The sequence below is a fragment of the Massilia violaceinigra genome, assembly GCF_002752675.1.
Classification (GTDB): domain Bacteria; phylum Pseudomonadota; class Gammaproteobacteria; order Burkholderiales; family Burkholderiaceae_D; genus Telluria_A; species Telluria_A violaceinigra.
In genome coordinates, this window is record NZ_CP024608.1 from 2,991,120 (window position 1) to 3,048,790 (window position 57,671).

General features: G+C 65.9%; 43 protein-coding genes (2 of these 43 cut by a window edge). 23 read left to right on the plus strand and 20 right to left on the minus strand.

Features of this window, described 5'->3' with window-relative positions:
- The 5 genes from CR152_RS34180 to CR152_RS13590 form a co-directional block, all read right to left on the minus strand.
- A protein-coding gene (locus CR152_RS34180; protein WP_229413380.1) for a PEP-CTERM sorting domain-containing protein crosses the window boundary here: on the minus strand, positions 1 to 323 show its start. The gene continues 376 nt to the left of window position 1, outside the view; only the first 323 of its 699 coding nucleotides appear in the window; it begins with the start codon at positions 321 to 323; its stop codon lies off the left edge, out of view.
- A gap of 231 nt (positions 324 to 554) precedes the next feature.
- Entirely contained in the window at positions 555 to 3,674 is a 3,120-nt protein-coding gene (locus tag CR152_RS13575) for an efflux RND transporter permease subunit (protein ID WP_099875381.1), read from the minus strand.
- Positions 3,675 to 3,683: 9 nt separating this feature from the next.
- Entirely contained in the window at positions 3,684 to 4,853 is a 1,170-nt protein-coding gene (locus tag CR152_RS13580; RefSeq protein ID WP_099882309.1) for an efflux RND transporter periplasmic adaptor subunit, read from the minus strand.
- 54 nt (positions 4,854 to 4,907) lie between these two features.
- Positions 4,908 to 6,290: an efflux transporter outer membrane subunit gene (locus CR152_RS13585; RefSeq protein ID WP_099875382.1), complete on the minus strand. Its 1,383-nt coding sequence runs from the start codon at positions 6,288 to 6,290 to the stop codon at positions 4,908 to 4,910.
- A complete protein-coding gene (locus CR152_RS13590; RefSeq protein ID WP_099875383.1) occupies positions 6,287 to 7,003 on the minus strand; it encodes a CerR family C-terminal domain-containing protein in 717 nt (238 codons plus the stop codon). Before CR152_RS13590 ends, CR152_RS13585 begins: the two co-directional genes overlap by 4 nt.
- A gap of 191 nt (positions 7,004 to 7,194) precedes the next feature.
- Between CR152_RS13590 and CR152_RS13595 the strand changes: the two genes are divergently transcribed.
- Positions 7,195 to 8,709, plus strand: a complete 1,515-nt coding sequence (locus tag CR152_RS13595; RefSeq protein WP_099875384.1) for a DUF1800 domain-containing protein — start codon at positions 7,195 to 7,197, stop codon at positions 8,707 to 8,709.
- A 14-nt stretch (positions 8,710 to 8,723) separates the two neighbouring features.
- Positions 8,724 to 9,956, plus strand: a complete 1,233-nt coding sequence (locus tag CR152_RS13600) for a DUF1501 domain-containing protein (protein ID WP_099875385.1) — start codon at positions 8,724 to 8,726, stop codon at positions 9,954 to 9,956.
- A gap of 284 nt (positions 9,957 to 10,240) precedes the next feature.
- Here CR152_RS13600 and CR152_RS13605 read toward each other — a convergent pair whose 3' ends face one another.
- The 6 genes from CR152_RS13605 to CR152_RS13630 form a co-directional block, all read right to left on the minus strand.
- Positions 10,241 to 11,599 (minus strand): hybrid sensor histidine kinase/response regulator, encoded by a 1,359-nt coding sequence (locus tag CR152_RS13605; RefSeq protein WP_099875386.1) that lies wholly within the window; start codon positions 11,597 to 11,599, stop codon positions 10,241 to 10,243.
- An 80-nt stretch (positions 11,600 to 11,679) separates the two neighbouring features.
- On the minus strand, positions 11,680 to 12,432 hold the full coding sequence (locus CR152_RS13610; RefSeq protein ID WP_099875387.1) for a 2OG-Fe dioxygenase family protein: 753 nt from the start codon (positions 12,430 to 12,432) through the stop codon (positions 11,680 to 11,682).
- A gap of 47 nt (positions 12,433 to 12,479) precedes the next feature.
- Entirely contained in the window at positions 12,480 to 14,492 is a 2,013-nt protein-coding gene (locus CR152_RS13615) for a TonB-dependent receptor (RefSeq protein WP_099875388.1), read from the minus strand.
- Positions 14,493 to 14,495: 3 nt separating this feature from the next.
- The gene (locus CR152_RS13620) at positions 14,496 to 14,981 is read right to left on the minus strand and encodes a DUF6702 family protein (RefSeq protein ID WP_099875389.1); all 486 of its coding nucleotides are present in this window, start codon (positions 14,979 to 14,981) and stop codon (positions 14,496 to 14,498) included.
- Positions 14,978 to 17,347: a M1 family metallopeptidase gene (locus CR152_RS13625; RefSeq protein ID WP_099875390.1), complete on the minus strand. Its 2,370-nt coding sequence runs from the start codon at positions 17,345 to 17,347 to the stop codon at positions 14,978 to 14,980. Before CR152_RS13625 ends, CR152_RS13620 begins: the two co-directional genes overlap by 4 nt.
- Positions 17,348 to 17,399: 52 nt before the next feature.
- A complete protein-coding gene (locus CR152_RS13630; protein WP_099875391.1) occupies positions 17,400 to 19,742 on the minus strand; it encodes a M1 family metallopeptidase in 2,343 nt (780 codons plus the stop codon).
- A gap of 173 nt (positions 19,743 to 19,915) precedes the next feature.
- On the opposite strand from CR152_RS13630, the gene CR152_RS13635 reads away from it, so the two are divergent.
- Together CR152_RS13635 and CR152_RS13640 are read left to right on the plus strand one after the other, a co-directional pair.
- Positions 19,916 to 21,025, plus strand: coding sequence for an HD-GYP domain-containing protein (locus CR152_RS13635; RefSeq protein WP_229413381.1), 1,110 nt, complete (start codon positions 19,916 to 19,918; stop codon positions 21,023 to 21,025).
- A 379-nt stretch (positions 21,026 to 21,404) separates the two neighbouring features.
- Positions 21,405 to 23,717: a sensor histidine kinase gene (locus tag CR152_RS13640; RefSeq protein WP_099875392.1), complete on the plus strand. Its 2,313-nt coding sequence runs from the start codon at positions 21,405 to 21,407 to the stop codon at positions 23,715 to 23,717.
- An 11-nt stretch (positions 23,718 to 23,728) separates the two neighbouring features.
- Here CR152_RS13640 and CR152_RS13645 read toward each other — a convergent pair whose 3' ends face one another.
- On the minus strand, positions 23,729 to 24,547 hold the full coding sequence (locus CR152_RS13645; protein ID WP_099875393.1) for a sugar phosphate isomerase/epimerase family protein: 819 nt from the start codon (positions 24,545 to 24,547) through the stop codon (positions 23,729 to 23,731).
- Between the two features lie 3 nt (positions 24,548 to 24,550).
- Entirely contained in the window at positions 24,551 to 25,408 is an 858-nt protein-coding gene (locus tag CR152_RS13650) for a phytanoyl-CoA dioxygenase family protein (protein WP_229413382.1), read from the minus strand.
- Between the two features lie 91 nt (positions 25,409 to 25,499).
- On the opposite strand from CR152_RS13650, the gene CR152_RS13655 reads away from it, so the two are divergent.
- Positions 25,500 to 26,426, plus strand: a complete 927-nt coding sequence (locus tag CR152_RS13655) for a LysR family transcriptional regulator (protein WP_229413383.1) — start codon at positions 25,500 to 25,502, stop codon at positions 26,424 to 26,426.
- A 26-nt stretch (positions 26,427 to 26,452) separates the two neighbouring features.
- Here CR152_RS13655 and CR152_RS13660 read toward each other — a convergent pair whose 3' ends face one another.
- Entirely contained in the window at positions 26,453 to 27,517 is a 1,065-nt protein-coding gene (locus CR152_RS13660) for a M29 family metallopeptidase (RefSeq protein WP_099875396.1), read from the minus strand.
- A 198-nt stretch (positions 27,518 to 27,715) separates the two neighbouring features.
- On the opposite strand from CR152_RS13660, the gene CR152_RS13665 reads away from it, so the two are divergent.
- The 7 genes from CR152_RS13665 to CR152_RS13695 all read left to right on the plus strand — a co-directional run bounded on the left by CR152_RS13665 (position 27,716) and on the right by CR152_RS13695 (position 36,903).
- Positions 27,716 to 28,180: a cache domain-containing protein gene (locus tag CR152_RS13665; protein WP_099875397.1), complete on the plus strand. Its 465-nt coding sequence runs from the start codon at positions 27,716 to 27,718 to the stop codon at positions 28,178 to 28,180.
- A 210-nt stretch (positions 28,181 to 28,390) separates the two neighbouring features.
- Positions 28,391 to 29,875 carry a hypothetical protein gene (locus CR152_RS13670; RefSeq protein WP_099875398.1) on the plus strand — a complete coding sequence of 495 codons (1,485 nt, stop codon included), beginning with the start codon at positions 28,391 to 28,393 and terminating at the stop codon, positions 29,873 to 29,875.
- Positions 29,872 to 31,371 (plus strand): hypothetical protein, encoded by a 1,500-nt coding sequence (locus tag CR152_RS13675; protein ID WP_099875399.1) that lies wholly within the window; start codon positions 29,872 to 29,874, stop codon positions 31,369 to 31,371. The genes CR152_RS13670 and CR152_RS13675 overlap by 4 nt, the downstream gene beginning before the upstream one ends.
- Positions 31,372 to 31,399: 28 nt before the next feature.
- Complete coding sequence (locus CR152_RS13680; protein WP_099875400.1) at positions 31,400 to 31,852, plus strand: hypothetical protein; 453 nt, start codon at positions 31,400 to 31,402, stop codon at positions 31,850 to 31,852.
- 24 nt (positions 31,853 to 31,876) lie between these two features.
- Positions 31,877 to 35,527: a tubulin-like doman-containing protein gene (locus CR152_RS13685; protein WP_099875401.1), complete on the plus strand. Its 3,651-nt coding sequence runs from the start codon at positions 31,877 to 31,879 to the stop codon at positions 35,525 to 35,527.
- A gap of 4 nt (positions 35,528 to 35,531) precedes the next feature.
- Entirely contained in the window at positions 35,532 to 36,404 is an 873-nt protein-coding gene (locus CR152_RS13690) for a hypothetical protein (protein WP_099875402.1), read from the plus strand.
- A 130-nt stretch (positions 36,405 to 36,534) separates the two neighbouring features.
- Positions 36,535 to 36,903 carry a hypothetical protein gene (locus CR152_RS13695; RefSeq protein ID WP_099875403.1) on the plus strand — a complete coding sequence of 123 codons (369 nt, stop codon included), beginning with the start codon at positions 36,535 to 36,537 and terminating at the stop codon, positions 36,901 to 36,903.
- A 12-nt stretch (positions 36,904 to 36,915) separates the two neighbouring features.
- Here the strand turns inward: CR152_RS13695 and CR152_RS13700 are convergent, their stop codons facing one another.
- Entirely contained in the window at positions 36,916 to 39,171 is a 2,256-nt protein-coding gene (locus tag CR152_RS13700; protein WP_099875404.1) for a molybdopterin-dependent oxidoreductase, read from the minus strand.
- 120 nt (positions 39,172 to 39,291) lie between these two features.
- Between CR152_RS13700 and CR152_RS13705 the strand changes: the two genes are divergently transcribed.
- On the plus strand, positions 39,292 to 39,624 hold the full coding sequence (locus CR152_RS13705) for a hypothetical protein (protein ID WP_099875405.1): 333 nt from the start codon (positions 39,292 to 39,294) through the stop codon (positions 39,622 to 39,624).
- A gap of 25 nt (positions 39,625 to 39,649) precedes the next feature.
- Here CR152_RS13705 and CR152_RS13710 read toward each other — a convergent pair whose 3' ends face one another.
- A complete protein-coding gene (locus CR152_RS13710) occupies positions 39,650 to 40,447 on the minus strand; it encodes a hypothetical protein (protein ID WP_099875406.1) in 798 nt (265 codons plus the stop codon).
- Between the two features lies 1 nt (position 40,448).
- On the minus strand, positions 40,449 to 42,539 hold the full coding sequence (locus CR152_RS13715; protein WP_099875407.1) for a tetratricopeptide repeat-containing diguanylate cyclase: 2,091 nt from the start codon (positions 42,537 to 42,539) through the stop codon (positions 40,449 to 40,451).
- Positions 42,540 to 42,829: 290 nt separating this feature from the next.
- Between CR152_RS13715 and CR152_RS13720 the strand changes: the two genes are divergently transcribed.
- The 3 genes from CR152_RS13720 (at position 42,830) to CR152_RS13730 (ending at position 46,652) form a co-directional block, all read left to right on the plus strand.
- Positions 42,830 to 43,696: an ABC transporter ATP-binding protein gene (locus tag CR152_RS13720; RefSeq protein ID WP_099875408.1), complete on the plus strand. Its 867-nt coding sequence runs from the start codon at positions 42,830 to 42,832 to the stop codon at positions 43,694 to 43,696.
- Positions 43,693 to 45,252, plus strand: coding sequence for an ABC transporter permease (locus CR152_RS13725; RefSeq protein WP_099875409.1), 1,560 nt, complete (start codon positions 43,693 to 43,695; stop codon positions 45,250 to 45,252). Before CR152_RS13720 ends, CR152_RS13725 begins: the two co-directional genes overlap by 4 nt.
- 89 nt (positions 45,253 to 45,341) lie before the next feature.
- Positions 45,342 to 46,652: an IS1380 family transposase gene (locus CR152_RS13730; RefSeq protein WP_099875410.1), complete on the plus strand. Its 1,311-nt coding sequence runs from the start codon at positions 45,342 to 45,344 to the stop codon at positions 46,650 to 46,652.
- Between the two features lie 192 nt (positions 46,653 to 46,844).
- Here the strand turns inward: CR152_RS13730 and CR152_RS13735 are convergent, their stop codons facing one another.
- From CR152_RS13735 to CR152_RS13745, 3 genes are all read right to left on the minus strand, one after another.
- Positions 46,845 to 48,629 (minus strand): ABC transporter ATP-binding protein, encoded by a 1,785-nt coding sequence (locus tag CR152_RS13735; RefSeq protein ID WP_229413384.1) that lies wholly within the window; start codon positions 48,627 to 48,629, stop codon positions 46,845 to 46,847.
- A complete protein-coding gene (locus CR152_RS13740; RefSeq protein WP_099875412.1) occupies positions 48,619 to 50,370 on the minus strand; it encodes an ABC transporter ATP-binding protein in 1,752 nt (583 codons plus the stop codon). Before CR152_RS13740 ends, CR152_RS13735 begins: the two co-directional genes overlap by 11 nt.
- Before the next feature lie 94 nt (positions 50,371 to 50,464).
- A complete protein-coding gene (locus CR152_RS13745) occupies positions 50,465 to 51,199 on the minus strand; it encodes a phasin family protein (RefSeq protein WP_099875413.1) in 735 nt (244 codons plus the stop codon).
- A 224-nt stretch (positions 51,200 to 51,423) separates the two neighbouring features.
- Between CR152_RS13745 and CR152_RS13750 the strand changes: the two genes are divergently transcribed.
- The 7 genes from CR152_RS13750 to CR152_RS13780 all read left to right on the plus strand — a co-directional run.
- Positions 51,424 to 52,698, plus strand: a complete 1,275-nt coding sequence (locus CR152_RS13750; protein ID WP_099875414.1) for an amidohydrolase family protein — start codon at positions 51,424 to 51,426, stop codon at positions 52,696 to 52,698.
- A 98-nt stretch (positions 52,699 to 52,796) separates the two neighbouring features.
- On the plus strand, positions 52,797 to 53,333 hold the full coding sequence (locus CR152_RS13755) for a GNAT family N-acetyltransferase (protein ID WP_307718576.1): 537 nt from the start codon (positions 52,797 to 52,799) through the stop codon (positions 53,331 to 53,333).
- The gene (locus CR152_RS13760; RefSeq protein WP_099875415.1) at positions 53,330 to 53,851 is read left to right on the plus strand and encodes a GNAT family N-acetyltransferase; all 522 of its coding nucleotides are present in this window, start codon (positions 53,330 to 53,332) and stop codon (positions 53,849 to 53,851) included. The genes CR152_RS13755 and CR152_RS13760 overlap by 4 nt, the downstream gene beginning before the upstream one ends.
- Before the next feature lie 114 nt (positions 53,852 to 53,965).
- The gene (locus CR152_RS13765; protein ID WP_099875416.1) at positions 53,966 to 55,699 is read left to right on the plus strand and encodes a methyl-accepting chemotaxis protein; all 1,734 of its coding nucleotides are present in this window, start codon (positions 53,966 to 53,968) and stop codon (positions 55,697 to 55,699) included.
- A gap of 420 nt (positions 55,700 to 56,119) precedes the next feature.
- The gene (locus CR152_RS13770; RefSeq protein ID WP_099875417.1) at positions 56,120 to 56,986 is read left to right on the plus strand and encodes an STAS domain-containing protein; all 867 of its coding nucleotides are present in this window, start codon (positions 56,120 to 56,122) and stop codon (positions 56,984 to 56,986) included.
- A gap of 3 nt (positions 56,987 to 56,989) precedes the next feature.
- Positions 56,990 to 57,346, plus strand: coding sequence for an STAS domain-containing protein (locus CR152_RS13775; protein ID WP_099875418.1), 357 nt, complete (start codon positions 56,990 to 56,992; stop codon positions 57,344 to 57,346).
- A 25-nt stretch (positions 57,347 to 57,371) separates the two neighbouring features.
- Positions 57,372 to 57,671, plus strand: partial view of an anti-sigma regulatory factor gene (locus CR152_RS13780; protein WP_229413385.1) — the 5' portion only. It continues 114 nt past the right edge of the window; the window shows 300 of its 414 coding nt (coding positions 1-300); its start codon is at positions 57,372 to 57,374; the stop codon falls past the right edge of the window.

Consider the following 57,671-nt stretch of genomic DNA (forward strand, 5'->3'; position numbering starts at 1 on the left):
AAGGTCAGGTTGGTGCCCAGCTTGTTGGTCGAGACGGCAACGCCATTGTCGGCCTTGGCGCCGAAAGCGGCGATCGAGGTCCAGCCCTGCTTCGAGCCGTACAGGGCAAAGTCGCTGGCAAAACCGCCGCTGCCGCCCTTGGTGGAGAAAAAGCCCTGTGGATTGACCAGGAAGGCGTAGTCGGCCGCATCGGCGCTGGCGCCGTTGAGCTTGACGTCGCTCTTGGTGGTATTGCCGGCCCAGGTCGCCTGTGCGCTCGAGGTAAACAGGACGGATGCGCAGAGTGCCGCGCCAATAGTAATATTTTTAGCAATGTTTTTCATGTCGTTTCCGATGAGGGAGAATAGTGGACAAGCATTGCGAGGATTAGGCAGCGCTTGGTGCAAATGCTGAAACGGGGGCGTAGTATAAGGCACGTATTGATATTATTCAAGCAAGAAAGTTATTATAACGCAATTTCCCTGATAAATACACAACATCCACGAGAAATGATGTTTCAATATGTAAAACGCCAGCGCGGGGCTGGCGTTTTTTCAATGCCGCTGGAACGCGGCTTACTTCATCACCTCCACCGCCGCCGTGCTGCGGGCGGTGCCCTTGTCGCGGCGCAGATAGCGCATGCCGCGCTTGAGCAAGTGCTCCAGGTCATCGATGTAGGTGAACACCGCCGGCACCACCAGCAGGCTGAGCAAGGTCGACGTGATCAGTCCGCCGATCACGGCAATCGCCATCGGCGAGCGGAAGCTCGGGTCGGCGCCCCAGCCCAGTGCCAGCGGCATCATGCCGGCACCCATGGCGATGGTGGTCATGATGATCGGGCGGCTGCGCTTGTGGCAGGCGTCGACCAGCGCGTCGAACCGGTTCATGCCCGCCTGGCGCGCCAGGATCGCATAATCGACCAGCAGGATCGAGTTCTTGGTCACGATCCCCATCAGCATGATCAGGCCGATCATCGATGGCATCGACAGCGCTTTCCCGGTCAGCAGCAGGGCCACGAAGGCGCCCCCGATCGACAGCGGCAGCGCCGCCAGAATGGTAATCGGCTGCATGAAGTCCTTGAACAGCAGCACCAGCACGCCGTAGATGCACAGCACCCCGATCAGCATCGCCAGGCCGAAGCTGGCGAACAGCGCCTGCATCTCCTGGGCGTCGCCCAGTTCCGCGATCTTCACCGACGCCGGCAGTTTTTGCATCGACGGCAGCTTGCGCGCTTCTTCATTGACCTCGCCCAGCGAGCGGCCCGACAGCTCCACTTCCAGGGTGACGTTGCGGCTGCGATTGAGGCGGTCGATCTGCGCCGGACCGCTTTCCATCGTGATGCTGGCCACGTTGTCGAGCATGACCGGGCCGTTCTTGCCCGGCACCGTCAGCCGTCCCAGCGCCGACAGGTCGGCCCGCACCGCGTCGGGCAGCTTGACCCGGATCGGCACCTGGCGCTCGCTCAGGTTCATCTTCGTCAGCGCCGTGTCGTAGTCGCCTGCGGTGGCCACGCGCACCGTCTCGCCGATGGCCGCCGCGGTCACGCCCATGTCGGCCGCCTTGGCAAAGTCAGGACGCACGATGATTTCCGGACGCACCAGCGAGGCGCTCGAACTGACGTTGCCGATGCCCTTGAGCGTGCGCAGTTCGCGCTCCACCGCCTGCGCCGCGCCGGTCAGCGCCACCGGATCTTCGCTGCGCAGCACCAGTTGCATCTTCACGCCGGTATCCTGCGGGCCGACGTTGAATTTGGCGCCGGGGATCTGATCGAGCTTGGTGCGGATCTGGCGTTCCAGCTGGTCCATCGATTCCTTGCGGTCGTTGCGGTGCAGCGTGGTCAGGGTCAGCACCGCGCGGCGCGCTTCGGCCGAGGCGCCCGGAGCGAACGCGTCGCCGCTCGAACCGCCGCCGATCGAACTGAAAATGCCTTTGATGCCCGGCACTTCCATCGCCGCCACGCGCGCCCGTTCGGCCACCGCGCGGGTTTCGGCCAGGGTGGAACCCGGCGGTAGTTCAACGTTGATCATGGTCTGGGCGCGGTCGGCCGGCGGCACGAAGCCGGTCGGCAGCAGCGGCACCAGCATGATCGAACCGACGAAGAACAGGGCCGAGCCGATCGCCGTCACCAGGCGGTGTTTCAGGCACCACTTCATGGCCGCCATGTAGCGCTGCATTATCCAGCCGTCTTTTTCCTCTTCGTGCGGCAAGTCCTTCAGGATGTAGGCCGCCATCATCGGCGTGAGCAGACGCGCCACCACCAGCGAAGCGAGGATCGCCAGCACCGCGGTCCAGCCGAACTGCTTGAAGAACAGGCCCGGAATGCCGCCCATGAAGGCGGTCGGCAGGAACACCGCGACCAGCGCGAAGGTGGTGGCGATGACCGCCATGCCGATTTCATCGGCCGCTTCCATGGCCGCCTGCATCGGGCTTTTCCCCATGCGCAGGTGGCGCGAAATGTTCTCGATCTCGACGATCGCATCGTCCACCAGCACCCCCACCACCAGCGCCAGCGACAGCAGGGTCACGGTGTTGAGGGTGTAGCCGAACCAGTACTGGCCCAGGAAAGCGGGAATCACCGACAGCGGCAGCGCGGCGGCGGCCACCAGGGTGGCGCGCCAGTCGCGCAGGAACCACCAGACAACCAGCACCGCCAGGATCGCGCCTTCGTACAGCAGTTCCATCGAGCCGTCGAAGTTTTCCTGCACCGGCTGGGCGTTATCGATCACTTCCTTGATCGCCACGTTCGAATGCGCCGCCTGCAGCTCGGCGATGGCGGCGCGCGCGCCTTCGGCCACCGCGATTTCGCTGGCGCCCTTGGTGCGGAAAATCTCGAAGCCGACCACGCGCTTGCCATCCTGCTCGGCCACCGAACGCGGCTCGGCCACGGTATCGGTCACGGTCGCGATCTGGTCCAGGCGCACGCGGCGTCCGTCCGGCAGCGGAATATCCATCGCCGCCAGCTGATCGGCCGTCTGCACGGTGGCGATGGTGCGCACCGACTGTTCGGCGCCGGAGACGTCACCGCGTCCGCCCGGCGCTTCGCGCTGCACGCTGCGCAACTGGCGCGATACGTCCACCGCCGCTACCTGCAGCGCCGCCATGCGGGCGTCGTCGAGTTCCACGCGGATCTCGCGGAACACGCCGCCCACGCGCTTGACCGCGCCCACGCCAGGCACATTGAGCAGGCGCTTGGCGACCGAATTGTCGACGAACCAGCTCAGTTCCTGGTCGTCCAGCGGCACGCCGCCCTTGCCCGGCGCCGCGCTAGCGGTAAAGGTCATGATCACGCGCCCGGCCGTGGAGGCCTTGGTCACGGTCGGGTCGCGCATCTCGGCGGGCAGGTCGGCCTTGACCCGCGCCACCGCATCGCGCACGTCGTTCACGCCTTCCGCGATATTTTTCTCGAGGACGAATTCGACCGTCACGGTGGCCACGCCGTCGAGTACCTTGGTGTAGATGTTCTTCACGCCTTGCAGCGTGGCGACCGAATCCTCGATCTTGCGCGCCACTTCCGTTTCCAGCTGCGCCGGCGCGGCACCGTCGAGCGTGGCGGTGACGGTGACGATCGGCAGTTCGATATCCGGGAAGTCCTGCACCGCGTTGGCCTTGTAGGCCAGCAGGCCGGCCAGGGTCAGCAACGCGAACAGCATGATCGCCGGTATCGGGTTCTTGATTGATAGGGATGAAAAATTCATGAAGGTTCCTTATTTGGCGGCGGTGGCCGGCGCCGCGGCCGCGGCAGGCACGTTGCGTACCAGATCGCCGTCATTCAAAAAGCCCGCGCCGCTGACCACGACCAGCGAATCGGCCGTCAAGCCCTTGCTCACTTCGATGCGGTCGCCCAGGCGCCGTCCCGCCTGCACCTTGAGCTGGCTGACGCGCCCGTCCTGGTTCAGGCGGAACACGTAGCTGAAGCCATCGCGTACCACCACGGCCTGCTGCGGCACGGTCATGGCGTCCGAGGTGCCCAGCTCGAACTGGCCGCTGGCGAACATGCCGGCCTTGAACGGCGCGTTGGCGCTGGTGGCCGCCGTAGCCGAAGCGGTAGCCGGCGGCAGGTCCACATACACCAGCGCGGAGCGGGTCTGCGGATCGATGGTCGGCGCGATCATGCGCACCTTGCCGGTCAGCTCGCTGCCGTTGGCCGCCTTGACCACGGCGCTGGTGCCGGGCTTGATGCGCGCCAGTTCGGCCGCCGTGACTTCGGCGCGCCATTCCAGGCGGCCCTGGCGGATCATGCGGAACAGTTCCGTGCCCACGCCCACCACCGAGCCGACGGTGGCCGCGCGCGCCGAGATCACGCCGTCGTCGGGCGCGACCACCTGCGTGTATTTCAGGCGCAGCTGCTGCGACGACAGGGCGGCCCTGGCCGAGGCGATACGGGCCTTGGCGGTCTGCTCGGCCGTCTTGTACTGGCTGATCTGCTGGGCCGACAGCGCGCCCGAAGTTTCCAGCGTGCGCGCCCGGGCCGCATTGGCCACCGCTTCGGCGGCATTCGCTTCCGCTTCAAGCAAACCGGCGCGTGCCTGCGCCACGTCGGCGTTGACGGTATCGGCCGAGAATACGGCCAGTACCTGGCCCTTCTTGACGACGTCGCCGACGTTGACCTTGACGTCGGTCAGGCGCAGGCCGCCCGACTCGCTGCCAATCACCGCTTCCTGCCAGGCGGCCACGTTGCCGTTGGCGCCCAGCTTGATGGCCAGCGTGGCCGGCGACGGCTTGGTGGTGGTCACCGTCAGCGCCGGTTTCGGCGCCGCGTCTTTCTTGTCGTCGGCTGCGACCGAATTGGACGAGACGGCCATCAGGCTGCCGGTCGCCAGCACCAGGCTGCCGATCACCAGCGCGGCGGCCGGCTTCAGTTTCAAATTCTTCAAAGTGTAGGAGGTATTGTTTTTCATGGTGTTCTATCCGTAGTCGTGTCGGGGCGGTCAGTTCGAGGCGGCGGTCCAGCCGCCGCCGGCGGCGCGGTACAACGCGACCGAGGCGGCGCTGCGTTCGCGCTCCAGGGTCACGACCGCGTTCTCGGCGGCCAGGCGGGTGCGGCGCGCGTCTTCCAGTTCGAGCAGGCTGCCCAGTCCATTCTTGTAGCGGTCTTCGGCGGCGCGGAAGGCCGCGCGGTAACCGTCGAGCGCCACTTGCGCGTCGCCGCTGCGGTCGGCCGCGCTGTTCAGGTTCACCAGCGCCTGCTCGACCTCACTGACGGCGCGCCGCGCGCTGGCGCGGTACGACACCACGGCCGCTTCGTAGCGTGCCTTGGCCGCGTCCACATTGGCGCTGCGCCTGCCGCCATCGAAGATCGGCAGGGTCAGCGCCAGCGGGCCGATGGTCCAGGTGTCGAGCTGGGTGTTCTCGCCGCCGCTGCGAAAATTCGCCGCGCCGATCGAGCCTCGCAGCGCCAGGCGCGGATAGCGCTGCGCCTGCGCGCTGCCGACGTCGAAGCTGGCCGCCGCCACTTCGCGTTCGGCGGTGAATACGTCGGGGCGCTGGGCCAGCACCTGCGCCGGCAGGGCCGCGATGCCCAACGGCGGCGGCGTGACCGGCGTGCTGGCCAGCAGGCGCGCGCGCAGGTCCGGCTCGTCGATCGCCGTCAAGGCCACCAGGGTCTTGATATCGATATCGCACAAGGCGCGCTGCAAGGTGGCGCGGCTCTTGCCTTCGGCCGCGCTGGCGCGTGCCAGGGCCGCCGTGGCGGGTGCCTGGAAGCCGGCATCGGCCGACAGGCCGGTCAGGCGCGCGGTGTCTTCGCGCGATGCGGCGTCGAGCCGGGCCACCGCCAGCAACTGCTCGCACGCGCGCAGGCTGTAATACTGGTTGGCCACTTCGGCCGCCACCGCCACGCGCGCGTCATGCCAGCTGGCGCGCGCGCCGGCCAGGCGTTCCTCGCTCGCGTTGCGGGTGGCGCGTCCGCCGCCAAACAGGTCGATCTCCCAGGTGCTTTCCAGGCCCGCCTGGCTGGTGGTGCCGCCGGGCAGGGTGCTTTGCTGGTTGGCGCGGCTCACGCTCACGCTCGCGTCCAGCGATGGCGCCAGCGCGGCGCCGGCCGCGACGCGGTCGGCGCGCGACTGGGCGATGCGCGAACGCGCCGTGGCCACGTTGGGGCTGGCCGTCTGCGCCGCCTCGACCAGCTGCACCAGCAGCGCATCGCCCTGCTGGCGCCACCAGCCCGAGAGATCGGTCAGGCTGCCGTTGTGCGGCAGCGGCGCCTGCCATTGCGGCGCCACCGGCGCCTCGGGCTTGCTTGGCGGCGCCAGCGCGCACGCTCCCAGCGTCAGCGGCAGCAGCGCCGCACTCAGTACATGGACTATCTTCATGCTTTCTTCTTTCGTGGCTTTGTAATCGGTTGTACGGCGCCGGCCTTGCGGCGCGCCAGTTCGGCGTTGACCATCGCCTCGCCGTAGTCGACCAGGCGCGCCATCCAGGCATCGATGGCGGCGTCGTTTTCCAGCAGGTGAGGGTTGATGCGGTCGATCACGTCGCGCGTGACCATCAGTTGCACCGCCAGGCCGACCAGCGAGAAGGCCAGGCGCAGCACGTCGTCGTCCGGCGCGGCCATGCCCAGATGGCGGCCCAGCACCATCACCAGCGCCGCGTGGGCCGGCTTGATGCCGTTGTCGATTTCCTCGTCCCAGATGCCGGTCGGTTCGAGCATTTCGCGAAACCACAGCCGCATCGACAGGCGCGCCAGGTCGCCGCGTTTCAGGTCGGCCATCATGACGCCGTAGAAGCTCTCCAGCGTTTCGCGCAAGGTGGCGTCGGGCGAGGTGAACAGGTCGGTGTGATGGTCGCAGCTGGGCGACGGCTCGGTGAAGGCGGCGCGGTACAGGCCCGCCTTGTCGCCGAAGTAGTAACTGATCGAGGCGATATTGGTGCCGGCGGCCAGCGCAATCTCGCGCGTGGAGGTTTTGGCAAATCCCTGCTCGGCGAACAGGCGGATTGCCGTCAGCAGCAGCCGCTCGCGCGACTGGGCGCCGTCCGAGCGCGTGCGGCGCGCATCGTCGGCCGGTAAAGTCGGTATTTTTTCCATCCCGCGATTTAATCACGAAAATCAAACGATTGATATAACTAAAGCGTTCGTTTTAACTAAACGGCCGCAACTTTACATTCGGGTTACATTGTGGACCATATTGCATGTAAATTAACGGGAACTTTTCGCCGCGGCGGGCGCAATACCTCTAAGGCGGGGACGTTCCCGGCCATTTTTCGATCGGCTCGCCCATGAAACCGACTTTGCTCGTGCTGTTCGCCGCCGCCACGCTGGTGACGGCGCGCGCCGACCCGCTGCCGCTGCCGCCGGCACAGGCGGCCGCGCATGTACTCAACCGGATCGCTTTCGGGCCCGCGCCGGGCGACCTTGAGCGCGTGACCCGCGGCGGCGTGCGTGCCTATATCGACAGCCAGCTCGAACCGGCGGCGATTGCCTTGCCGGCCGCGCTGGACGAGCGCCTGGCCGCCCTGGAAACGCCCAACCGCAGCGCCGGCAAGACCTTGGGCGAATTCGAGGAAGCGCGCCGCAATGCGCGCGACGAAGCGCCCGCCGCGCTGGCGCAGCGGCGCGCGCGGGTGGCCCGCATCGCCCGCGAGACAGCCGAAGCGCGCCTGCTGCGCGCCATCCAGAGTCCGCGCCAGCTGGAAGAAGTGATGGTCGATTTCTGGTTCAACCACTTCAACGTGGCCGCCTCCAAGGGAAGCGTGCAGGCCCTGGTTGCCAGCTACGAGCGCGATGCGATCCGGCCCTACGTGTTCGGCTCCTTCCGCCAGCTGCTCGGCGCCACCGCCAGGCATCCGGCCATGCTGTACTACCTCGACAACTACCTGTCGGCCGCTCCCGCCCCTGCCGGCGCCAGGGCGGGCGTCAAGGGCAGGCCGCGCGGCCTGAACGAAAACTACGCGCGCGAACTGATGGAGCTGCACACGCTCGGCGTCGACGGCGGCTACACCCAGCGCGACGTGACGGAACTGGCGCGCATGTTCACCGGCTGGACCTACGACCAGCGCGCCCTGATCGGCGAGGACCAGCTCTTCCGCTTCGATCCGCGCCGCCACGACCAGGGCGCCAAGACCTGGCTCGGACGCGCGGTGCCGGCGCAGGGCCAGGCCGAAGGCGAGATGGCGCTCGACGTGCTGGCCGTCCATCCGGCCACGGCGCGCCACCTGAGCTACAAGCTGGCCCAGTACTTCGTTCAGGACGAGCCGCCGCCGGCGCTGGTCGAGCGCATGGCGCGCAGCTGGCAGGCCAGTGACGGCGACATCCGCGCCGTGCTGCGCGTGCTGTTCGCCAGCGAGGAATTCATGGCGCCGGCCAGCGTCGGCGCCAAGTTCAAGACTCCGTATCAATATGTGGTATCGGCGGCGCGCGCCAGTGGCGCGCCGCTGGGCGACATCGGGCCGCTGCTCGCGACCATGAGCCAGCTCGGCATGCCGCTGTACGGCTGCCAGACTCCGGATGGCTACAAGAATACCGAGGCGGCCTGGATGAATCCCCATGCGCTGACCCGGCGCATCGTATTCGCCACGGCGCTCGGCGCGGGACGCCTGCCGCTGGGGGCCGGTGCGCAGCCGGCGCCGCTGCCGGCGGCCAGTTCGGTGACGCCGGCGCCGCTCGATCCGCAGCAGCTCGAGTCGACGCTCGGCGCCAGCGTATCGGCACGCACCCGGGACATGGTCGCGGCCAGTCCCATCGCGCTGCGGGCGGCGATGCTGCTCGGCGGCCCCGATTTCATGCAGCGCTAAGCGAAGGAACATCCATGCAACGCAGAGACTTTTTATCCTCGATGGCGCTGGGCGCGAGCCTGCTGGTACCGGTCGGGCGCAGCGCCTGGGCCGCCAGCGGCGAGAGCGCCACGCGCCAGAAACTGATCGTCGTGATGCTGCGCGGCGCAGTCGATGGCCTGAACGTGGTGGCGCCGGTGGGCGACCCGAATTACCGGCGCCTGCGCCCCACCATCGGCCTCGAATTACCGGGGGCGGAAGGCGGCGCGCTCGACCTGGACGGCTACTTCGGCCTGCATCCCGCGCTCGCGCCGTTGCTGCCGCTGTGGCAGCAAAAGCAGCTCGCGTTCGTGCACGCCAGCGGCTCGCCCGACGACAGCCGTTCCCACTTCGACGCGCAGATCTATATGGAGAACGCCACGCCGGGGCGCAAAAGCACCCCGGACGGCTGGATGAACCGGCTGGTGGGGGCGCTGCCGGGGGAGTCGACGGCGAGCCGCGCGATGAGCATCGGCCCGCTGATGCCGCGCATCCTGAGCGGGGCGGCGCCGGTCATCAACCTGCCCAATGGCGCTGGCGGAACCCGTGCCGATGTCCTCGACCGCCCGGCGGTGGGCGCCGTGTTCGACCAGCTCTATGGCGGCCATGCGCGGTTCGGGCGGGCCTACGGCGAGGGCAGGGCCGCGCACAAGGAAGTCATGCAGGCGGCGATGAGCCAGGAGATGCAGGCCGCCGACAACGGGGCGCCGCTGCCCAATGGCTTTCCCGACGATGCGGCGCGGCTGGCGGGCCTGATGCGGGGCGATCCGCGCATGCAGGTCGCGTTCATCGCGCTCGGTGGGTGGGACACGCATGCCAACCAGGGCGCCGCGACCGGCCAGCTGGCCAACCGGCTTGCGCCGCTGGGACTGGGGCTGGCCACGCTGGCGCAGCGCCTTGGCCCCATGTTCGCGCACACGACCATCATCGTGATGTCGGAATTTGGCCGCACTGCGCGCCAGAACGGCAACGCCGGCACCGATCATGGGCATGGCAACGCGATGTGGCTGCTGGGCGGGAAGGTTGCGGGCGGCAAGGTCTACGGCGACTGGCAGGGCGTGGGCGACGACGCGCTCAACGAAGGACGCGACCTGCCGGTGACGACCGATTTTCGCTCGGTGCTGGCGCAAATGGCGGAAAAACACCTGGGTTTACCCGACAGGCAACTGGCGCGCTTGTTCCCGGACATGCCGCGCAAAGCGCCAGCGTTTCAATTATTTTGGACATGAGCAGAATATTTGTATCCATAGGGCAACACAGTAGAAATACCGTATTGCAGTGCACCATAAATAAGAATATAGTGGGTTTGTCTCCTCCAGTTTTCTCAGAAGATTGGATTGCCGCCCGCACCGTCAAGGTAGCGGGCGTTTTTTTGTTGGAGGCGAATCGATGGGGAATGTTGGACCCTGCCCCTCCCTTTTTATTGACCGCCCGCCGCAATCCGTCATTTCTGCCATTGCTAGAAATGACTTCCCGCACAGGCGGGAATGACGGATCTACGGTTATGCAACCCTTAACGTTTTTCGCGCAGGGCGAGGGTGAAGGTGCTGCCGGTGCCGTAGTCGCTGGTGAAATAGAGGTTGCCGCCGAGGAGATTGGCCAGGTTCTGGCACAGGTACAGCCCTAGTCCCGCGCCCTCGGCATGCCGGGTCGAGGTCGAATCGAGCTGCGAAAATGCCTGGAACAGCTTGGACTGGTCTTCCGGCTTGATGCCCGCCCCGCTGTCGGTCACGCTGAACTCCGTGAGCAACTGGCTCGCGTCGAGCCGTTGCGAAAGCGCTACTTTCACCGTTCCCTGGTCCGTAAACTTGATCGCATTATTAACCAGGTTGATAATGATCTGGGTCAGTGCACGCCGGTCCGAATCGATCACGATCGCCTCGCCCGGCAATTCCACCGACAGCGCCAGCCCCTTTTGCGCCGCCAGCGGACGCAGGGTGTCGGCCGTATGGTTCAGCAGGTCCTGGCACTGCACCCGCTCCAGCGCCAGGGTCACCTTGCCGGCCTCGATCTTGGCGACATCGAGAATGTCGTTGATCAGCGAGAGCAGGTGGCGCGCGCTCGACCGGATGGTGTTGAGCTGCTTGTCCTGGTCGGGCGTGAGCGGCCCCGGAAGCTTCATCAGCAGCGCCCCGGTAAAGCCGATGATGGCATTGAGCGGCGTGCGCAGCTCGTGCGACATATTGGCGATGAAGGCGGACTTCATGCGGCTTGCCTCGGCCAGCTCCAGATTCTTGAGCGCGATTTCGCGGTTGATGGTTTCCAGTTCGGCCGCATGGTGGGCCAGGCGCATATTCAGTTCGATCACCTGGCGCTCGCGCGCCTGCAGCTCGCTGTTGACCTGCACCGCCTGTTCGTAGGTCGAAATAAGCAGGTCCAGAATTTGCTGGCGCCCGGCGTTGATGAAGTGCTTCTGGTTGCCGAGGTAAAGCGCGATGCCCGCTTCCACCTCTTGCGGCGGCCCTTCGCGCAGGCGCAGGTTGAGCAGCATGTGGCTGATCCTGCTGAGCAGGTAATCCTCGGCGTAGGGCTTGCGCACGAAATTGTCGGCGCCGCACTCGATGCCGCGGATGATGTCCTTGGGGTCGTTCAGCGCCGTCACCAGGATGACCGGGATCTCGCGCAGGGCAGGGTCGGCCTTGATGGTTCGGCATAACTCGTAGCCGTCCATCTCGGGCATGATGATGTCCGACAGGACCAGGTCGGGCATTTGCTCGCGGATCAGGGCAAGGGCGAGCTGGCCGTTGAGCGCCACGCGTACCCGGTACGCCTTGGACTGGATCAGACGTCGCAGGCGCTCGGCCTGGGTCGGGCTGTCTTCGACGATCAGTATCTCGAATTCTTCTGGCTGGATTTGGTACGTCGAGTCCACAACATGGCTCCTTGCACGGCGGCTGCGTTCACACGACTATATCGGATTTGTCGCGCAACATGGTAAATTTACAGCCTCGATCATGTCACTGTTCTTTGCTCCGTGTCGCCCTGGAAGCCTCCCGTGCGCCAGGTCAGCACCAGGGTGTCGCGGTGGCCGTTCTCGCCGTCGGGCTGGATCGGGGTCGATTCGTGAATGACGGTGGCGTCGTCGAGCAGGATCAGGGTCCACGGGTCGAGCATGGTGAAGCGCTTGCCGTCCGGGCCCGCAGCCTGGAAAATGCGCGTTTCGCCACCCTTGATATGGCTGCGCCCGACCAGCAGCACGGCGACGAAATCGACGCCGTCGCGGTGCGCGCCTTCCGGGGTAGGGCGGCCGATGCCTTCGAGCGTATCGATGCGAAACTGGTGCGCTTCCACATACCAGGGATGGCCGGCACGCACGCGCGAGCAGGCGTCGCCCAATGCGCGCAGCAGCTTGCCCCACGCGGGCAGCGCCACCGTGGCCGGGTCGACCGGCTCGAACAGGCGATGCATGCCGCCGTGCAGCGCGTTGTATTCGACCGGCTGCCAGTGCGCGCGGTGCGCGGTCTGGGTCAGCGTGGCGCCATCCTGGATGAAGCAGGAGTGGCGCCGGCGCCGGTAATTGCCGCCGTCCTTGAGGTAGCTATCGGGCGCGAGCTGGTCCCAGCTGGCGACCAGGGTATTGAGTTCATCGAGGCTGCAGCCAGCCAGGGTGGCCACGTCGGCGGGGCGCAGCAGGGCGTAGCCGCTGCCGCGCAGCGCGTCGGTGAGCTGGGCGATATCGGTAAAGGGTGGCGCGTGTGTTGTCATTCCGATAGCGTAGCATTTTTTGCCGCAAGCCGTCAGGGGCGGCCCCTTTACCACTTCTTCACAAGGGTCAGGCGCAGCGAGCGCGATTCGATGGGGTGGAAGTGCACGTCCTGGCGCGCTTCGCTTTCGTTTGGCAGGCGCGATTCATAATAGTAGGTGATGGCCGCATTGCGCCGGTTGGTCAGGTTGAAGCCTTCGATCTCGAGCAGCAGGCCGCTGGCGATGCGGTAGCCGATGCGGCCATTCATCGTGGTGCTGCCTGGTGCGCGCACGCTGTTGTCTTCGATGAGCGGGCGCGCGCCCACGTAGCGCAGGCGCAGCGCGCCGGACCAGGGACCACGGTCGACCGTCAGCGCGAACTGGCCCACGCCCTCGACCGCGCCGGCGATGCGGTCCTCGCCCGTGGCGACGCCGCGCGCGCGGGCCCTGGCGAACGCCAGGTCGAGGTCGAGCGAGAGCCATTTGAACGGCTTGTAGTAGTTCGACAGCTCGATGCCGGTGCGCCGGCTTGCGGGTCCGGCTTCGGTGTTGCCGGCGTCGCCGACGAACACCAGTTCCGAGTCGATGTCGAGGCGGTACAGCGACAGCGCGCTTTGCAGTTTGGGCAGCAGCTCGCTGCGTACGCCCGCCTCCAGCCCACGCGTGCGCGCCAGGCCCGGTGCCGGGGCGACCCGGTCCACCGTGCCGCGCGCATCGTTACTGTGAAAGCCATTGCCGGCATTGAGATACCACTCGGTTTGCGCCCACGGACCGAAGATCAGGTTCAGCGATGGACTGAGCTGGCGGTCGTGCGAGCGCGCGGAGCCGGTGGCGTCGCGCGCGGAAAAGCGGTAGGTATCGGCGCGCAGTCCGGTCACGCTGCGCAGCTTGTCGCTCCAGCGCACCTGGTGTTCGGCGAACAGGCCAAGACTCGATTCAACCACGTGGTCTTCGCGGGTGGTGGAGAGGCGCTCGCGCCGGCGCGTGTTATGCAAGCCATTGAAGATGTTGTCGTTCTGGAGCTGCAGGCCGATGGTCAGGTCGGCATTGGTCCCGGTGCCGTGGCCATGCCAGGTGTGGGTCGCGTCGACGCCGCTGGTGACGCGCCGGTCCGGCTGGCTGAACTGGTCGCCGTTGACCGGATCGTTGAGGAAGTAGGTGAAGTTCGAGTACAGATCGAGCTGATTGCGGATGACGTAGGCGTTGACCTTCGATGCTTCGGCGGCTCCGGTGCGGCGCCATACACCGGACACGCTGTAGCGGCGTGCCTGGCCGCCGTCGCTGTCGTCGATGGCGTCGAAGCGTCCCAGCGTGCCGCTATCGATGGCGCGCTGAGGAATCTGGTCGGTCGCGTTCCAGCCGGCGCGGTACGCCATGGCGCTGATGCTGAAACCGTTGTTGGCGTAGCCCTGGCTGTAGCGCAGCACGGCGTTGACCTTGCGGTAGTTGTCCGGACGGGTGAACGGGCCGTCGTTATGCAGCACTTCCAGCGCGTATAGCAGGTTGCCGGCAAGCGCGTCGGGCGAGCCGGCCAACAGGGTCCTGGCAAAGCCGTTCTGGCCGATGCTGGCGCTGGCGGTCGATTGCGCCAGCCGGTTGGCGTAGGCGATGGCCGCAGCGCCGGCCGAGGCAAAGTCGCCGTCGCGCGCCGAGTACGGGCCTTTGCGGTAGTCCAGGCGCGCCGCCAGTTCGGGAATCAAAAAATTCAGGTCGGTCCATCCCTGGCCATGCGCGTGGCTGCGCTGGTTGACCGGCATGTCGTCGACGGTCGTGCGCAGGTCGGTGCCGTGATCGAGGTTGAAGCCGCGCAGGAAGAACTGGTTGGCCTTGCCCTCGCCGCTGTGCTGGGTGGCGACCAGCCCGGGCGCCGCTTCGAGCAGCTCGCCCGGACGGTAGACGGTGCGCATCTCGAGCTGCTTCTGATTGACGCTGCCGGCATTGGCCGAATCGGCGATGCCCAGCTGGCTGGCGCGCGAGCCGTCGATTAAAACACGCTGCAGCACCAGGTCGTCGGCGCGCGCCGACAGGTGGCACAGCATCAGGGAAATGGCGAGAGGGGTGAGGCGGCAGGTGTGGTGCATGGGTCAGGGAAGCTGCTGTTCTGTTTTGCTGCGATCAAAGGTGAGGGTACCGATTTTGCCGCCATGATTGACATTGACGGTGTTGACCTGGTCGGGCAAAAAGTCGGACAGGACTTCATCGTGCACGCGCACGGCGCTGGCCAGCGGCGTCTTTTCAATTTCCTGATAGATCACCACGCTCTCCACATTGGTGCTCACGCCGACCCAGCGCAGCGGCAGGCGCGATTTGTCGGCGGCCAGCAGGTAGAACTGCTTGTCGACGTACTTGCGCAGCACCGCTTCGTCCTGCGGGTCGGAGAGGTCGAACTGGCGCTGGTACAGATTGGCCAGCAGCGCCTCGATATCGTGCGCCATGTAGGTGTGCACCACTTCAATGCTGCCGGTGCCCGGGTTGAACGAGATGTCGGTGATCCCCGCGTGGAAGCGGTGCGCCTGCGCACCCATGCAGGCGCAGGCCAGCAGCGCGCCGAGCGCGAGGCGCCGCATCATTGGGCCGCCTTTTTATCCTTGGCGTCCTTGAGTTTCAGCGGTGCGTTGAAGTCCTTCATCAGGTCATCCTTGGTGCGGTCGGTCTTGAACAGCTCCAGGCGCGATGGCGTGATCTTGCGCGGCCAGGCGTTGTTGCTCACGTCCGTGTCGGCGGTTTCCCAGTACGGGTCCTGGGTCAGGCCCACCATCGGTTCGTCGGTGACGATCAGCTTCGTGATCTTCTTCGACGAATAGCGCCACACTTCGGCCGGAATGCGCTCGATGTATTTTTTGCCGGACTTGAGTTCGATGTCGAGCACCAGCGGCGTCACCAGCCCGCCCAGGTTGGAAAAGTCGACCAGGTACAGGTGCTTGCCCTGCGCGAGCAGTGCTTTTTCCCAGTCTTCAAGGCCCTCGATCGACTCGCTGTACTTATTGCGGTCCTTGTTGGTGACGGTGAAGTCGTCATGTTCGTTGTAGAAGTCCTTGAGCTCCGGATGCGCATCGATACGGCGCGGCGTGCCCTTGTCGCGCTGGCTCGTCACCGACACCGGCTCGGCATCCTTCCGCGCCTTTTTCCAGGCTTTCTCGATTTCCGGATTCCTGGTGCTCACGCCATACTCGGTGATGCCGTCCACGCTCACGTCGACCGCGTCGGTGGTGTAGAACCAGCCGCGCCAGAACCAGTCCAGGTCCGTGCCGGAAGCGTCTTCCATGGTGCGGAAAAAATCGGCTGGGGTAGGGCGCTTGAACTTCCAGCGCTGCGCGTACTCGCGGAAGGCGAAGTCGAACAGCTCGCGCCCGAGTACCGTCTCGCGCAGCACGATCAGCGCGGTGGCCGGCTTGGCGTAGGCGTTGTTGCCGCGCTGGAGAACCGATTCCGAGTTGGTCATCACCGGCACCTGGTTCTTGCTGCGCATGTAGTCGACGATGGCGCGCGGATCGCCGCGCGTGTCGGGGAAGTCTTCTTCCCAGGCGCGTTCGGACAGGTACTCCAGGAAGCTGTTCAGGCCCTCGTCCATCCAGGTCCACTGGCGCTCGTCGGAGTTGACGATCATCGGGAAGTAGTTGTGGCCCACTTCATGGATGATCACGCCGATCAGGCCATACTTGGTGCGCCTGGAGTAGGTCAGTTCACCGGTCTTCTTGTCCTTGACCGGACGCGGACCGTTAAACGAAATCATCGGGTATTCCATGCCGCCCACCGGGCCGTTGACCGAAATCGCGATCGGATACGGATAATCGAAGGCGTACTTGTTGTACTGCTCGATGGTGTGGACGATGGCCTGGGTCGAATAGCGCTCCCACAGCGGATTGCCTTCCTTGGGATAGTAAGACATCGCCATCACGTCGGTGCCGCCCTTCTTGTAGCCCTGCGCATCCCAGATGAATTTGCGGCTGCTGGCAAAGGCGAAATCGCGCACGTTGGCGGCCTTGTAGTGCCAGGTCTTGCTGGCGCTGCTGCGCGTCTTTTCGGCCGCTTCCGCTTCCTTCTGGGTGACGATGATCACCGGTTTGCTGCTGGTGCGGGCCTTTTTCAGGCGTTCGCGCTGAGTCGCGCTCAGCACATCGCCCGGGTTCTGCAGCTCGCCCGTGCTGGCGACGATATGGTCGGCCGGGACAGTCAGTTCGATGTCGTAGTCGCCAAATTCGAGCGTGAATTCGCCGTCGCCGAGGTACTGCTTGTTTTGCCACCCGGCCGCGTCGTAGTAGGCCGCCATGCGCGGATACCACTGCGCGACCTCGAACAGGTCGTTCTTGTCTTCCTCGAATTTTTCGTAGCCGGAGCGGCGCCCCAGTACATTCATTTCCGGGATATTGAAATTCCACGCCATCCTGAACGAAAAGCGCGAGCCCGGTTTCATCGGCTGCGGCAAGTCGATCCGCATCATGGTCTTGTTGATCGTGTACTTGAGCGGCTGGCCGCCGGCATCGGTCAGGCCGGTGATATGGAAGCCGCCGTCGAAAGCGCGGCTCTCGACGATGAAGCGCATCGCCTCGAACTTCACGCCGTCCGCCTCGGTCGCCTTGGCCCACGCCTCGCGCGACGGCACGGTGGCGATGGCGCGGTTGTCCGAATCGGCGCGGAACATGTTCTGGTCCAGCTGCATCCACAGGTAGGACAGCGTGTCGGGCGAATTGTTGTGGTACGTGACCGTGCCGGCGCCGTCGATGCGGCGCTTCGCTTCGTCGAGCGTGGCGCGCAGCTTGTAGTCGGCGCGCTGCTGCCAGTAGGCGTGGCCCGGCGCGCCGGACGCGGTGCGCGTGATGCCGGGCGTGGGCAACAGCTCGTCGAGCTGGCGGAACTTGTCCTCAAAAGGCTGGGCCGCCGCGATAGTACAGGCGAGGCAGGCGGCCAGGGCCAGCGAAAGGTGTTTGTTGAACATTGTGCGGTCATTCAGTGCGAAGAAGGCGGGCACGCGATCGTGCCCACCCGTGCTACTTGGTTTTCAACGGCGTGTTGAAGTCCTTCATCAGGTCGTCCTTGAAGCGGTCGGTCTTGAACAGTTCCAGGCGCGATGGCGTGATCTTGCGCGGCCAGGCGTTGTTGCTGTTATCGATATCGGCCGTTTCCCAGTACGGGTCCTGGTTCAGGCTCACCATCGGTTCATCGGTGACGATCAGCTTCGTGATCTTCTTGGACGAATAACGCCACACTTCGGCGGGAATGCGCTCGATGTACTTTTTGCCGGACTTGAGTTCAATTTCCAGCACCAGCGGCGTCACCAGCCCGCCCAGGTTGGAAAAATCGACCAGGTACAGATGCTTGCCTTTGGCGAGCAGCGCTTTCTCCCAGTCCTCCAGGCCTTCGACCGCCTCGCTGTACTTGTTGCGGTCCTTGTTGGTGACCGTGAAGTCGTCATGCTCGTTGTAGAAATCCTTCAGTTCCGGATGCGCATCGACGCGGCGCGGCGTGCCCTTGTCGCGCTGGGCCGTCACCGACACCGGCTCGGCATCCCTTTGCGCCTTTTTCCATGCTTTTTCGATCTCCGGATTCTTGGTGCTCACGCCATATTCGGTGATGCCGTCGACACTGACGTCGACCGCGTCGGTGGTGTAGAACCAGCCGCGCCAGAACCAGTCCAGGTCCGTGCCGGAAGCGTCTTCCATGGTGCGGAAAAAGTCCGACGGCGTCGGGCGCTTGAACTTCCAGCGCTGCGCATACTCGCGGAAGGCGAAATCGAACAGCTCGCGCCCGAGCACCGTTTCGCGCAGCACGTTCAGCGCTGCCGCCGGCTTGGCGTAGGCGTTGTTCCCGAACTGCAGCAGCGACTCGGAGTTGGTCATGATCGGTACCTGGTCGCGGCTGCGCATGTAGTCGACGATGGTGCGCGCTTCGCCGCGCGACTTCGGATAGTTCTCTTCCCACGCGTTCTGCGCCAGGCCCTGGACGAAGGTGTTCAGGCCCTCGTCCATCCAGGTCCACTGGCGCTCGTCGGAGTTGACGATCATCGGGAAGTAGTTGTGTCCCACCTCGTGGATGATCACGCCGATCAGGCCATACTTGGTGCGTTTCGAGTAGGTCAGTTCACCGGTCTTCTTGTCCTTGGTCGGACGCGGACCGTTAAACGAAATCATCGGATACTCCATGCCCCCGATCGGGCCATTGACCGAAATCGCCGCCGGATACGGATAGTCCAGCGAATACTTGTTGTACTGTTCGATGGTGTGGACGATCGCCTGGGTCGAATACTTTTCCCACAGCGGGTTGCCTTCTTTCGGGTAGTACGACATGGCCATCGTGTCGGTGCCGCCCTTCTTGTAGCCCTGCGCGTCCCAAATGAACTTGCGGCTGCTGGCGAAGGCGAAATCGCGCACGTTCTTGGCCTTGTAGTGCCAGGTGCGGGTGCCGCTGGCGCGCGACTTCTCGGCCGCCTCGGCTTCCTGCTGGGTGACGATGATCACCGGCTTGCTGCTGGTGCGGGCCTTCTTCAGGCGCTCGCGCTGGGTCGCGGTCAGCACCTCGCCCGGGTTTTGCAGTTCGCCCGTGCTGGCCACGATATGGTCGGCCGGGACGGTCAGCTGCACGTCGTAGTCGCCAAATTCCAGCGTAAACTCGCCGGCACCGAGGAACTGCTTGTGCTGCCAGCCATACACGTCGTAATAGGCCGCCATGCGCGGGAACCAGTGGGCGATTTCGAACAGGTCGTTCTTGTCGTCGAATTTTTCGTAGCCGGTGCGTCCGCCCTGAACCTTGGCGTCGTTGATGTTGAAGCTGAAATCGATGTGGAACGACAGGCGCGCGCCCGGCTTCATCGGCTGCGGCAGGTCGATCCGCATCATGGTCTTGTTGATCGTGTAGCGCAGCGGCTTGCCGTCCGCGCCCTTGACCGCGCCGATGGCGAAGCCGCCCTCGAAGCCGGGGCTTTCGAGCAGCGAGCGCATGCCATCGAAGCGCATGCCGTCTTCGTCGCTGCGCGCCTTGGCCCAGGCGTCGCGCGAGGCCACCGTGGCCGACGTGCGCGCGTCCGAGTCGGGCTTGAAGATATTCTGGTCCAGCTGCACCCACAGGTAGGACAGGGAGTCGGGCGAGTTGTTGTGGTACGTGACCGTTTCGGTCGCGCTGATGGTGCGCTTGTTTTCATCGAGGCGCGCGCGGATCGTGTAGTCGGCGCGCTGCTGCCAGTAGGCGTGCCCGGGAGCGCCGGCGGCGTTGCGGATCGTGTTCGGCGTCGGCAGCACTTCCTCGAGCTGGCGGAACTTGTCGTCGAACGGTTCGGCGGCCGAGGCGATGCCCGACACGAAGAACAAGGCTGCCAGGCTCACCGGGATACGGATCATGTTGTCTCTGACTTTTCTCGTGAAAAAGAGCAAGTATTCTAAACGTACCGATTAGTCAATTGTTTCAGGGAATTGTAAAAAACCTGAAACATACACGCGGGTGCGCGCTATGATTGTTGAGGCCGATTATTGCGGCCGATTGTTGCGGCTCATGCGCGGGGAGGCGAGGCGGAATGGAAATGAACTTCAAGGCGAGCATCCTGATTGTCGATGGCGTATCTGACAACCTTGTACTGATGGAAGAGCTGCTGCAGGAACGCTACCACGTGCGCCTGGCGCGCAGCGGCGAGGATGGGCTGCGCATCGCCCAGCAGGCGCCGCGGCCGGACCTGATCGTGCTCGGTGGCGCGCTGGCGGACGCCGACAGCATGCGCGTGTTTCAAGGCTTGAAGTGCCAGGTCCTCAGTGCCGAAACGCCGGTCATCATGCTCGTTCCCGAGGGCGACGCGCAGCTGGAAGAGCGCGCGTGGCGCGACGGTGTGGCCGACGTGGTGCAGCTGCCGTTCACGGCGGGGGCGCTGCTGGCGCGGGTGGCCACGCAGTTGCGCCTGCGCGCGGCGGGCGCCATGCTCAGGGACCAGCACCGCCACTTCGAGCACCTGGTGTCCGAGCGCGTGCGCGACGCCGGCTTGATGCAGGATGCCACGGTGCTGGCGATGGCGGTGCTGGCCGAGTCGCGCGATCCTGGCGTGGGCCAGCATCTGCTGCGCACGCAACATTACGTGATGGCGCTGGCGTGCGAGCTGCGTTTTGTGTCGGCCTGCACGGCCGAACTGACCAACGAAAATATCACACTGCTGCACAAGGCGGCGCCGCTGCACGACATCGGCAAGGTGGGCGTGCCGGATGCGGTGCTGTTCAAGCCGGGCAAGTTGAGCGACAGTGAATTCGAATTGATGAAACTGCACACCGTGTATGGGCGCGATGCGATCGCCGGCGTGGAGCGCACGCTGGGCGGCAGCAATGGCTTTCTGCGTTACGCGCGCGAGATAGCCTATTCGCACCAGGAAAAGTGGGATGGTTCGGGCTACCCGGAAGGGTTGGCGGGGGATGCGATTCCGCTGTCGGCGCGGCTGATGGCGGTGGCCGACGTGTACGACGCGCTGATCACCGCGCGCGCCTACCGGCCGGCGTTCACGCACGAAACCGCGGTCGAGCTGATCCGCCAGGGCCGCGGCGAGCACTTCGATCCCGACGTGGTCGACGCGATGCTGGCCATCGAAGAGCGCTTCAAAGCCATCGCCGCCGAGTTTCCTCCCCCTGAACCGGGGTCAGAGCTCTGACTCGAAACTTTTTTGTTGCTTAACCAGGGTCAGACCTCTGATTCGAAACGTTTTTGTTGCTCGCGGGACCGCAATTCAGGGGCGCCCGGTAGAAACCTGAGTGAATTTCGATGCGATTTGCGCGTGCTGCCCACGTATCGTTGCAAAAACCGGATTTGACCCTGGTTTCCCGGTTTAGCAACTGACTGTCCTAGTGCAATGTTTCGAGTCAGAGCTCTGACCCCGGTTGTAGGAGGTTTGATGGTTGTTGTAGGACGTTGTGGGAGGCTGGAAGTGTTGTTGGGCCGCGCCAGTTGTGCGATTTCCGCATGCCAATATGCTATAGTCAATTCGCATACCCGGGCCGCGCCCGGCCTTCGGTACAACGTGGAGCAAACCGATGCGGACTCAAGGATACCTGGCCTTCGTAGTCGGTATTTGTCTGACCATGTGGACTTGCGTTGCCGTGGTCGAGGCGCAGCAGGCGCGCATCTCGGCCATCTTCCAGCGCGATGCCGACAAGGTCGCCAGCGACACCAACGTGCGCCTGCAAACCTATTTCGACATGCTGCTCAGTATCAAGGGCGCCTTTGCCGTCAACGATAAGGTCGACCGCGAGCAGTTCGCCCGCTTCGTGCGCGAACTGAACCTGACCACGCGCTATCCGGGCTTCCAGGCGATTCAGTTCGTGCGCTACGTGCCGGCCGCCGACCTGGCCCGTTTCACCGAGTCTGTGCACAGCGATACGCGCTTTTCTCCGGTCGGCTATCCGGCGTTCATTGTGCATCCGAAGGTGACGCGCGCCGAACATTTCATCATCGAATACACCGAGCCGCTCAAGGGCAACGAGAACGCCTTCGGCCTCGATCTGGCCGCGCTGCCGCCGCATCGGGCGGCAGTCGAATCCGGGCGCGACAGCGGCGAGATCGTCGCCACCGAGCGCATTACCCTGGTCCAGGACGACACCGGCCAGCCCGGCTTCGTGGCGCGCGCGCCAGTGTACCGCCAGAACATGCCCCTGACGACCGTGGCCGAACGGCGCGCCGCGCTGGTGGGCCTGGTGGCGATCGTGTTCCGTGTGAAGAACCTGATGCACGAGGTGATCGATCCGTCGCTCCTGAACCAGATGGCGTTTCGCATCCACGACGCCGGCAATGTGTCGGACGGCGCCAACGCCCCCTACGCCGCCTCGAACGTGATGTTCGATACCAGCGGCATGGGTGCGGCGCCGCTGCCGGGTTTTCAGACCGAGGCGCGCCTGAGCGTGGCGCAGCGCCAGTGGGTGATTCGCTCCCAGGCGCTGAGCGGCAGCCGTTACAGCCGCGATGTGCGGCCGGTGATGGTCATCGCCGCCGGCGGGCTGGTGATCAGCACCTTGATCGCGGCGCTGATGATCGCGTCGCGCCGCAGCCGCACCCTGGCGCAGCAGCTGCGCGTGACGCTCGACGAGCAGCGCGCCTTCCAGGACAGTGCCAGCGTCGGCATCGCGCTGTTTTCGCACGGCGTGATCATGCGCTGCAACCGCGGCATGGAGGAGATGATGGGCTACGCGCCCGGCGAACTGGCGGGCCAGCAGACGCAGGTGCTGTCGCGTCCCGCGGCGGCCGGCGCGGCCGATCCGTTCGCGGTCGATCCGCAGACGCGGCGCTGGCAGGGCGAACTGAAACTGCTGCGCAAGGATGGCAGCACGATCTGGTGCCTGATCAACGGCAAGGCGCTCGACGCATCGGACCTGACCAAGGGCGGCGTGTGGGTGATCCAGAATATCAGCGACCGCAAACACACCGAGGCGGCCCTGGTCGACGCCAAGGATGGCCTGGAACACAGCCTGGCCGAACTCGAACAGCAGAAGGCCAACGTCGAAACCGCGCACCGCGACCTGTCGACGGTGCTGGCCACGCTCAAGCAGGCCCAGACCAATCTGATCACGTCGGAGAAAATGGCGTCGCTCGGCTCGCTCGTGGCGGGCATCGCGCACGAACTCAATACGCCGATCGGCAACAGCCTGCTGACCGCCACCGCGCTGGCCGACATGGTGGCCGACTTCGAGCGCAAGTACGCGGGCGGCGGCATCAAGCGCTCGGCGCTGGAAGCGCACATGGCCGATACGCGCCTGGCGTGCGACATCATGGCCAGTTCGCTGCGCCGCGCGGGCGACCTGATTACCTCGTTCAAGCAGGTGGCGGTGGACCAGACCAGCGACCAGCGGCGCCGCTTCGACCTGTGCGATCTGGTGCGCGATACGCTGGCGACGTACGCGGCGCAGCTGCGCCGCGCCAACTGCGAAACGCGCATGGACGGCCCGGCCACCCTGCTGCTTGATTCCTATCCGGGCAGCGTGGGGCAGGTGCTGTCGAACCTGATCAACAACGCGCTGCTGCACGCGTTCGAGGGGCGCCCGAGCGCGCTCATCACGATCACCGCGCGCGAGATCGAGGACGACCAGCTGCTGCTCATTTTCAGCGACGATGGCGTGGGCATGCCGCCCAAGATTCTGCACCAGGTGTTCGATCCGTTTTTCACGACCAAGATGGGGCAGGGCGGCTCGGGCCTGGGGATGAACATCGTGTACAACATCGTTACCGGCATGCTGGGCGGGAGCATCGAGATCGAATCGTCGCCCGAGCATGGCACCAGCGTGACGGTCCGCATTCCACGCAAGGCGCCCAACCGCGAGAGCGAGGCGGCCGACGTCAACCTGCTGCTGATGTAAAGCTGCCCGCTTCAGGCAGCGTAGCGTTCCCTGAGCAGCCGCAGCATCGCCACGTTCAGGTCCCACGCATCCGAAAGCGGCTCGCCGCTGAACGGCATGCACTGGGTGTAGGGCACCGGCCCGAATTCGGGCGTGATCGTCATCAGGGCGGCACCGGCCGCACGGCGCAGTGCGACGATGCGGTCCCACCATTGAAGATGACGCGCCAGCTCGGCGGCGAACTGTGGCGCGCGGAAGTCGCTCACCTGCGGCCCTTGCGCGTGGCCGACGCGCGCGTGGATGTGACGCACGTGCGGCAGCGTCGCCGCCAGCGTGGCCGGCTGGTCGTCCAGCAGCGACTCGCACGCGCAGCACCAGTGCGACAGGTCGGCCGTCAGGGCCAGATCGGGCAGCTCGCGCAGATACGGCAGCAGCAGCATCGGGTGGCCGGAAAAGCGGCTGCGGTGGATCTCGTGCACGATCGGCACGCCGTGTTCGCGCGCGATGTTCCCGGTCAGCGCGATCAGCTCCAGGTTTTGTTCGTGCGTATAAAAGTCCTTGCCCGTGTGCGTGTTGACGAACAGCGGACGCGCGGCGCAGGCATTGGCCAGGTAGGTCGCCAGCGCATCGCGGTGCGCCTCGAACTCCGGGTGGAACACGGTTTCCCACTGCTGCGCGATGAGCAGCAGGCCGGCGTCGGCGATGCGTGCGCGCCAGTCGTCGCGCTGGCCGGCGTCAAGTGGCAGCGACATTTCAATGCCATCGAAACCGGCGGCCTTCACGCGCTCGATGAACACGCCCGGGGCCAGGTCGTTGCTGCCCCAGTGCGGGGCGAAGATGCGGATATCCATGAACTAGTCGAAGCCTCGCACCGGAAAGCTGGCGTCGCGCTGGATCCAGTTCTGCGGCGAGTAGACGGTTGCGCCATCGGTCGCATGCAGGGTGTAGGCGTGGCGCGACACGGGCGAGCGGTTCGGCGCGCTGTAGTGCGGCAGCAGCCCGTGAAAACATACCAGGCTGCCGGCTTTCGCTTCGAGCGGCACGGCGGTGCTGTCGTCCGGCCACGGCATGGTGTCGAGCGTTTCCATCTTGATGGCGTCGCCGTGGCGCACGAAGCGCTCGCGCAGCGGACCGCGGTGGCCGCCCGGTTCGACCCACAGGCAGCCATTCTCGATGGTGGCGTCTTCCAGCGCGAACCAGAAGGTCGTCACGCTGATCGGCGTGGTCTCGAAAAAGGTCGCATCCTGGTGCCAGCGTACTTCGCCGCCGATGCCGGGCTGCTTGAAGATGTACATCGATTGCCACACCTTGGGCTCGCTCAGTCCCAGGCCGCGTGCCACCGCGGCCAGCTTCGCATCGCGCGAAAAGGCATCGAACACCGGGTCGAGGTCGTGCAGCGCGTGGCCGATCTTGTTGATCGACAGGGCTTTTTCCTGGCGCAGCTGGCCGTCCGCACCGAACGCTTCTTCTTCAAAAAAGCAGCGGATGGTGTTGTCCGAGCGCAGGAAATACTCGTCGGTGGCGGTGGTCTGGTCGCGCGTGGTGAAGATCGAGCGCCCCTGGGCTGGATCGAATTCGTTGACAATCTCGCCGGCGCGCTGGCGCAGCCGGGCAATCTCGTCCATTGTCTTGAAGCCGGGGACGACGAGGTAGCCGTCGCGCTGGAACTGGTTGCGTTGTTCGGTGCTGAGCATGAAGGTGGCTCCTGCCATGATGGAAGCTGCCATTGTAGGGTTGGCCCCGCAACCCCGCAATTGGCGGATCGGTTGACAGATTGTCGCCATCGGGTTGACAATCGGCCGCATGGACCAATTGCGCGCAATGGAGATTTTTGTCGAGGTGGCGCGCCTGCGCAGCTTTTCGGCCGCCGGGCGCCGCCTGGGGCTCACGCGCGCCATGGTCAGCAAACATATCATGCAGCTGGAGACGAAGCTCGATGCGCGCCTGCTGCACCGTTCCACCCGCGAAGTGAGCCTCACCGACGCCGGCCACGCCTATCTGGCGCCGTGCCTGGCGACGGTGGAGCAGGCGCGCGAAGCGGCGCGCGCCATCAGTCCCGCCGGTGCCGAGCTGGCCGGGGCGCTGCGGATCCAGGCGCCGTCCGGTTTCGGCAGCGCGTGGCTGGCCGATGCGGTGGCGCGTTTCAGCCTGCGCCATCCGCTGCTCACGCCATCGCTGTTCGTCGACGATGCGCTGCTCGACCCGATCCGCCACGGCTTCGACCTGACCATCCGCGTGGGCGGCATCCCGGACAGCAGCGGGCTGGCCATGCGCCGCCTGGCCCCTTGCCGCGGGGTGCTGTGCGCCAGTCCGGATTATGTGGCCAGGTGGGGCATGCCGCAAACGCCGGAAGCACTGCTCGCTCACCAGTGCCTGCACTTCAGCTACCTGACCGACGGCACCAGCTGGCACTTCACGCGCGGGAGCGAGCGGCGCACGGTGCGCGTGAACGCCGGCTTCACGGCGAATAATGGACTGGTGCTGCAGCAGGCCGCCGAGCGTGGCCTGGGCATCGTCTACAACACGACCTTCCTGGCGTGGCAAAAGCTGATCGATGGCGCGCTGCTGCCGGTGCTGCCGGACTGGGAGCTGCCGCTGAACGACCTGTCGGCCCTGTACCCGGCCAGCCGCCAGCTATCGCCCAAGGTCAGGGCGCTGGTCGATTTCCTGGTGGCGGAGTACCGCGTCGCCCCGTGGGACCTGGCCCTGGCCCGCGCCGGCATTCTGTAGTTATGCCCCGGCGTTATGCCCCGGCGTTACGCCTCGGGGCCGACCTGCCAGGCGCCATCCCGGTAGACCAGTTCCTCGTCCAGGTACACGCTTTCGGTCACGGCGAAGATGTCGACGTGGTAGCGCGCATCCTTGCGCTTGAAGCCCGGCTTGGGATAGACGCCATGCTTGGCCCCCAGCGACAGGTGGATGCCGCACATGCGCTCATACGTGCCGATGTCGTTGACGCGGCGCTCGCGGGTAAACGCGCGGTTCATGCCGAAGCCGAGTTCACGTACCCACACTTCGCCTTCCTCAAGCCGGATAATCTCCAGCAGGCGCGCGAATTCCGGGGTGGCGTCGACCGTATCGACCACGCGGCCACGTTCGATCACCAGCGTGATCGGGGTGTCGGGGCGGTTGACCATGTACGAGGTGTCGCCGAATACGTGCACCCGCACGCGCCCGTTGACCGCTTCGAGGTCCTGCGCTTCGGTGAACACTTCGCCGATCGGGAACTGGCCGCCGACGTTGTTCATGCCGCTGTAGTCGCCCACATTCAGTTTGGCCGGCTCGAACGGCGAAGCGAATACCAGCGTCTCGCCGCCGCTGTGCACCACGCCGGTCGATGCGGCATCGATGCGGCGCTTGAGCGCCTTGCCCACGCCGCGGTAGTAGGCGCTGTCGTAGGCCAGCGATTCGATGTAGTGCTCGCCCTGCGCGCCCGGCATGCGCGACAGGTGCACGTGCTCGATCACTTTCAGTCCCAGCTTGAACAGCTCGACCCGGATGCGGAAGGCTTCGAGCCGGAAGTTGGTCGACTGGATCAGCACCACCAGGTCGTGCGCCGCCATGCCCTTGAAGGCGGCCAGCACGTGTTCGGCGGCCACGGTATCGAAGTCGATGAACACGGCATCGGGCAGATTGCGCCGATAGCCTTCGGTCAGCGCGCGCGCCAGGTCGGAGCGGCAGTCATGCACCACCAGCGCACGCTGGGCGGGGCCGTGTTCGACCACGGTGGCAAGCACCTCGTGCAGGTGGGTGGCGGCGGCATCGACGGCGTGCGCGGGAATGTCGCCCCAGGGGGCGGCGGTCAGGTCAGGGGAGGTCATGGTGCGGTGCGAGGTCTTGGATGGCTTCCATTATACGTGGCGCCGAGGCATGGCTTTGCTTGGGAACCACACTTCCTTGTCGAAGAAATAATGCTTTGTGTTATTTATTCCGATAAGCCGACGGGCATATGTTAGCGTCAGTAAAACTACACGGTGCAAAGCCGGGCCCCTCGATCTGACAAACCACTGGAGATACAGATGAAGTCATTGTTCAAGCAACTGGTGTTCGCGGTCTTTGCCCTCACCCTCGCCGGCGCCGCCAGCGCGCAGGATGTCAAGCGTGGTACCGCCGATGAAGCGGTGGCCATGGTCAAGAAGGCCAGCGCCTACCTGAACGACAACGGCCGCGACAAGGCGATCGCCGCCTTCAACGATTCCAAAGGCGAATTCATCAAGGGCGATCTGTACGTCTTCATGTTCACCTTCGACGGCACCGCGCTCGCGCACGGCCAGAATGCCAAGATGGTCGGCAAGAATCTGATGGACCTGAAGGCCGGCGAGGTGTATCCGATCCGCGAATTCATCAAGATCGCCAAGAGCCCCGCCGGCACGGGCTGGTTCGGCTACAAGTGGCCCAATTCGATCACCAAGGCCATGGAAGAGAAAAACACCTACATCGAGCGCAATGGCGAGGTGCTGATCGGCGTCGGCACCTATAAATAGATTAAAATTGCGCTGCACCCCCGAAAACCGTCCTTGTCGACAATGGCGGTTTCTCTCCAGGCATCCGGTCCCGCCCCCTGAAATACCGCGAAACGGTACCCGGTAAATAAACCGCGTAGCCAACCCGTTTGCGCTATGATTTGAAGAGCAACAACGGCCCGCTTTGACGGGCCGCGACTTCTTATACATATATATATGGCGGCAAGCGACATGGTACACCGATGGGAAACGTCCGGCAGCGTCTGGCTGGAAGATGAACACACGGCGCAGTTTGAACTGGCGTCGAGTGAAGGACTTGGCCGCGTCGAGCGCGAGGCCCAGTCGCGCGGCCGGCTTCCCGACATCGCCCACCTGCTCGGCGCCTCGCTGCCGCTGTCGTGCGACTGTTCGCCCATCTATCCCGAAGGTTTCGCGTTTTGCCCCACCTGCGGCGCGCCGCTCGACAAGCTGGCCGGCCGCGGCACGCCCCCGCCCGACTGGTGGGGTCCGTGGTCCGACCGTCTGCTGCCGCGCCATGTGCCGCATGGCCTGAGCGTGACCGCGCTGGCGCTTGGCGACAGCCTCGAAGAACGTCCCGCCGCGCCGGCCCCCGGCCGCCCTGACCGCACAATGCCGGCCCCGCCCAATGCGCACTGCGTGTTCGCGGCCGGCGCCTTCGGCTTTTCCGCGCAGCGCCTGATCGCGCTGGCCCATGCCCGCAACGTGCTGCAGTACTGGGACCCGCTCGGCGCGGCCTGGCATGTCATGGCGGCCGAAGACAACACGTCCGACCTGACCTTCAGCGCCCCGGCCTCGTCCTACGCCTGGCTGCCGGCGCCTGACCCGCTGCGCGGCGAAGTGGGGCTGGTGCCGACCGACCGCGGCCTGCGCCGCCTGTTCATCGATCCGGTCAGCGAAACCTGGCGCACCGAGTCGGTGTTCGACGGCCATCTTGCCAGCGCGCCCGGCACCATGCGCCGCCACGTGGCTTGCCTGGTCAACGGCGAGGCCGGCGTGCGCCTGTGGAGCGCGCACAGCGACATGAGCAATGAAGTCGTCTACGAATGCGAGGCCCCGGCCGGCCACTGGGAGCGTCCGGTCGGCTACGACGGCAAGCTGTTCTGGCTGCACGCCCAGGGCCAGATGGTGTGGCAGCCGGGCGCTCCACCGCAATGGATCGCGTGGCCGGCCGGCTGGTCGCCGCGCCTGCAGTTTGGCGGCCCCACGCAAAGCCGCGACGGCCGCCTGTGGCAGATCGGCCATGATGGCCAGGCCTATTCCTTCCTCGAACTGGGCAAGGCCGACGGCCAGCTCGAAGCGCTGTCCGGCGCGCGCCTGGGATTTGCCAGCCTGCTGTTCCGGCGCGGCCATGCGGTGGTGGGCGAACCGTGGGGACAGGAACACGTCGAAGATCCGCACGACGACGACGCCATGGTGCTGCCGCTGCTGCGCGGCTTCAATAACAACCGCAGCCAGCCAAGTGGGCTGGTGCTGCGCTTTCACCAGTACACCGGCATGGCCGAAGATGCGCTGGCCGGGCGCATCATCGCGCGCACCACGGTCGAATGGATCGGCAAGCGCAACGTGATCCTCGACGACATCGCGCGCCTGGCGCGTCCGCTCGAGTGCGTGCCTTTCGTGTACGACAACTGCCTGTGGCTGCACCATCCGGACTGGAACCAGGTGCGCGGCTGGCATCTGGACGCACTGTCGTGACCCGGCGGCTGCCGCGCACCGCGCGCCTCGCCGCCAGCGCCGCGCTGCTGTGCGCCGGCGCGCCCGCGCTGGCCGGCTCGCACGTGTTCCTGGTCCAGAACTCCGGCTGGATGGAGCCGTTCTATACCGATCCCGTATCGCCCTTCAAGCCGCTGGTGGCCGAAATCGTCATGGCCGCCACCCGGCCGGGCGAGCCGATGGTGCTGGCCGCGTTCAACCAGGGCGTTCCCGGCGCACCGTCGCCCAGGGCGCTGCTCTCGCTCAAGGTCGACCCGGTGCCCACGCGGCGCCAGGTGGTCGGCGCGCTGGCCGCGCTGGAGGTGGCGCGCAAACCGGGCAGCACGGCGCTGGCCGACACCGACCTCAATGAAGCCGTCGGTTCGGCCATCGGCACGGCGCTGGGCGGCAAACCGGGCCTGGTGTGGCTGTTCACGAACAATCGCAACAGCCCGAACAACGACCAGGCGACGGCGCTGCGCAACCGCGACTTTTACCAGCTGATTCACCGCGGCGGCGCGATCAGCAAGGCGCTCGCCTTTCCGCTGCAGATGCCGGTGCAGGGCGCGCAGTACCGCGCCAACGGGTTGATGGTGTACGTGTTCGCGGTGGGCGCGCAGGGCGCGCGCGAGCTCGATGCGCTGCTGGCCTCCGGCCGCCTGCAACAGGTCATCACGGAACCGGCCGCGCGCCTCAAGCCGCTCGACCGCGACACCGTGCGCCTGGTGCCGCGCAAGGTCAGCGACGGGCCCGGGGTGGCGTTTTCGATGGCGCCGAACGGCGTGCTGCATGCCGACGTGGATGCCGAAGCGCGCACGCCAAGCGCCAGGATCGAGTGGAACCTGGAGAACACCATGTACCCGTACACCATCGTCAGCGCCACCCTCGGTGCGCGCTCGGTGCTGGGCGGGGAAAACCATCCCATCGAACTGGCCGGCACCCAGGTCAGCAAGCTCGCGCCGGGAAAAAGCGCGCCGCTGGCCTCGAAAATGCAGCTGCCGGTGGGGCAGCTGCCGGGCAAGTGGTCGATGCAGGCCGTCACCTCGGCCGGTTCGGCCTACGTGGTGCCGGGACGGATCGAACTGCAACTGAGCGGCCAGCGCCTGGAACTGTCGCACGCCTTTCGCCAGCGCATGGCCACGCTGTTCCCGGGCGACCCGCTGCCCGACATCTTCACGCCGCCGGCGCAGATCGACGGCTCGACCGCCGTGCTGCGGATCGAGGTGCGGGTGCATTACGGCGTTGGCCCGCTGGTGGCGCTGATCGGCGCCGCGCTGGCGCTGCTGGGCGCGGCGGCTGCCGCGGTGCTGGCCATGGCGCGTCCGCGCAAGGCGTTCGTGACGGTGGAGGATGAACTGCGTACCATGCACGCGCGCGCCGGCACGACCCAGCCGATCTACGACAAGGCGGGCAACAAGGTCGCGCAACTGAAAACCACGCTGTTCGGCCACCAGCTGATCGACCTGCGCGAAGGCGCGCAAGTCCAGCTGGGCCGCTGATCTATCCATTATTATTAGGACCACTGTCATGCAAAATCCCAAGGACCCCGCAAGCGCACCCGCCGATCCCGGCTTCAGGCTGCCCAATGCGGCCAGTGCGCCTCCCATCGGGCCGTTCAAGGGCGGCGCGAACGGCGGCACCTCGCCCCTGTCGATCGAAATCGCCCCGATGGATGGCGCGCCGGTGACCGATACCTCCACGCGCGACCTGGCCATCGGCGGCGCCGTGTTTCTGGTGCTGCTGATCGGGTTTTTCTTCGTGCGCAACGCCTACGTGCACCACCTGGTGGTCAAGCGCGTGGCGCCGTCGTCGGCGGGCAGCGCCGGCTGGCTGATGTTCGTCGGCCTGTCGCTGGTGAGTGCGGCGGGGGTGCTGGCGGTCATCAACCCCGGCAAATTCCTGACCATGGCCATTACCGCGACCCTGGTGGTGGTGGGCCTGATCGCCATCATCGCCGCCCTGTTCGTGGGCCGGCGCTGACCCAACAACTGAAAGAGATTTGACATGGCAGAATTTCCCAACACGGGCAGCGGCGGGGGTAAAGCTGAACTCAAGGCGGAACTGAAGGTTGACCTGCGGCCAACGCTGTTCATCGGCGCCGGCGGCACCGGCATGGAAGTGATGCTGCGGATTCGCCGCCGCATCCTGTCGGAGGTATGGAACCGCCACAATCCGACCCGGGTCGAATCGATCGCGCAGTTTCCGGTCGCGCGCTTTCTGCACTTCGATCTCGATAACAACGCCATCATCGACGAGGGCAAGTCGCAGCGCACCGACCCGTGGTATGAGCTGGTCAAGCTGGACGACGACGAGCGCCTGGTCGAGCCGCTCGACCTTCCCCAGTATCACGAATCGGACGACAGCCTGGCGCGCTTTCCGCTGATCGAAAACTGGATGCCGCTGCGGCCCAAGAAACTGCGCTCGCTCGGGATCGATCCGTCCAAGGGCGCGGGCCAGATCCGCGCGCTGGCGCGCCTGTACCTGTTCGACAAATATCCCAAGCTGCGCGGGCGCATCAAGGGCGCACTGAATTTCTTGAGCAGCAATGCTGGCAACGAGCGCAAGGAAACCTACCAGCGCCTCGGCCTGCAGGTCGACACTTCCAAGTTCCGCATCGTCGTCATCGCTTCCTGCGCCGGCGGCACGGGCGCCGGCAGCGCCATCGACCTTGGCTGGATTTCCAAGGCCATCGCGCGCCAGGAAGTGTCCGACAACCAGGTCGACCTGGTGATGTTCATGCCGTCCGGTTTCGCCAAGGCCAACAAGGAGCGCACCGAGGCCAATGCCTACGCGACCCTGATGGAGCTGGAGACCACCATGCGCGACATGAACGCGCAGGTACGCTGGGCCGAGCCGGACAGCCTGGTGGGCAAGGGCGCGCCGTTCGACGATGTGTACTTCGTCGACACCGCCAACCTGGCCAACAAGGCGACGGGCGACATCAAGGATCTCTACCAGATGGTGGCCGACACCCTGTTCGAGGACTTCGCCTCGGCCGATTTTGCCAACCGCAAGCGCTCGATCGCGGTCAACCAGCAGCAGCACAAGCTGGGGCCCTTCAATCCGCGCGTGCCGGAACAGCGCTTCGGCGACATGCGCCTGTCGTACTCCAAGGTGTATTCTGCCTTCGGCCAGGCGGTGCTCGACACCCAGCAAAGCCTGCGCGACGATATCCGCGCCTACGAGCTGGCCGCGCTGATGGTCAAGGCTTTTTTCGGCCTGATTGGCGAGCACGCGGCCAGTGGCCGCGGGCTCGAACGGCTGGCGGCGCGCCGCGCGGGCGACCAGGAACGCGATATCTTCATGCGCGAGCAGATGGCGATGAGCGAGCATCCGTTCGACGAATTCCCCGACTTCAAAAAGGGCACGGTGGACCTGACGCCGTTCCAGGAATACGCGCTGACCGACCAGCTGCTGATGGACAAGGACCAGCGCTCGCTGCTGGAACGGGTCGAAAGCAAGGTGCAGCTGGAAATCGACCGCATCATGGGTTCGTACGACCTGGGTGTGTGGCGCGAAAAAGTGGTCGAACTCCTGCCGCACCTGGAGCGCGACGCTATCCGCGAAGCCGGCGCCACCGCCGAAACGAGCGAAGACCGCATCAAGCGCCACACGGCCGAACTGACCACGCGCCTGAAAGGGCGTGCGCGCACCCAGTTGTATGCGCTGCTGGACGACCGCAAGCAGGGCGGCCTGGAATTCGTGCTCTCGCTGCTGGAACAGATCAAGGCGCGCCTGCTGCAGCGCGACCTGGGCAACGCCGAACGCAACGGCAAGCGCTATCGCGACATCCGCGATGCGCTGCGCACGCGCCAGGTCGAGGAGTCGCTCAATAACCTGTCGCAGGCGGCCAGCCGCCTGTTCGGCAAGGACGTCCAGGCGCGCGAAGTGATGGCTCACCTCAAGCGCGACATCGCCGACTATCTGCGCTTTCACCTGCTGGCGGTAGCTGCCGGCCAGTCGATCGAGGTGATGCGCGCCATGTCGGCCTGGCTGGGCGACCCGCAAAGCACCGACGAACAGGGGCAGCCGGTATGGAGTGGCATCGCCGGCGAATTCCAGGAAGGTCGCCGCTGCGTGCAGGCCATGCTGGGCGCGGTCGACCAGCGCATCGACCAGCTGCGCGCCGACGCGCGCCACGAACACGCCACCTGCATCAAGCTGGCCAGCGACATCCTGCCCGATCCGGTTGCCTTGAGCCGCGATATCCACACCTGGAGCGAGGAAGTGCTGCTCGAATTCGGCGGCTCGGCGCGCCTGTTCCCGCAACTGGGCGATGAAAAACTGCGCGCCAGCCTGCTGCTCAAGCTGTTCCGCCGGGCCCAGACCCAGCTCACCGTGCAGGAACCGGGCGATGCCGAGCCAAGCGATCCGCTGCTCGAACGCCTTGGCGCCATGTCGCCGCAGGAGCGCCAGCGCATCTTCAACGAGTGGCTCAAAAGTGCCATGCCGTGGATGAATGCGCGCTTTTCCGCCGAGTTCACGCCCAAGGCCGACCAGTTCAAGTGCTTCATCGGCGTGGGCGACGCCAATGCCTGGCGCAAGATGGAGACCGAAATCCGCGCCGCCGTGCCGGCCGGCTCCTTCCACGGCGATCTGGTTTCGGTGGTCAACACGGGGATCACGGGCAAGGCCGTGTGCTACATCGAGCTGTCGGGCTTTCCGATGACGGTACTGCGCGGCCTGCCGACCTGGCGCACCTCGTACCAGATCGAAAATCCCAAGATTCCGACCCACCTGCATTTCGACGCGACGCGCTTCCGTCATCCGATTTCGCCATCGATGGATGAATTGAACCGCCTGGCCGACGACTACGAATGGTTCTTGCAGGCCAACGCGCTCGGTGTCATCCGCCGCAAGGGCGACCTGGCCGACCGCGAAGCGTCGTTCCAGCCGCGCGGGCAGTACCTGTTCGAGGTCGAGCCGGGATCGGGCGAGTGGCTCCAGATCGGCAACGAGTTTGCGATCCGCTCCAACGGCTTGCCGCCGTACTACCGCGAACAGGTGATCGCCGCCGTGCAGAAGCGCCTGGCCGGCGTGGGGCCGGCCCAGCTCACCATGCTGGCCACCCTGATGCGCCACTTCCAGCTGCGCGTGTATGAGCCGAAGCTCGACGTCGACGAAACCGGCGCCCAGCTGCCATCGCCGTCGCTGCCGAACATCACCGCACGCCGTCTGTACGAGCAATGGTTCAAGCGCGCCAGCGCCATGAATCCGGCTCTGTCCTTGCGCGACATCGATGCCGCCAGCGCATCGCTGCTCCAGTGGAGCGAGCCGGTGCCCAATTCGGCCAGCGACGCCTACACCTGGGAGGTCGAAAAATCGGTCGATAAGCGCGCCATCCGCGCCGCTTACCTGGCCAGCGAGTCCGAGGCGGCGCAGGCGCTGGCCGGGCGCGCGCTTGCGCCGCCGCTGCACGCGGGCGGCGGACGCTATAAACTGTTCATCGACGGCGCGCAGCAGGGACCATACTCGATCGACGAAATCGGGCTGCGCATCGCCCGCGCCGAAGTGGGGCCCGAGACCCGTGCGTGGAACATGCAATGGAATCCCAAGGCGGACAAGTGGAGGCTGGCGGGCGAACTGCCGGAGCTGGCCGCCTTGTTCGACGATGCCATTCCCGACCCCGACAACGACATACCCGATCCAGACTGACGCCATGAACCTGCAAGACCAAGTGATCTACCGCTGCATCGATGCCGCCTGCGCGCGGCCGATGCCGCGCCGGGTCGATTTTTGTCCGTACTGCGGCGCCCCCCAGCACGACGGGGCGCGCCGGCCCGCGCCCGCCGGCGCGGGCGTGCCTGCTCCGGCTTCCGCGGCGCCGGTGGCGGCAGCGCCCGCGCCGCCGCTCGACGCTCCGTCGTTCGTGCAGGAGGTGCCCGTGGCGCCTCCTGCACCCCCCAGGCCGGCCCCCGCCGCGCCAGCGCGCAAGAGCGCGCCGCGGCCCGCGCCGGCCCCCGGTACCGGACTGCGCAAGCCGATCCGCCTGCGTTACTGGCTGATGGCGCTGGCGCTGCTGGCCGTGATCTGGTTCACGGCCAAACCGGAACCCAAACGGATCGAGGCGCGCATCAGCGAGGCCACCGAGCTGGCTGAAAAATGCAAGATCAAGGAAGCGCAGGACGAAGTGGTCGCGCTCAGGGCCGACAAGGTCAGCGCCGCACAGCTGCGCCGCTTGCAGTCGTCGATCAACGCGGCGGCCGACGCCTGCGAACGCAAGCACCCGCGCGCGGTCAAGCCCAAGGCCGCCCCAAGGACCGAGCCGGCGGCGGCGTCGCCCAGGCCCGCGCCGCGGCCCGTGGAGCGCCCGCTCGACCCGTCGGCGCGCAACCTGATCGCCGAAGCCGAGCGCCAGATCGCGCAGGGCGATTACCGGGCCGCCGCCGCCAAGCTGGAAACCTGCATCGCCATGGTGGAGGGCGGCAGCCGCGAGTGCGCCGCGTTCAAGAAATACGCCAACCGCCTGCTCAGGGAAATGGAGAATTGCGTGGCTGCGGGACGCTACTGGGCCAACGGGCGCTGCACGTAAATACAATTTTGTCGTGAAGTCCAGCGCAACTCATCCGACATGTATCTTTTTTGTAAAGATTGTCAAAGTGCTTGCGAGAATGTTGCTACTTGGTCTAGGATCGATACTTTCCCGATCATTGGAGACGTCGATGGCTCTCAGCAGAATTCTCCCGTCGCTGGCGCTGGCCTGCGGCGCAGCCTCGGCGCAAGCTGCCAGTTTCGACTGCGTGTCGCCCGAGTTTCCCGATAAATCAGTGTCGAGCCAGGCCGCGCGCCGGGTGGACGACCAGGTGCGCGCGTGGGAAAAGTGCTATGCCGAGTTCCGCGCCGGGCACTGGAGCATCGATGCCGCGCGCCAGAACGATGAAGTGGCGGCCGGCCTGGAACGCTGGATGACGCTCACGCGCACCCAGAGCCGCACGCGCAGCGCCGACGCGCCGGTGCGCGTCAAGCGCGACAGCCAGGCCGCGCGCTTCGTCGAACAGGCCCCGGTCCAATACGCGGTCGAACTGCGCTGAGCGCGGGCCGCTTCAGGCCACCGGCTGCATCCGGATCGCAATCCCGGACAGCACCGCGTTGCCCGACAGGGGATCGCGCAGATTTTCGTCCAGCAGGGCGTTCAGGTTCACGCCCGGGCGCTCGGCCGCCACCCGCATCTGCGTGCCTTCCAGGTTGTGGCCCCAGCCATGCGGCAGGCTGACCACGCCGGGCATCATCTGCGCCGAGATCTCGACCTGCACCTCGATCGTGCGCTCGCCATTGCGGATCTGCGCCATGGCGCCGTCGACCAGGCCAAGCCGCGCCGCATCGATCGGATGGACCAGCGCCGTGCAGCGGTAGGCGCCCTTGGCCAGCACCGGCAGGTTGTGCATCCAGCTGTTGTTCGAGCGTAGCTGGCGCCGGCCCACGATGACCAGGTCGGGCGCGGGCGAGCGCAGGTCGGCCGCGGCGCGCGCCAGGTCGTCCAGCAGCACCTGCGGCGCCAGTTCGATCTTGCCCGAGGGTGTGCGCAGCGCTTGCGGAATGCGGCTGCCCATCGGCCCGAGATCGATGCCCGAAGGCGCCGCTTTCAGGCGCGCCAGGGTCAGCCCGTCCGGGTTTTTGCCGAACTGGTCGCCGTAAGGGCCGCTGCGCAGCGCCAGGTCGAGCCTGCGTTCCGCGCCGCGCTGGCCTCCCAGCGCCGCCATCAGCGCCGGGGCGGCCTCTCCGGCGGCGCGCTCCAGCTCTTCCCGCAGCATGTCGTCGTCGAGCGCGTCGATGTCGGCCTGCGCGCCCAGTCCCTTGGCGATGGCGGCGATGCGCATCAGGGTTTGCCACTCGTGCGGCTGGTCGCCGGCGCGCGCCAGCACGGGCGCGCTGAAACGGGCGTGGTTGCGGTGCGAGAACTGGGTGAAGGTGACGTCGTAGTGCGCGTCTTCCAGCGGCGAGAGGCCCGGCAAAATCACGTCGGCGTGGCGCGAGGTTTCGTTGAGGTAGATATCGAGGCTGACCATGAAGTCGAGCTGGTCGAGGGCTCTCGACAGGCGCGCCCCGTTCGGCGCCGACAGCACCGGATTGGCGGCGATGGCGATCAGGGCCCGGATTTGCCCTGAGCCGGGGGTGTCGATTTCCTCGGCCAGGCAGGTCACCGGCAGCTCGCCCGACACTTCGGCCGCGCCCGAGACGCGCGAACGATAACGTCCAGTGATCACGCCGCGCCCGGCGCCCGGTGCACCGCGCGTATTGGCGGCAAAGGCGGCCGCTTTCGGGAACATGGCGCCGCCTTCTTCATCGAGGTGCCCGGTCAGCACGTTGATGACGTCGATCAGCCATGAACACAGGGTTCCGAACTGCTGGGTGCAGGTACCGATGCGGCCATAGATGGCCGCGCGCGGCGTATTGGCCAGGCTGCGCGCGAGCTGGCGCATGGTGGCCGCATCGATGCCGCAGCGCGCCGCCACCAGTTCGGGCGCGTAGTCCCGCACCGCGGCTTGAACCTGTTCCAGGCCCACCGTGTGTTCGGCCAGGCGCCCCAGGCGCACCAGGTTTTCGTCGAACAGCGCATGCGCGATCCCGAGCAGGAAGAAGACGTCGGCCCCGGGGCGGATGAAGTGATGGGCGTCGGCCACGTCGGCCGTTTCGGTGCGGCGCGGATCGATCACGACCAGCTGGCCGCCGCGCGCGCGCAGCGCCTTGGCCTTGCCGCGAAAGTCCGGCACGGTCCACATGCTGCCGTTCGAGACCATCGGATTGGCGCCCAATATCAGCAGAAAGTCGCAGCGCTCGATGTCGGGCACGGGTACCGACATCCAGTTGCCGAACATTAGCCCGACGGAGAGCATCTTGGGAATCTGGTCGACGCTCGACGCCGAGTACATATTGCGCGTGCCGAGCGCCTTGGCCAGGCGCGGGAAGTACAGCATCAGGCTCATTTTGTGGGCGACCGGGTTGCCCAGCACCGTGGCCACGGCATTGGCGCCGCCGGCGGCGATGACGGGCGGCAGGCGCTTGTCGATCTCGGCGTAGGCTTCGTCCCAGGTGGCTGGCTCGAACACGCCATTGCGCTTGATGAGCGGGGTGCGCAGGCGGTCCGGGTCGTCGTGCAGGTCTTTCAGGCCGATCGCCTTGGGACACAGGAAACCGTGCGAGAACACGTCGTTGGCGTCGCCGCGGATGCGCACCACCTTGTTCTCTTCGAGGTCGAGTTCAAGCCCGCAGCAGGCTTCGCAAAACGGGCAAATGCGGTGCGCGCTGGCGGTAGGTACGGCGGTAGGTACGGCGGCGGGCGGGGTCGTGGACAAGGTCATGGCGAGCGCTTTCCAAAAAATCGAACGGTCGTGCGATTGTGTGCACTTAGTGCCGAACTGTCAACCGGAATGTCGGGCACGGGTGTATGCTATTGAGCAACAACAACCGTAGGAGAAATCATGAAAATCACATCGCTCATCGGCTGCGCCGCGCTGGCCGCCGCGCTGGCCGCGCTGGGGGGCTGCCACAAGGACGAGCAGGGCATGGGGCCGGCGCAAAAGGCCGGCGCCAAACTCGACCAGGCCGGCGACACGGTCGGCGACAATCTCAAGGCCAATGTCGACAAGGCCGAAGAGGCGGGCAAGAAGATCACCGACGCGGCCAAGGCCACCGGCGACAAGATCAACGAGGCGACCCAGGACGCCAGCAAAGGGCTGGACCAGGCTACCGAGAATGTCGGCAAGAAGGTCGAACAAGCGGGCGAAAAAATCCAGGAAGCGGCGCGCAAGTAAGCGTGGCGACGGCCGGTGCCGGCGGCTAGCCGTGGCCGCGCGCCTGCTGCAGCGGCGCGCGCACGGCCATGGCGCGCCAGTCGTCGACCGTGTCCAGGCTCACGACCAGCGCCACCATGTTCGGAAAGCGCTCCAGCATCTGGTCCAGCCACGGCATGTCCTGCATCAGTTGATCGATGCCGGGCTGCGCCGGCTCGCGCAAGCGAGCCAGCACGCGCCGCCGCCGTGCCAGTTCCTGCTGGCCCTGGGCGTTGAACAGCGCCAGTTCGGCGATGGCGCTGTCGACCAGCGCGCCGGCCGCGCCGAAGCGCAGCAGCCGGCCCCTGTCGCCGGTCCAGTCGAACAGGCTGGCCGCCACCGGCAGCAGCGTTTCGTGGCCCGGCTTCCAGCCGGCGGCCAGCAGATGGGCCATGACTTCCTCGAACAGGGTGCGCGCGCAGACATTGACCATCGCCTCGTCGTCGAGGATGCGCTGCAGTTCGCGCCGCCACGAGGCGTCGTCGCCGGCCAGGTGCGCTTGCGTCAGTTGCGGCAGCGCCGCGCCAAACTGCGCGATGGCCAGGTCGCACAGGTGCTGCGGGTCGCCGCGTTCGAGGTCGGGTAGCAATGGTTGCCTGGCGCCGGGTGTTGGCATGATCCGCTCGGCCGCGTACGCGGCCCACGCCAGCGCCATTTCATAAGCCTCGCGCAGGTGCTGGAAGCCTGCGGCGTCGCGTTCCTGGTCGATCTGTTTGAGTTCGCGCGCGTAGGCGCGCCGCACCGCGCGCGCGTCTGCGTCCTTGCCAAGGCCGAGCCGGGAAAAACAGGGAAGCGTGTGGGGCATGTCAGACGATGGTCAGCTTGGGCGGCGCGGGCGCGTTCTTGGTTTCCGGCCAGGTGCCCAGCACGATCGACATGTCGACGTAGCCGGCGCGCCAGGCGCGTTCCAGGTCCTGCTCGATGTCTTCCATCGAGGTTTGCTCGAAGTTGGCGAAGCCGCGCACGCCGTAGGCGCGGTTGCGCCCGTGCGCCTTGGCCAGGTAGAGCGCCATGTCGACCAGGTTGACGGCGCGCTCCCATGGCAGCGCATTCGTGCCCGGCACCAGCGGGAAGGGCGCGAAGCCGATCGAGACGTTCACCGACAGCTTCTTGTTCTGGTAGTCGATATTCTGGTGCGAGATGCCGGTCAGCAGGCGGCGCGCGATTTCCTCGACGCCGCTGCGCGGAATGGCCGGCAGGAAGGCCAGGAATTCCTCGCCGCCCCAGCGCACGATCATGTCGGTCTCGCGCAGGATCTCGCGCAGGCTTTCGGCGATCATCTTGAGCACAGCGTCGCCGGCGGCGTGGCCATGGCTGTCGTTGACGTGCTTGAAGTGGTCGACGTCGAGCAGGAACAGGGCGCCCACGATTTCTTCGCCCGAGGTGCCGGCGCCGCGCTTTTCCACCTGCAGGTGGCTGCGCATGAATTCCTGGAAGTGGCGCCGGTTGTACAAGCCGGTCAGCGGATCGCGCGAACTTTGCTGCTTCAGTTCCAGGTTCTTCACCTTGAGCTGGGCATTCGCATGGCGCACCTTGCGGTACAGGATGCCGACCACCACCGCGGCCAGCGCAAACACCACCGCCAGCAGCCACCACACGCGCTGCTGCAGGCGGCGGTTGTCGATTTCGGTCGACTTGAGCTGGTTCTCGCGGCTTAACAGTTCGATCTGGCGCTGCTTCTTTTCGGTCTCGTACTTTTCCTGCAGCTCCAGCGTGGCTTTCTGGCGCCGCTTTTCAAACAGCTCGTTCGACAGCACCCGCTCGCGGTGGTATGCCTTGACCGCGCCCGCCATGTCGCCGGCGCGTTCGAGCGAGGCGCCGTATTCCATCAGCACTTCCTGCAATTCCGGCTTGTCGCCGACTTTTTCGTACCAGGCCAGACCCAGCTCGAAATGGCGTTTACCCTCGACCAGGCTGCCCAGGCCGAGGTAGGCCTGGCCCAGGTTCAGGTGCGCGGTCGCTGCGGTGCTGTCGTCGTTCAGTTTGCGCGCTGCCTGCAAGGCCTGGTTCGCGTAGGTGAGCGTTTTCGCGTAATCGTGCTGTTTGAGATAGCTGTCCGACAGGTTCACCAGGGTCCCGGCGATCATCGCCTCGGCGCCGATCTGGCGCTCGTAAGCCAGCCCGGCGAGCAGGGCGCGCAAGCCGCGCTGCGGCTGGTTGGTTTCGACGGCCAGGCCGTATTCGGTATCCTTCAGGCTCGCCATGCGGCCAGGCGAATTGGTCTGCTCGGCCAGCACGATTGCTTCGTCGAGCGCCTCGAAGCCCTTGTCGTGTTCGTTCAGTTGGCCGTACAGGAAGGCCAGCGCATTGAGCGCCTGGACTTTGGGAATCGGCTGGCCGTGGGCGCGCGCCAGGGTCAGCGCGGTCTGCATCTTGCCCACCGCGGCCGGAAAATTGCCCTCTTCCGAGTACGCCTGGCCCGAGCTGATGGCCGCATGCACGCGCAGCGGCACATCGCTGGTGGTGTTGGCGATCTTTTCGCCTTCCCACGCCAGCTGGTGCGACAGGGTCAGCTGGTCCATGCGCCAGACGACGTAGGACTTGGTCAGCAAGGCCTTGGCGATGACCACATTGTCTTTTTTGTCGCGCCCGAAAGCGACCAGTTCCTCGGCCAGGGCCAGCGCTTCCGGCACCTGGTTCATGTCGCGCCGCACCAGGCATAGCTGGGCCAGGAAATCGGCCTTGGTGCGCGCGGGGGCCGCGCGCGCCTCGCTCTCGATCTTGAGCAGCGCGACGAGCGCTTTGGGCGGCACGTAGCGGCTCATCTCGCGGATCTCGTTCAGACGCGCGTCCAGCACCGGATGCTGGGCGTGCGCAAGGCACGACGCCAGCCATAGCGATGCCAGCAGCACGCGGACCTTGCGGCCATGCGAGGTGTCTGATAAACCTGCCAACATCACGTTCCTTCATGTGAAAACCGATGCTTTCCGGACGGGAAAACTGCAGCCAATTATATTCTTGTTGCAGTCTGGAAAGTCCTGGTCGCACTCAGATTGTGCATCTAAATGCACATTTTTTGTGGCAGGAACGTGGGTTTCGATGCCGCTTTGGCATGGAAGTGTTGGTCCCATACGACGTCCTCGCGGCGCTTGAGGAGCCCGATTTTGCCGCCTGTCGCATTTGCAACCCGGCGCCGCGCGCATGCCTTATATTTCCAGCAAGCCCAACAATAATGTCAGGAAATAAAATGCTCGAGCTGCGCAACGTGGTCAAAACCTTCGGCAAGGATGTCCGCGCGGTGGACGGCGTGAGCCTGACGCTCGACTGTGGCGTGGTCGGCCTGATCGGCCACAATGGCGCCGGCAAAACGACCCTGATGCAGATGATCGCCACCCTCACGCGCCCGAGCGGCGGCCAGATCCTGTTCGACGGCGCCGACATCGTCGCCCGGCCGCAGGAGATCCGGCGCCGGCTCGGCTACCTGCCGCAGGATTTCGGAATCTATCCGAACCTTTCCGCGCTCGAATTCATGCAGTATTTCGCCGCCCTCAAGGGCGTGCGCGACCCGGCCCGCATCCGCTATCTGCTCGAACTGGTCAACCTGCACGAACAGGCCAGGCGGCCTGCGGCCTCGTTCTCGGGCGGGATGCGGCGCCGCCTCGGCATCGCCCAGGCCTTGCTCAACGACCCCGATATCCTGATCGTCGACGAACCGACCGCCGGCCTCGATCCGGAGGAGCGCCTGCGCTTTCGCAACCTGCTCGGCGAGCTCGGATTCGACAAGCTGGTCATCATGTCGACCCACATCGTGTCCGACGTCGAGAGCATCGCCGGCCAGCTGGCCACCATGGACGCCGGCAAACTGATCTCCTGCGCGACGCCGCGCGTGATCCTCGACCAGGCGCGCGGGCGCATCTGGTCGGCCAATGTGGGCGCGGCCGAATACGAGCAGCTGCGCAACCGGGTCAGCGTGCTGCATGCGCAGCGCGAGGGCGACCAGGTCGCGCTGCGCATGGTCCACGGCGCGTCGCCCTGCGATGGGGCGCGCGTGGCCGAACCGACCCTGGAAGAAGCGCTGATGGCGCAGCGCCATGCGCTCCGGGTGGCCGCATGAGCGGGCACGTACTGGCGACGCTGGCGCTGGCCGAGGTACGCCTGCGCATGCGGCGCGCCTCCACCATGGTCGCGCTGCTGGCGGTGGTGGCGCTGAGCTGGGCGATGATCGCCGATCCGGCCGGCGGCGAGGCGCTGCTGGTATTTAACAAGGCGCGCGTGCTCTACACCAGTTCCGCGCTGGCGCTGGGCAGCGCCACGCTGGGCGCGGTGCTGTTCGGACTGGGCGGCTTTTACCTGGTGCGCGGGCGCATGAGCGAAGACGTGCGCAGCGGGATCGGTGGCGTGATCGGCACCACGCCGGTCGGCAGCGGCGTGTTCCTGACGGGACGCTGGCTGGGCTGCGTGGCGTATCTGGGCGCGCTGGTGGCCGCCTTCATGCTCACCATGCTGGTGCTGCACGCGCTGCGCGGCGACGGCCCGATCGAGCCGCTGGTCTACCTGCAAACCTATGTGCTGTTGCTGCTGCCGATGGTGTTTTTCGCGGCCAGCTGCGCGATCCTGTTCGACAGCTGGGCGCCGCTGATGGGCAAGGGCGGCGACCTGCTGTTCTTCGTGCTGTGGGTGGCGCAGCTGGTGCTGATGACGCAGGGTGCGAGCAGCGAATTGCCGGCGCTGATGGTGTTCGATTTTTCCGGACTGGCGGTGGCGGTGGCGGCGGTTCAGGGTTTTGTGAGCGGCGCCGATTTTTCCATCGGTTCCAGCAAGTTCGATCCGGCCTTGACGCCGGTGACCTTGCCGTCGCTGCTGTGGAGCGCGCGCATGATGGCGCTGCGCGGCGCATCGAGCCTGATCGCCATCCTGCCGCTGCTGCCGGCATGGTGGCTGTTCCACCGCTATTCGCCGGACCGGGTCAAGCCCGGCCGCGCGCGCGTGCGCCGCTCGCCGCTGGCGCTGCTCAACGCCGCGCTGCGTCCCCTGGCCGCGCTGGCCGCACCGCTCCTCGGCCTTGCCGCGCGCCTGCCCGGCGTGGCCGGCCAGGTGCTGGCCGATATCGCCCTCACGTTCATCATCGCTCCATCGGCCCTGCCGGTGCTGCTGCTGTGCGCGGGGGCCGCCCTGTTCGCGCCAAGCGCCGCGCTGCCGGCGGTCGTGATGGCCGGGGTGGCATTCTGGGGCATCCTCGTGAGCGACATGAGCACGCGCGATTTTGCCGCCGACACCGAGGACATGACCGGGGTGGTCGGCGGCGGCGTGGCGCGGCGCTACCTGCGCCAGTACGCGGCCAGCGTGCTGCTTGGGCTGATGTTCATGGGACCGGTCGCGCTGCGCTGGTCGCCGGCGCAGCCGGTGCGCGCGCTGGCGCTGGTGGCCGGCGTGGCCTGCCTGGCGGCGCTGGCCAGCCTGTTCGGCCGCTGCAGCCGCAGCGCGCGCCTGTTCCTGTCGCTGTTCCTGTTCGGGCTATACGTGGCGCTGAACGCGACCAGGGCGCCGATGCTCGATGCGGTCGGTTTCAACGGCGCGGCCAACCTGCACTCGGCCGGCATGTACGCGCTGGTGGGCGCGCTGGCGCTGGCAGGCGGCTACCTGTGGAACGCCAGCCGCCCGCAGCGCTAGCCCGGATATTTCGTGAGTAGAGGTCGGCGATCCCGTGCCGAAGCGCGTTGTTACTGGTATCTGACGCCAATCACAACCGGGGACCGCCGATGCCAAATTGTACCAATGAACCGATCAAGTTGGGGAGGGTTGGACGGCGCGTCGTTGAGGCGTCATTCGACGGCGGCGACATCGTCAGCGACGGCGGGGTTCTGCTGCTGCGCCAAGTGGATCAGCGCATCGGCTTAAGCAAAGCGATTGCGCGCGTATTCGAGGATCGACGCCGTCGTGCCAGCGTTTCGCACAGCATGCGCGACTTGCTCGCGCAGCGCGTGTACGGCCTGTGCTGTGGCTGGGAGGACGTCTGTGACCACAATGTGCTGCGCCGCGACTTGGCCATGCAAACGGCAGTGGGCCGGGCCGATGACTTGGCCTCGGCGCCGACGCTGAGCCGGCTTGAAACGTCCTCCACGCGCGCGCAGGCGGCCGCCCTGCATGGCGTTCTGCTCGATCAGTTCATCGCCAGCAAAGCTAAGCGGCCCAAGGAACTGGTGCTCGACATCGATGCCACCCACATGCCGCTGCATGGAGAGCAAGAGAAGTCCCACTTCCACCGCTACTACGACAATTACTGTTACTTGCCGCTGTACGTCTTTTGTGGCCAGGATATCCTCGCCTGCGTCTTGCGGCCCAGCAGCCGCGATCCGGCCGGTATCCTCAGCGCATTAATCAAATTGATCTCCCGGCGCTTGCGCCAGGCTTGGCCACGCATCCGCATCATCGTGCGCGGCGATTCCGGGTTCTGCCGTCATCAAGCTCTGCGCCGCTTCGAGAAATGGGGGCTGCACTATATCGTCGGCTTGCAAAAGAACTCAGCGTTGCTGCAACGAGTAGAGTTGGCCGAACTGGCACTGGCCGAGATGTATCAGAAGGCCGGTTCCAAGCAGCGCATGATTGGAGAATTCACTTATGCGGCGGGGACGTGGGATCGGCAACGGCGCGTCATCGCGCGGCTGGAACACGATGCGCGCGGCGCCAACCCGCGTTTCATCGTCACCAACCTGACTGGGGGTCCCAAGGCACTGTACGAACGCGTGTATTGCGCCCGTGGCGAAGCAGAGAACCGTATCAAGGAGGCGCAGCTCGATTTGTTCGGACGCCGTGCGAGCTGCCATAAATTCCAGGCCAACCAACTGCGGCTGCTACTGGCAGCGTTCGCCTATACCCTGATGATCAATTTGCGCCGCCTGGCTTTGGTTGGCACGGAACTGGCACGCGCCTGCACGGCGACGATCCGCATCAAACTGCTCAAGATCGGCGCGGCCGTCGTGCGCAACACGCGGCGCGTGCGCGTCATGCTCGCATCCCAACATCCACTCAAGCACGTCTTCCTCACTGCCGCCCGCGCGCTGGCACCATAAGCCCGCCAAGTGCTGTCCCCGGCACGCTATAAAGCAACGGGGGTAGGGGGAGTTACGTCTGCAATCAGGCCGCGCGGCAGAACCGACACCAGGAAGCGAGCAATCAACATGCCGCAGCCATGTTCGGCGCACCCCGGCCCTCAGATTGGCAGACTCATGAAATATCCGGGCTAGGGTATTCAGCCCGCCAGCTCAGACCGCCAGCTGCTGCAGCAGGTACAGGCGCTGATACAGGCCGCCGTCGACCAGCATCAACTCGTCGTGCGAACCGGCTTCCGAGATGCGGCCGTGATTGAGCACCACGATGCGGTCGGCCTCGCGGATGGTCGAGAGGCGGTGCGCGATGGCGATGATGGTTACCCGTCCGCGTAGTTCGTTGAGCGCTTCCTGCACCACCTGTTCGGTGGCGCTGTCGATGTGCGAGGTCGCTTCGTCGAGAAGCAGGATGCGCGGCTTGCCGGCCAGCGCGCGCGCAATCGCGATCAGCTGCTTCTGCCCGACCGACAGGCGCGAGCCGCCTTCGCCGAGCGAGGTGTCGTAGCCGTCTTCCAGCGCGGCGATGAAGTCGTGCGCGTGCGCCGCGCGCGCCGCCGTCTCGATGGCTTCCTGCGACAGGCCGCGCCCCATGTCGATGTTTTCGCGCGCCGACGCCGCCAGCAGGAACGGGTCTTGCGGCACCAGCCCCACCTCGGCGCGGAAACGCTCGTTGTCGATCGCCGCCAGCGGCTGGCCGTTGATCTCGATGCAGCCCGGGCGTGAAGGGTAGTAGCGCAGCAGCAGCGACAAGAGGGTCGATTTGCCGCTGCCGGTGTGGCCGACGATGCCGAAAAAGGCGCCCTGCGGCACGTCCAGGCTCAGTTCATGCAGCACGTCCTGGCCCGGCGCATAGCCGAACGTCAGGTCGCGGATGCGCACCGCCGGCGCATCCGGCGCCGCCGGATCGGCGGGCAGCGCGCGCCCGGCCGCGTGCTCCGGCGCGCCCGCTTCGTCGAGCAGGGCCGACACGCGCGCGGTCGCCACCACGGCCTGCTGCAGGCCGCTGAACTGCATGGTGATCTGGATCATCGGCTCGACCACGCGCGCGATGTAGCTGATGAAGGCGTACAGCACGCCGACTTCGACCGCATTCATTTCGCGCCGCCCGAAACTGTAGATCACCACTGCCAGCAGGATCACGTTGAGCAGGTCGAGCGCGGGGCGCAGCAGGAACGCGTTGGCGCGCAGCTCGGCCAGGCGCGCCTTGTAGTGCGACCCGTTGGTGGCGGCGAAGCGGGCGCCGAAACGCTCCTGCGCGTTATTCGCCTGCAGCACGCTCATGCCGCCGATCGATTCGGCGATCTGGCCGTTGATGTCGCTGCGCAGGGCGCGCGCGCGCGTCACCGCCGGCGCCGACAGGCGCTGGTAGACGAACACGATGGCCACCACCGCCGGCACCAGGGCCAGCACGATCAGCATCAGGCGCCAGTCCAGCCAGGCCATGGCGATCATGGTCCCGACCAGCACGATGCTGCTGTCGAGGATCACGAACAGCACCTGGATGTACAAGGTCTTGACGGCTTCGGTGTCGTTGGTCACGCGGCTGATCAGCTGACCGGTGATGGCGCGGTCGAAAAAAGCCATCGGCAGGCGCAGCACATGGCCGAACACCCATTCGCGCAGGCGCTGCACCGAGCGCATGGCCAGGCCCGACAGGCGCACCAGCTGCAGGTAGCGCAGCCAGCTGGCGATCCAGCCGCTCACCAGCATGGCGCCGAGCAGCATGGCCATGCGCGGAAAATCCAGGTGGCGCGGCAGCAGGTGCTCGTCGATCAGGGCCTTGCCGAGGATCGGGCCGATCACTTCCAGGGCGGCCGCGAGAATGAGCCACAGGGTGGCCCAGAGCAGGTGCCGGCGGTCGGGATGGGCGGCGCGGCGCAACAGGCCGATCGCTTGCGCGGCCTGCGCGCGCATCGCCTTGGGAGTGGTATCAGAGTGCATCGAGGCTGGCCTCCAGTTGTTGATAGCGCCACTGGCTGGCGTACCAGCCGTCGCGTTCGAGCAGGGCCTCGTGGGTGCCCGACTCGGTAATGCGGCCGTCGCGCAGCACCACGATGAAGTCGGCGTTGACCACGGCCGAAAGCCGATGGCTGGCGATGATCACGCTGCGTTCGGGCCGCGCGCGCCGCAGTTCTTCCAGGTGTTCGAGGATGCGCGTTTCGGTGCCGGTATCGACCGCCGACAGGGCGTCGTCGAGCAGCAGCAGGGTGCTGTCGGCCAGCAGCGAACGGGCAATCGCCACGCGCTGGCGCTGGCCGCCCGACAGGGTGATGCCGCGTTCGCCCACCGGCGTGTCGTAACCCTGCGGGAAGCGCAGGATGTCTTCGTGGATGGCGGCCATGTGGGCCGCGTGCTCGATCTGCGCGCGCGTGGCGTCCGGGCGCGCCAGCGCGATGTTCTCCGCGATGGTGGCCGAGAACAGGAACGATTCCTGCGGCACCCAGCTGATCGCGGAGCGCAAGGTCGCCAGCGTATAGTCCGCGAGCGGCCGGCCGCCCCAGCTGGCCTCGCCCGTCTGCGGCGTGGCCTGGCGCAGCAGCACGCGCAGCAGGGTCGATTTGCCGGAGCCGGTCGGTCCCACCAGGCCCAGGGTCTGGCCGGGCGCGACGCTGCACGACACGTCCGCCAGCGCCGGCACGGTTTGCCCGGTGTAGGTGTAGCCGACATGGTCCAGCACCAGCGCGCCCGGGGCCAGCTCGGCCACCGTGCCATGGTCGTCCACGCTCAGGGGCGTGTCGAGCAGGGGCTGCACGCGCGCCAGTGCCGCGCGTCCGCGTTCGATCAGCGAGAGCACCCAGCCGGCCGCGAACATCGGCCAGATCAACTGGCCCAGGTACATGGTGAAGCTGGTCAGCGCGCCGATGGTCAGTTCGTTATGCCACACCAGATAGCCGCCCAGGCCGAGCGTGAGCACGCTGGCGGCGGTGAGGGTCAGGCCGACGGCCGGCTCATAGGCCGCTTCCCATTTCTGGGCGCGCAGGCTGGCGTCGGCCGCGTGCGCGGCCAGTTCGCCGAATTGCGCCGCGCTGCGCTGCTCCAGCCCCAGCGCGCGCAGGGTGCGCACGCCCGACAGGGCTTCCTGCACATGGTCGTTCAGGCTGGAGAAGCGCTTGAGCGAGTCGGTGGCTGCCACGTGGATATGGGTGGAGATGCGCCAGAACGCGAACGCCATGAAGGGGAAGGGCAGCAGGGCGATGCAGGCCAGGCGCCAGTCGACGCCGAGCGTCATGATCCCCAGCACCATGATCAGGGTCAGGGTGCCGTCGAAACCGGCCAGCATGGCTTCGCCGGCCGCCATTTCGATGGCGTCGATATCGTTGGTGGCCAGCGCCATCAGGTCGCCGGTGCGCTGCTTCTGGTAGAACGCCGGCCCCTGGGCCGACAGGCGCGCGTAAAAGCGTGTGCGCAGTTCGACCCCGAGCTGGTAGGCGGCGGCGAACAGGCGCAGGCGCCAGCCGACCCGCAGCAGGTAGATGGCCACCCCCATGGCGAGCAGTTGCAGCAGGCCGCGCAGCAGGTCGCCGGGACCGAGGCTGTGCGCGGCCAGGCCGTCGATCAGGGTGCCGATTTTGCGCGGAATCCAGACCGTGAGCGCGGCCACGCCGGCCAGCATGAAGGCCGAGGATATATAGGAGCGCCAATGGCGGCGCACAAAGCTGCCGACGAGCTTCGATAAACTCATTACGTTCCTTGGAAGTTGCGCCCAGAATGAAAAAACGGGCCGAAGCCCGTTAATTTACTACTTTTGGCAACTTGGCGCAGAGGCCAGCTGTTCTTTACTTCTTGCGCGCGCCTTTCGACCCCGACGCATCGGCCATTTTGCCGATGCCCGGCTTGCCCGAATGCTGGGCCGGCGGCGGCGTGGCGTCGATCGGCCGGATGCCGGAGACGTCGATCTGGATCGCGTCGTCGGCCGCCAGTGGCGCGGCGGACGGCGCGTCCGCCGAGGCGCCGGCGGCAAAGCTGGCCACCGCGCGCGCGATCGGCGTGGCGCCGGCCAGCGGCAGCGGATCGGGGTCCGACTCGCCGATCGGGTTCATGCTGACGATGATCGGCTCATCGTCGGTGTCCGGCTCGGCCGGGGCATCGCTGGCGGCCGCTTCGATCTGGTCGTCGGCGGCTTGCTCGTCGTATTCGGGTTCGTCGCCGTGCGCTTCATCGTTGGCGGGCGCGCGCGCCAGGCTTGGTGCGGACAGGGTCGATACCTTGGTAGCGGCGGTGCTCACGCTGCCGGCGATGCCGAACAGGGCGCGGCTGTAGTCGAGAATGGTGTTGAAGCTCTCGCGGCTGTGCGCGGTCAGCGCCAGCAGGTCGCGCGGGTCCTTGGCGGCCAGCAGCTGCTGGAAGGCGGCGCTGGACTTTTCAACGCTGGCGCGGGTGGTGCGCAGGTTCAGGGCAATGAGCTTCTCGGTATTTTCGACCGCCTTGCCGGAAAAATGGCGGAAAGCGTCGAACTGGGCTTCGAGCTGGGCCTTGCGTGCTGCGGAAAACTGTTCTGGAAGGTTACTCATCGGGGTTCCTTGGAAGTGTTTTATGACGCGCTGCAATATTGCTAAGTCTATCCATGAATGCTTGCCTTGAAAAGCAGTTTTTCAACCGTGCTCAGGAAAATTTCTTGCATCGCAGCATTTATGTATTTGGCATGACAGCGGCATGACAAACGCGTGTCCGCGCGACCCAAGGGCGGCCGAACTCGCTACAATCGGGACAACCGCCGTTCCCAAGGAGCTTTTCGATGGATCTCGTTATCCGCAACGCCAGCCTGCCCGACGGGCGCCTTCAGATCGACATTGCCATCGAGGGCGGGCGGATCGCCGCCGTCGGCCCGCGCCTGGCCGTGCAGGGTGCGCACGAGATCGACGCCGAGGGCGACCTGGCCACGCCGCCCTTCGTCGACGCCCACTTCCATATGGACGCCACGCTCAGTTACGGCCTGCCGCGGGTGAACCGCACCGGCACCCTGCTCGAAGGGATCGCGCTGTGGGGCGAGCTGAAACCCGGCCTTACCCAGGATGCGCTGGTCGAACGCGCCATGCAGTATTGCGACTGGGCGGTCGCGCGCGGGCTGCTGGCGATCCGCTCGCACGTCGACATTTGCGACGACCGCCTGCTGGCCGTCGAAGCGCTGCTGGAAGTGCGGCGCCGCGTGGCGCCCTATCTCGACCTGCAACTGGTGGCGTTTCCGCAGGACGGGATTTTGCGCAGCGCCAGCGCCTTTGAAAACCTCAAGCGCGCCATCAAGCTGGGGGTGGACGTGGTGGGCGGCATTCCCCACTTCGAGCGCACCATGAGCGAAGGGGCGGCCTCGGTGCGCCTGCTGTGCGAATACGCGGCCGGGCAGGGGCTGCGGGTGGACATGCACTGCGACGAGTCGGACGACCCCATGTCGCGCCATATCGAAACGCTGGCCTTCGAGACGCAGCGCCTCGGGATGCAGGGCCGGGTGGCCGGCTCGCACCTGACCTCGATGCACTCGATGGACAACTACTATGTCAGCAAGCTGCTGCCGCTGATCCGCGAGGCGGGCGTGGCGGCGATCGCCAACCCGCTCATCAACATCACGTTGCAGGGCCGCCACGACACCTACCCCAAGCGGCGCGGCATGACGCGCGTGCCGGAACTGATCGCGGCCGGGGTGGACGTCGCCTTCGGCCACGATTGCGCGATGGACCCGTGGTACAGCCTCGGTTCGGGCGACATGCTGGAAGTGGCGCATATGGGCCTGCACGTGGCGCAGATGACGGGGCAGGACGCGATGCACCAGTGCTTCCTGGCGGTGACGGAAGTCCCGGCCCGCATCCTCGGGCTGGAAGGCTACGGCATCGCGCCGGGCTGCCACGCCGACCTGGTGCTGCTGGACGCGGCCAGCACGGTCGAAGCGATCCGCCTGCGCGCGGCGCGGCGCATGGTGATCCGGCGCGGCGTGGTGGTGAGCGAGGCGCCGCGCGCGCGCGCCACCCTGAACCTGCCGGGGCGCGCGGCCACCATCGATTTCCGTCTCCGGCGCTAGGGTGACGGCTTGACGGGCAGGGCGGCATCGGTGCTACACTCGTCAACGGAAAACTTGTCGAAACATGAACCAGGCGCGACGTTCAACCGGGAGGCCGCGTGAGCCAGCATCAGATCCAGATCCGTCCTGCCGCCGCCACCGACAGCGAGGCGATGTGGACGATTTTCGACGCCATCATCGGCGCCGGCGAATCCTATCCTTTCGCGCCGGGTACTTCCAGAGAGGCCTGCGCCGACTACTGGTTCAACCCGCGCTCGACCAGCTTCGTCGCCGTCGCCGGGGACGGGCGCGTGCTGGGCATGTACAAGCTGGTGCCGAACCAGATGGACCTGGGCGCGCACGTGGCCAATGCCTCGTACATGGTCAGCCCGGCGGCGCAGGGCGCCGGCGTGGGTACCCTGCTCGGCCGGCACAGCCTGGAAGAAGCGCGCCGCCAGGGCTATCTGGCGATGCAGTTCAACTACGTCATCAGCAGTAACCTGGCCGCCGTCGCGCTGTGGAAAAAGCTCGGCTTCGCGATCATCGGCACCCTGCCCAAATCGTTCCGCCATGCGCGCCTGGGCTATGTGGACGCCTACGTGATGTACCAGCTGCTCAGCGATCCGGCCGACTGGCAGGCGCCGCCGTTGCGATGAAGATCCTCGAGACCGCGCGCCTGGCGCTGCGCACCGTGGAAGCGGCCGATGCGCCGTTCTACCTGGAGATAGTCAACGATCCCGGCTTCATCGCCAACATCGGCGACCGCGGCATCCGCACGCTGGAGGCGGCGCGCCTGCACATCGAAAACGGTCCGGTGAAGATGCAGGAAACGCTCGGGCATGCGATCTGGCTGGTGGCGCTCAAGGATAGCGGGGTGGCGATCGGCATGTGCGGCCTGATCAAGCGTGAAACGCTGCCCACGATCGACATCGGCTACGCTTTCCTGCCGGCCTGGCGCGGCCAGGGCTATGCGCTGGAAGCGGCCGAGGGCGTGCTCGCCTACGCGCGCGATACGCTCGGGGTGGCGCGCCTGCTGGCAATTACCTCGCCACACAACACCGCGTCGAGCGCACTGCTCGAAAAACTGGGCCTGCGTTTTGAAAAGATTGTCCACCTTACACCAGAAGATCCCGGCACCCGGCTGTACACGATGGAACTGTGTGCAACTGCCTGAAATACTTGTTCTCAGTTAACGGAAACGTATTTCTTTTTGTCTTTTACGCGCGCATGATGAGTTTGCAAAGCAATCGTCTTTACAGGCGTCAACGCAACCATCCCGAGAGAGACCATGAAACTCGCCAACCTCCGAATTGCCGTGCGCCTCAGCGCGCTCGGCGCCTTCTTTTTTGCTGCCTTGCTGCTGGTCGGCCTGGGTGCCTGGTCGGCTTTGCACGGTGCCAACGCCAGCAGTGCGCTGGCGCTGCAGCGCGCCGCCAAACTGACCGTTGCGGTCGACACGGCGCGCAGTGCCCAGGTCGAATTCAAGATCCAGGTGCAGGAATGGAAGAATATCCTGCTGCGCGGCACGGACGCGGCCCAGCTGGAAAAGTACACCGCCTCGTTCCGCAAGAGTGGCGATGCCACCCGCGCCGACCTGAGCAAAGTTAATGCCTTGCTCGGCGAACTGGGGATGCGCACGCCACTGGTCGACGAGGCCATCAAGGCCACCGAGGACCTGAGCAAGAATTACCTGGGCGCGCTGCAAAAGTTCGATGGCGCCGATCCGGAGAGCTATAAAAATGTCGATAAACTGGTCAAGGGCATGGACCGCGAGCCGACCCAGAAAATCGATGCCATTGTCACTTTCATCGGCACCGAATCGCGCGCGCTGACGGTGGCCATGGAAAAGCAGCAGGCTGCCGGCGAACGGGTCGCGACCATCGAGCTGCTGGTGATCGTGCTGGTCACGGTGGCGGTCGGCGCGGTGATCATGGTCTGGCTGGTGCGCAGCATCACCGGGCCGCTCAATGAAGCGGTCAACATTGCGCGCACGGTGGCCAGCGGCGATCTGTCGACCTCGATCGTGGCGCGCGGCAACGATGAAATCGGCATGCTGCTCAAGTCGCTCAAGGATATGCACGACAGCCTGGCCGAGATTGTCGGCAAGGTGCGCGCCGGCACCGATTCGATTGCGGCGGCCTCGAGCGAAATTGCCGATGGCAACCAGGACTTGTCGGCGCGGACCGAAGAGCAGGCCAGTTCGCTCGAAGAAACCGCCTCCGCCATGGAAGAGCTGACCTCGACCGTCAAGCAAAATGGCGAGAATGCCAGCCAGGCGAGCAAGCTGGCCAGCGACGCCTCGGTGGTGGCGGTGCGCGGTGGTGATGCGGTGGCGCAAGTCATCCACACCATGGGCTCGATCAACGAATCGTCCAAAAAAATCGTGGACATCATTGGCGTGATCGATGGTATTGCTTTCCAGACCAATATTCTGGCCTTGAATGCTGCGGTGGAAGCGGCGCGGGCGGGCGAGCAGGGACGCGGCTTCGCCGTGGTGGCCTCCGAAGTGCGCAACCTGGCACAGCGTTCGGCGGCGGCGGCCAAGGAAATCAAGACCCTGATCGGCGACTCGGTCGACAAGGTTGAAACCGGCAGCAAGCTGGTGGGGCAGGCGGGCAGCACGATGGAAGAAGTGGTGGCCAGCGTGCAGCGGGTCACCGCGATCATTGGCGAGATTGCCGTTGCCAGCGGCGAGCAGAACGTGGGGATCGACCAGATCAACGATGCCATCGGGCAAATGGATGCCGTGACGCAGCAGAACGCGGCGCTGGTGGAACAAGCGGCCGCGGCGGCGGAAGCGATGAAGCAGCAGGCGGCCAGCCTGGCCGAAGCGGTCAGCATCTTCAAGATCGGCGACCACCACGTAGCGGCGGCGCCGGCGGCGCGCGCGGGTCGCCGTAGCGCGCCGACGGCGCGTGCCCCGGCAGCGCGGGCGGCGACCCCGGCAGTCCGTCTGCCCGCCAGCAAACCGGCTGCGGCGCGGCCAGTGCCGGCAGGCGAAAGCGACTGGGAAGAGTTCTAAAACTCCATTGCAACATTTCTTAACCGGGGTCAGAGCTCTGACTCGCAACATCTTGCTCGCAAATCCGGTACCGGCCGCCGGATTTGCAGCATGCCTCCCTTTGCTTCCCCCTCGCTTGCCTCGCTTCCCCACCCCATCACCACGGCGCTGCGCCAGCGTCTGCGCCCCAATGAGGAAATGTTTCGAGTCAGAGCTCTGACCCCAATTAAGAAATATTGTGAGGCGGATCTGCCCCGTTTGGACATGTAATTCCCATACGGAATGCGTGCGCTTCGGTGCGCCGATGTGCGGGGGGAGGTTTTACTAATTGTGCACGGTTGCTTGTCGAGTATCTATATAATGCGAAGAACATCGCCGCGACCGGGACCGGTCCGCCTATCGCTTTCACATTCTTAGCCGCACTATCCCTAAAAGGATCCAATGAGCACCGACAAAAGCCCGCAGTTAGCATTAATTATCACTAAGTATGAAAATGAGCTGCTGGAAGTTTGGCTGTCGGGATTGATGACGCGGATGATCCGGCGCGATAAAAACGCCGAGGCCGAACTGCGCCAGCAGGCAGCCCGCTTCCTGCCCTTGCTGGTGCAGGCGCTCGAACGCGGCGCCACCAACGACATCGAAGGCGCCGCCTGGGATGACACGCGCCACATGCTGACCGACATCTCGCAGGCGCGCGTGCGCCAGGGCTTTTCGTCGATCGAGACCGCCAGCTTCATCTTCGCGCTGAAAGAGCCGCTGTTCGCTTATCTGCGCACCGCGCTGGCCGACAATCCAATCCAGCTGGTCGAGCAAACCGCCGCCACCAGCGCGCTGTTCGACCGCCTCGGCCTGTTTACCATCGAGGTGTACCAGAAGGCACGCGAGCAGGTCATCCTGCGCCAGCAGCAGGAACTGCTGGAGCTGTCCACGCCGGTGGTGCAGCTGTGGGAAGGCGTGCTGGCGCTGCCGCTGATCGGTACGCTCGACAGCGCCCGCACCCAGGTGGTGATGGAGAACCTGCTGCAGAAAATCGTCGACACCGGCGCCTCGATCGCGATCATCGACATCACCGGCGTGCCGACCGTGGATACCCTGGTGGCCCAGCATCTGCTCAAAACCATCGCCGCCGCGCGCCTGATGGGCGCCGACTGCATCATCAGCGGCATCCGCCCGCAGATCGCCCAGACCATCGTGCACCTCGGCGTGAATCTGGAAGACGTGGTCACCAAGGCCACCCTGGCCGACGCCTTCGTGGTGGCGCTCAAGCGCACCGGCTCGACCATCACCCATCCGCAGAACGCGCGCTAAGCCATGGAACGCATACCGATCCTGAAAATGGGCCGTCTGCTGCTGGTGACGATCCAGGTCGACATGCACGACCGCCTGGCCATGACGCTGCAGGACGACCTGACCGCGCGCATCGTCAAGGATCGCGCAACGGGCGTGCTGATCGACATCTCGGCGCTCGACATCGTCGACTCCTTCATCGGCCGCATGATCAGCCACACGGCGGCCATGGCCCGCATTCTCGACGCCCGCACGGTGCTGGTGGGGATGCAGCCGGCCGTGGCGATCACACTGGTGGAGCTGGGCCTGACGCTCGACGGCGTGAGCACCGCCCTGAACGTCGAACGCGGCCTGGCCTTGCTGCAGCAGGAACGGGAATGACCGCCGCGCAACGGCGGGGCGTGCCGTGAGCGGCGCCGATGGCCTGGTCCACGCGCCCTTGGTCACCGATGAAGATGTGGTCCGCCTGCGCAAGCTGGTGCGCGATGAAATGGTCGCTCTCAAGTTCTCCCTGATCGAACAAACCAAGATGGTCACCGCCGCCAGCGAACTGGCGCGCAATACGCTGCGCTACGGCGGTGGCGGACGCGCCGAACTCGAACTGGTCGAACGCGGCGGCAAGCGCGGCGTCAAGGTCAGCTTCATCGACGAGGGGCCGGGCATCGCCGATATCGACCTGGCCCTGACCGACGGCTACACCAGCGGC

Bases quoted from the DNA above. Each gene is read 5' to 3' on its own strand.
- CR152_RS13575 (WP_099875381.1), bottom strand. From the start codon at position 3,674: ATGAATTTTTCATCCCTATCAATCAAGAACCCGATACCGGCGATCATG.
- CR152_RS13585 (WP_099875382.1), bottom strand. From the start codon at position 6,290: ATGAAGATAGTCCATGTACTGAGTGCGGCGCTGCTGCCGCTGACGCTG.
- CR152_RS13590 (WP_099875383.1), bottom strand. From the start codon at position 7,003: ATGGAAAAAATACCGACTTTACCGGCCGACGATGCGCGCCGCACGCGC.
- CR152_RS13595 (WP_099875384.1), top strand. From the start codon at position 7,195: ATGAAACCGACTTTGCTCGTGCTGTTCGCCGCCGCCACGCTGGTGACG.
- CR152_RS13600 (WP_099875385.1), top strand. From the start codon at position 8,724: ATGCAACGCAGAGACTTTTTATCCTCGATGGCGCTGGGCGCGAGCCTG.
- CR152_RS13610 (WP_099875387.1), bottom strand. From the start codon at position 12,432: ATGACAACACACGCGCCACCCTTTACCGATATCGCCCAGCTCACCGAC.
- CR152_RS13615 (WP_099875388.1), bottom strand. From the start codon at position 14,492: ATGCACCACACCTGCCGCCTCACCCCTCTCGCCATTTCCCTGATGCTG.
- CR152_RS13620 (WP_099875389.1), bottom strand. From the start codon at position 14,981: ATGATGCGGCGCCTCGCGCTCGGCGCGCTGCTGGCCTGCGCCTGCATG.
- CR152_RS13625 (WP_099875390.1), bottom strand. From the start codon at position 17,347: ATGTTCAACAAACACCTTTCGCTGGCCCTGGCCGCCTGCCTCGCCTGT.
- CR152_RS13630 (WP_099875391.1), bottom strand. From the start codon at position 19,742: ATGATCCGTATCCCGGTGAGCCTGGCAGCCTTGTTCTTCGTGTCGGGC.
- CR152_RS13635 (WP_229413381.1), top strand. From the start codon at position 19,916: ATGGAAATGAACTTCAAGGCGAGCATCCTGATTGTCGATGGCGTATCT.
- CR152_RS13640 (WP_099875392.1), top strand. From the start codon at position 21,405: ATGCGGACTCAAGGATACCTGGCCTTCGTAGTCGGTATTTGTCTGACC.
- CR152_RS13645 (WP_099875393.1), bottom strand. From the start codon at position 24,547: ATGGATATCCGCATCTTCGCCCCGCACTGGGGCAGCAACGACCTGGCC.
- CR152_RS13650 (WP_229413382.1), bottom strand. From the start codon at position 25,408: ATGGCAGGAGCCACCTTCATGCTCAGCACCGAACAACGCAACCAGTTC.
- CR152_RS13655 (WP_229413383.1), top strand. From the start codon at position 25,500: ATGGACCAATTGCGCGCAATGGAGATTTTTGTCGAGGTGGCGCGCCTG.
- CR152_RS13660 (WP_099875396.1), bottom strand. From the start codon at position 27,517: ATGACCTCCCCTGACCTGACCGCCGCCCCCTGGGGCGACATTCCCGCG.
- CR152_RS13665 (WP_099875397.1), top strand. From the start codon at position 27,716: ATGAAGTCATTGTTCAAGCAACTGGTGTTCGCGGTCTTTGCCCTCACC.
- CR152_RS13670 (WP_099875398.1), top strand. From the start codon at position 28,391: ATGGTACACCGATGGGAAACGTCCGGCAGCGTCTGGCTGGAAGATGAA.
- CR152_RS13680 (WP_099875400.1), top strand. From the start codon at position 31,400: ATGCAAAATCCCAAGGACCCCGCAAGCGCACCCGCCGATCCCGGCTTC.
- CR152_RS13685 (WP_099875401.1), top strand. From the start codon at position 31,877: ATGGCAGAATTTCCCAACACGGGCAGCGGCGGGGGTAAAGCTGAACTC.
- CR152_RS13690 (WP_099875402.1), top strand. From the start codon at position 35,532: ATGAACCTGCAAGACCAAGTGATCTACCGCTGCATCGATGCCGCCTGC.
- CR152_RS13695 (WP_099875403.1), top strand. From the start codon at position 36,535: ATGGCTCTCAGCAGAATTCTCCCGTCGCTGGCGCTGGCCTGCGGCGCA.
- CR152_RS13700 (WP_099875404.1), bottom strand. From the start codon at position 39,171: ATGACCTTGTCCACGACCCCGCCCGCCGCCGTACCTACCGCCGTACCT.
- CR152_RS13705 (WP_099875405.1), top strand. From the start codon at position 39,292: ATGAAAATCACATCGCTCATCGGCTGCGCCGCGCTGGCCGCCGCGCTG.
- CR152_RS13710 (WP_099875406.1), bottom strand. From the start codon at position 40,447: ATGCCCCACACGCTTCCCTGTTTTTCCCGGCTCGGCCTTGGCAAGGAC.
- CR152_RS13715 (WP_099875407.1), bottom strand. From the start codon at position 42,539: ATGTTGGCAGGTTTATCAGACACCTCGCATGGCCGCAAGGTCCGCGTG.
- CR152_RS13720 (WP_099875408.1), top strand. From the start codon at position 42,830: ATGCTCGAGCTGCGCAACGTGGTCAAAACCTTCGGCAAGGATGTCCGC.
- CR152_RS13725 (WP_099875409.1), top strand. From the start codon at position 43,693: ATGAGCGGGCACGTACTGGCGACGCTGGCGCTGGCCGAGGTACGCCTG.
- CR152_RS13730 (WP_099875410.1), top strand. From the start codon at position 45,342: ATGCCAAATTGTACCAATGAACCGATCAAGTTGGGGAGGGTTGGACGG.
- CR152_RS13735 (WP_229413384.1), bottom strand. From the start codon at position 48,629: ATGCACTCTGATACCACTCCCAAGGCGATGCGCGCGCAGGCCGCGCAA.
- CR152_RS13740 (WP_099875412.1), bottom strand. From the start codon at position 50,370: ATGAGTTTATCGAAGCTCGTCGGCAGCTTTGTGCGCCGCCATTGGCGC.
- CR152_RS13745 (WP_099875413.1), bottom strand. From the start codon at position 51,199: ATGAGTAACCTTCCAGAACAGTTTTCCGCAGCACGCAAGGCCCAGCTC.
- CR152_RS13750 (WP_099875414.1), top strand. From the start codon at position 51,424: ATGGATCTCGTTATCCGCAACGCCAGCCTGCCCGACGGGCGCCTTCAG.
- CR152_RS13760 (WP_099875415.1), top strand. From the start codon at position 53,330: ATGAAGATCCTCGAGACCGCGCGCCTGGCGCTGCGCACCGTGGAAGCG.
- CR152_RS13765 (WP_099875416.1), top strand. From the start codon at position 53,966: ATGAAACTCGCCAACCTCCGAATTGCCGTGCGCCTCAGCGCGCTCGGC.
- CR152_RS13770 (WP_099875417.1), top strand. From the start codon at position 56,120: ATGAGCACCGACAAAAGCCCGCAGTTAGCATTAATTATCACTAAGTAT.
- CR152_RS13775 (WP_099875418.1), top strand. From the start codon at position 56,990: ATGGAACGCATACCGATCCTGAAAATGGGCCGTCTGCTGCTGGTGACG.